The following is a 57,671-nucleotide window of genomic DNA, read 5'->3' as shown; positions in this document are numbered from 1 at the left end:
TATTCGAACACTGTTGTGCTTTTACGTTATTTGCGTTAGACTAAAGTCATTCCAGTTAGCAAGCATATTCGGGGGAGGGAATCCGTGAACACCGACGCCACCGCTTATTTCACGCACTGCAGCCCCCACGACGAAGACGCGCAAGCCATGACAGCCCTGCGTCGGCAAGAGTTTCACGCTTGGGATTCCATCATTGATTTTGAACATTCTGATTATGACCTGCTACTGAAAGAGCTCACGGAAAAGAGTGGGCTGGGCAGCCACAAGGTTGGCGACATCATCGGAGCGTTTTATCGCATGATTGATCTGCCACAACTACGCGATTTAGCGACCACAATGTGGCATATTGACATGGATCGGTGGATCGCGATTGACCGCGCAATGGCTAAAGCCGGTGACGTCAATGCACACCTGTTCGCTGTTATCGATAACATGCTGGTTGACTACCTCACGCCGACCAAACCTGCGCAACAGATGCCGTCGAAACGCAGCATCACTAACCACATTAACCGCGAAATCGAAGCGCATGATTCTTCTGTTCGGGAGAAAAAGCACAAGGATCCGACGCGGAAAAATTACGAAGTCCACGACATTCCGCTGGACAGCCGCAATGGTGACGATACCCACGAGTTTCACTTCGATACCGACGCCGCCACTGCCGTGAAAATCGATGCTCACGTGCATGAGCACGCGAAACAAGCCGGAATTTCGCTTCGCGACGCCGTCGTGGAGCTCTTGCTGGGTAAAACGCACACCTCCGTGACGCTGAATTGCTACCGTGCCAGCGATGTCGAAGACGCACCCCTTTTCGTCGCCACGGCTACCGGCGCTGGCGTGACCACCCTGTTTGGCGACGCCGCCGACACCCTCGCCGGTGAAGCAGCCAAGCACCACGACATGGACGCCGTAGCCAACCACGAAGTCACAGGCTATGCCACCACACCGACGATGCGCAGCGCCGTGACCGGCCGCGATGGATGCTGCCGCTACCCAGGTTGTAGCATGCCAGCCACCACCTGCCAGATGGACCACGTGGTGGAATACGACGAGGGCGGTCCTACCAGCCCAGCAAACCTCATCGCGCTGTGCCAACACCACCACAACGTCAAAACTGATCGCCGCGCCCGGCCCATCTTCGAGCCCGCCAGCGGAACCGTTGTGTGGTTGTTCCCCGACGGCACCTGGCAGTCCACTGAAGCAGAAGGCCCACTGGCCAAACCAAACCGCAGATGGGTACAAACACTGCGGCAAAAGATCGCTTGTGCTCGTAAAGCTCACCGCGAGGAAGCACAAAAGGAAAAACTCAGGGAAGAAAAGCAGAGCGCTCAACAAGCGCAGCAGCACACTCAACAAAATTCAATGAAAACAACGCTTGCCGACGACGCTGAGAACACCGGAAATGCCCGCTTCGCCAGTGCGCCTGTCGACGATCCTTGGGTGCGCTGTCAACAATCGAAGGAAAATAGGAAGGAAGAGGAGAAGGAACACGAGCCACTGACAAACACGCAAGAACAGCAGCTGTGGCACAAGGATCTCACCTGGCTACAGCGTGCTTTGGACACGTTCAGTTTTAATGCCACCAACTTGCGGAACTTCCAGCCCCAGTTACGCGCAATCCACACCGGGGTTTCTGCACTGCAAGAATCTGGATTTAACCTTTTTAATCACGTCAGCATGGTCTTCGACCTTGAAGAATTCGGCACCACCTCTACCACCACGTTTACCCCCAGCGAGGCAGCACCGCCATTCTAATTTCCCGCGCTTCGTCAGGTTATTTCATCGCGTTATTTCTTCGCGTTATTTCTTCGCGAAGTGCTCTTCCAGCTGGTCGAGCATCATCATGGCGCTGAAGTAATCCAGGCGGAATAGCTCTGGACTCAGCAAATACACCTCACCCGCAGTGATGGCCGCATTGTCTGCCAACAATGGGTTGTTCTTGAGCGCCGCGACTGGATCGTCGCCGGTGGTGCTCATCGTCAACACGGTGTTACCGGTAATGGCCTTCGGGGCATTTTCCGGAACCACGGTCTTCACATCCTTACGCGCGCCGCGCGGACCGGCGGTATCAACGATCTCGTCGTCCGGCACCGCAACCTCAAAACCGATATCTTCCAGCAGCTGCCCCTGGGCGGACTCCGCACTCCAGAAGTTCAAACCGCGATCACCCGGCAGTGGCATCACGAAGTTTGTCGGCTGCTCCGGCAACTCGATTGCGCCGGTGACCTCTTCCAGGCGATCCTCATACTGTTGAATCGCCTCAGCGGCATCTTTTTCGTGCCCGGTGGCCTCCGCAAGCAGACTCATGATCTCATCCCAGCCCTGGTCGGAATAATCAACCACCACGACTGGCACACCAATCGCGCTCAGCTTGTCATACTCAGCCACCGCCGAATCCTGACCACTGGCACTCATGACGATCATGTCCGGATCCTGCGCCGCGATAGCCTCTACATCAACCTCGAGGTTGTACAAGCTTTCGACGCCATGCTCCTTGGCTTCCTCAGCCCACTGCAAGAAAAATCCCTGCTCGTCGGCAAGCCCACCGGCCTTCGCACCACCAGTCGCTTTAATGGGTGCATCCATAGCTAGCAAGGAGCCGGTTAAAGTCACGGAGGTCGACACGATATTCTTCGGCTGCTCAGTGATTTCAACTTCTTCGGTATCACCAGTGACTTCGCCATTGTTCACAACGAGCGAATCCACAGTTCGCGGCCACGAGGTGGCATCGTCTTCAGCGCTGTCGCTCGCGGTATCGGAGCTCGTGGCTTCAGCGCTCGTGGTTGCGGTGCCGGAGGCGTTGGCGTCTTCGTCAGCTTGGCTGCAGCTGACCAGTAACAAGCTGAATGCGGTCAGGGCTGCGCCAGTAATCTGGACACGGTGGCGACGAATTTTCATATCTTTTCCTTCTGTGTTTCTATGAGCTAAACCATAACTCAATTGGGTAGTCTAACCTCACAGGTAGGTTTCAGGCAATGGTTAACGATATTTAATTCTTCCCACACCTGTTTACTCACCCACCACCAATAGATCCTTGACGACGAACTCGAGCACCTCCGGCGCCACCATTCCCGGGTGCGTAGCGTCGACACGATGCTCAGTCACCGCAGCACAATGCGGCTGCCATGCATCCGCGATCAATAACGGCGAACGCTGGTCCGCTTCCGCCGCCGCCACCACACAATGCACTGTGCCCGGATATAACCGGGTGCTATGGCTGCGCATCTGCGCAGAATTATGCCGCACCATGGTTACGATCATCTCGACCTCCTCGCCGCTCAGCTGACCGAATACTCCATCGGATGCGCGCAGGCACCGCACTACGTCGCTCGCGGATTCCACAACGCCACGCACACCAGCCATGTCGCACACGCCAGCCAATAATTCCTGTTCGGTGGGGGTCGGTAATTGCTTCCACACCTCCGCCGGGTAGGAATCAAGCAGCACCACCGCAGACACCGCAATATCAGTTTCTGCAAGCGCCGCCGCACAATCTTGCGCCACAACTCCACCGACGCTCCAGCCCAACAACTGGACACGTGCCACCCCACGCGCACGCAGCATCTCGCACACACGCGCCACCTTTTCTGACAAGCTCACCGCCGGCTCTGTGGCTTGCACGCACACAATTCCGCGGCCATCGTGCGGCACCAAAGATGCTAATGAGAAATACGACCAGCTCAACCCGCCTGCCGGGTAGAAACACACGATGAGATCCTCACCAACGCTGCTACAGTCATTGCTATCAGCACCGATGGGCTCACGCAGCCACAAAAATTCACTGAAGCCATCTTGCCGTCGCACCCGCGACAACCCAGCAGGTGTCGGATTGGCAAAAACATCGGCAACCCGCAGATGCAGCATTTTCGCCAACTGGATCGCCGTCAAGGAATTTCCGCCAGCTTCAAAAAAATGCGTGCTCGGGTCGGTGATATCAGCGTGCAGGACCTGACTAAAAGCGGCCAGTACCACTTCTGTTTTTAAATCCGACCCCGAATCTGTCACCGAATCCGACCCAGAATCCAACCCAGGATTGTCATTAGGGTCCGGCAATTGCGCGCGGTCGAGTTTGCCGTTGATGGTCACGGGAATGTCAGCAATTCGGAGAACCAAGCTCGGCACCATATACGCAGGTAACTGGGCACGGCACTGCTCAAGAATGTCCGCACGGAGCGTATCACTGAGCGCACCACTGAGCTCATCACTGTGCTCATCGAGCACCACATAAGCCACCAGCGCGGGCTGGCCTCGATATTCTCGCAGTAGCGCCACCGCACCTGCCACAGCGGGATGTTTTTGGATGACAGTTTCCACCTCACCAAGCTCAAGCCGCTGACCACGCAGTTTTACTTGCGCATCTTTCCGGCCCAAATAGTGCAACTGGCCGTCGGCAAGCCACAACGCATAATCGCCGGTGTCATAGGTTCCGTTCTGGAAAGCCTCGCTCACCAGCCCCTTGTACCCACGCGCGACTTGCATGCCGCCGATGATTAGTCGCCCACCAAACCCAATGGGCAGCTGCCGAGACTGAAAATCAACAATCGCAATCTCGGTATTCCATACCGGCGCTCCAATGGGAACAGACTGCTGGTCCGCATCAGTAACGGTATGTGCGGTGACATCAATCGCGGCTTCTGCCGGGCCATAAAGGTTGTGCACCTCGGCGCCCAATTGCACACGCGCCGCTTGCGCAAGACTGGCAGGCAACGCTTCGCCAGAGACCATCACGTTGCGCAGATAAACCGGCAACTGCGGATCATGCGCACTCAAATAACCCTGCAATGCCGAAGGAACAAAATGGCACAGGCTTGCTCGCGACGAATGCAACGCCGCTTGCACGGCCTGTGGATCTTTGTGTTCTTCTGGGTCCAACACCCACGCGCCCATGCCATAGGTCAACGGGTACAAGTATTCCCAAATGGAGACATCAAAGGACGACGGTGTTTTATGCAGCAGAATATCGTCACTGGTCAGATCATATTTTTCCGCCATCCATGCCAGACGGTTGGTGATTCCCGCATGCGTGTTCACCACCGCTTTCGGCGTGCCCGTCGACCCGGAAGTGAAAATGATGTAGGCGGCATCGCCAGGCTCTCGTTTCACCGGCGCGATCAGCGCGTGCGGTGGTTGTGCAGGATCAATAACCGCCCCGCCGATACTTGGCCCACCAATCTGAATGTGCGCTTGCGCGGTCTGTGCCATCGCTTGCCGACGCTCGGCTGGAAGCTGCGGATCGATAGGGACAAAAACACCGCCCACGGTGATCACCGCGCCGACGGCCACCAGAAAATCCACGCCTCGTTCCAAGTGAATAGCCACCGCTTGTCCCGGCTGCACACCGGCCGACAGCAGTGCGTTGGCCAGGCCAAAGACTCTTCCCGCTAGTTCTGCGATGGTGAGGTGTTCCTGCTTGGTGCGCAGCAGAATTTTCTGTCCGCCATCTGTGGCGTCATAGTGGGCCCATCCTAAAACTGTCGCGAGATGCGCGCCCAATGTGGGTGCGGCAATCGCATGCGTCGGGCCCTGGAAAGCCGCGATTTCTTGGCGCTCTTCCGGGAGCAAGAAATCCGGCTCATCTGGGTGCTCAATAGCAAAAGCGATGCGTGCGGCATGTTTATCCACCACATCCTGCAGGTTGCTGCCACGAGCCATGACAAAAATATCGCGCTCGCCACGCAGACAGGATTGCACAATGATTTCTATATCCGGAATAGGACCCACGCTGATGGTACGCAGCGAGCCAATCACGCCACCGCAACGAAACTGGGTGCTGAAGGGACGAATATTGATGTGCGGGCAGGTCCCGGAATACGCTGCATCGCGAAATTCATTCGCGAAAGCATCGTAGCTGCGGGTGTTGATACTTACTTGCGGGCGCATATCCACCGCCACTTGCCCCATGGGGCGATTCATCTGGGGAAATCCCAGGAAGATTTCCGGAGTATTGCCCAGGCTGGCGCAATACTGTGCCACAATATTGTGCACCGGCCCGGGGGTACTAATACGGGCATGGCCAGTAACGACGACCTCATCCACCCCGCGTGCTGCCCCAAGCAGAAGGGCAGATTGTTGTTCCGGATCAGCGGGGCGAAAATCTGCTGGTGGCTGGTCGCTTGCAAGCGCACTCATCGGTGCAAACGGAACAACTGGGTCTGGATCCCCAACTACGCGCGCACTGTAGGTTGCACAAATAAACTCCAGCATCCGGTGGATGGAATAACCATCACCAACCAAATGATGAAACCGTGCCAACCAGGCAGTCGTGCCGTCGGCAAGCTGCAGCAGATAATGCTCAGTCAGTGCGCTTTTCCCGGATACCGTGGCGGTACGCGATGCCCAGGTGAACAATTCCGGCCCGTAATTTAGCTCGCTGTGTGCGAGATGCACCGGGATGTACTGTTGAGGCCCATCGGGTGGGTGTGCATAACGTGCCTGTTCGGCGCTGTAGTAATCGGCGCAGACTACCGGGAGTTTTTGCAGGCAGTCCTGGATGCACGCGCGCAACAGTGGGCGGTCCAATTCACCGGAAAAATGCAGCAACTCCGCGCATTGAAACTGCGCGCTTTCTGGGCGTGCACTCTGCGCCAACCAAATATCGCGTTGGGTGGCGGAAAGATAAAAATTCTGCACCACAATCCTTAGTTTTCTTCAAATGCCGTTAACCACTGGTGCAGATACGGCTGTTCAAAAAGAACGTGGAATTGCACGTTGTAGCCTGCCAACCGCCAGTTTTCTGCCAGGGTGACTAAACGAATGGAATCCATCCCCTGGTCGGTCAGCGGCACGTCGTCGGCAAGCGAGTCTGGGTTGCAATCTAAAATCTCGGCGATATCGGCGCGTAATTGGGCAAGCGTCATGGTGGGTTCGGCGGTGGGTTCAGAAGTGGGTTCAGACATGGTTAGGTTTACTTCCTTTTGGGTTTAACAAAACGGTGTTTAGACGAATTGGTGCTGGAGTTGGCGTCGCAGATCTTTCCGGCTGATCTTGCCGACGCCGGTAAATGGGAATTCCGCTGCAATGCGGAAGACATCCGGGATTTTGTATTCCGCCACGCCGCGTTTCCGCAGATGCTCCCGAATTTCGGGTTCTGTCAGCTGTTCGGTCAGAATGAACGCACCGCAACGCTCCCCCAGGTAATCATCCGGCACAGAGACCACGGCTGCGTCGTTGATCCCCGGATGGGCAAGTAGGTGATTTTCAATTTCTTCCGCGGATATTTTCTCCCCGCCGCGGTTGATTTGATCTTTCTCCCGCCCTTCAATCACCAAATGCCCGGTGGGCAGCTGACGGACTATATCACCAGTGCAATAAAACCCGTCTTCGGTAAAAGACCCCGGATCCGCATGATTAAAATACCGCCGAATGGTATACGGACCGCGGGTCAACAGCCGCCCGCTTTCCCCCAGCGGTACTTCTTTGCCGTTGTCATCCACGATAATGATTTCATCCGCAGGCGACATCGGACGCCCCTGGGTATTGATCACTAGGTCGTGGCTATCGTGCAGACGGGTGTAATTGACCAGTCCTTCTGCCATGCCAAATACTTGCTGCAATTGACATCCAACGGCTTGGCTTACCCGCTGGGCTGCCTCCGGAGTCAATTTCGCCCCACCAACCTGCAATAACTGCAGACTATCCAGGTCGCACTGCAGCATCGGCTGCAACCGCGCCCACATCAGAGCCAACGGTGGGACCAACGCAGTCATGGTTACCTGGTGCTGGGCTATCATGGCCATCATTGCCGACGGCGCTGGTTCATCGCACATGACGACGGTTCCGCCTGCATACAGCACCCCTAAGATTCCTGGCGATGACATAGTGAAATTATGTGAAGCCGGCAAAACCACCAAGAAGCGGGTCTGGGGTGATAATTGGCAGATCTTCGCGGATTCACGCACCGAATACAGATAATCCGCATGGGTGCGTGGGATCAACTTCGGGGTTCCGGTGGTCCCTCCTGATACCTGCAGGAATGCTAGATCGAGCGCGCTGGGCGCAGCGGGGTGGAATGCCGACGCATTCGAGACCTGTGCAGTCGAGACCTGTGCACAACCTGGTGCAGGCTCGGTGATCATGAGCAGATCCTGGAAGGTCTCCTGCAACACCACAGCATCTGCCCCGGCGCGAGCGGAACCGATATACGCAGTAGCAGAAGTCGTGCGAATGAAGTGAGTGATCTCCGCTAAACCGTGTGAGTTCAGGCTAAATACTGGCACTGCTCCCACACGGAATACCGCTGCCACATACACGACGTAATCAACGATATTGGGAAGCTGGATCACGACGTAATCAGTACCGCGAATTCCACGCTCGGCTAATGCTGCCGCGGTAGCGTCGATGGCAGTCGCGAGTTCTTGGTAGCTTAACGACGTCCATTCGCCGTGCATATCGGGCCCACAGATTGCCTCGCGCTGCGGGTAGCGCCGCGCAGCATCGTGGAAAAAGTGCGCGAAAGTATCGTCTGTCCATAATCCTGCCTGTCGATAAGCATCGACGACGTCGGCAGGATACAGCGGATCATGCTCCATGTGGTGTCTCTCCTGAAATCCCCAGTGCTGCGCGCACTGGACCTAATTTGAATGTGGTTTCTTCTAGCTCGGTGTCCGGGTCAGAATCAGCGACGATTCCGCCACCGGCATAGGCGGTTGCGGTGTCGCCGTCGAGCAGTGCGCTGCGGATAGCCACCCGCCATTCCCCGTCACCGTTTTCATTCGCCCAGCCGACGGTTCCGGCGTATAAACCACGGTCAGGTTCGTCTGCAGCCAAAATGGATTGGGCTACCGACGCTGGTGCCCCGTTAACGGCGGCCGTGGGGTGCAGCATGCGCGCGAGATCCACCACGCTAAGGTGCGGGTCGCGGAGTTCACCGAGAATACGGGTTCCCAGATGCCAGGTATGAGACGTTTGCATCAGCGATGGCTCATCGGGCACGGTCAACGACGTGCACAGGGGCGCTAGTACCTCGCGGATTCCTTCTGTGACAAACGCGTGTTCGTGCTGGTCCTTACTGGATTGCGCCAATTGCTGGGCTACCTGTTGATCTTTGTCTGGGTCTGCTTGCCGACGCACGCTGCCTGCCAGCGGGAACGAAGAAATAACAGAGCCGGTTTTCCGGATCAGCACCTCTGGACTGTTGCCCAGGAAATACCGGCCGGCGCCCAGGTCTACGAAGTGGCTATAGCAGTCCGTGGAATTACGCGTGAGCTCGGCAAAGACCTGCCACGGATCAATCGCACCCGCGAACTGGTAAACCTCCCGGCGCGACAGCACGATCTTGTCCAGCTCACCGGCGCGAATGCGCTGACGCATCTGCGCTACCCGGGCGGTGTGTTCTGCCAGGCTGGGCAGGTAACTGGTCTTGTGCAACTGACGCACCTCGCGCAGCTGCTTAGTGCTCTGCGCTTGTGCGCCCAGAAACGGTGCATCGGAATGTTCCAGGCGAGAGGGAATAAACAGCGCGGCTGGCTCCCCTGGGTGATACGGCATCGCCCCCACCAAGGCGTGTTCGCCGCGGTGAGCGAATTCCAGCGCAGCATCAACCGAAGCAAAACGACGCGCGATGCCGGTAGCCGTCACCGAAGCAGTAGCGTGGTTGAACACGAACTGCGGCAACGACGACGCAGATTCTGAGGTGGTTGCGTTACTCATAGCTGTGTCACCACGAATCGCTGCGCTACATCCGCAGTGCGGACAACAACGCCGCAGTTCGCGGCTACCCACTCCAGCATTCCGGCGTGCTTAGCCGCAGAAAAGTCCGCGATCGCATCGGCCACCACGAACGGCTGAATATCACGCATGAAGGCATCGGCTGCAGACACCTGACACCCAATATGTCCATAGACCCCGGTGATCAGCAGCTGATCGCGGCCTGCATAACGGAGTGCTTCAGCGAGATCTGTGCGCGCAAAAGCGGAGTACCGCCACTTCGTCAACACATGGTGCTGTGGTTGTGGGGCGATGGCATCAATGATGGCAGCCTGGCTTTCCGTTTGCAGTCCGTGGCCCCAGCGGTCAGTCAACAATCCGCGGCGAATCGCAGCCTGTGCCGGTGGTTGCTGGGAATAAAACACCGGAACACCAGCAGCATCAGCCTGCTCGATCAGCTGCTGCAGATTACGCACCACCGTGCTGATCGGTTCAGCGTCCTGCTGGTAAGCAGCAAGAAAATACTGCTGCATATCGTGCACCAACAACGCAGCGCGGTCACGTTCTAACTGCCAATCCAGAACCGTCGGGGTGCCTGTGGGCTCTGCGGGCAGGGCGTCGGCAAGCGAATAGGGAGAAATCGAGGGAATAGACACAACTAACTTTCTTCTTGATCTTTCGGAGCAGGGTTATCTTTCGGAACCACGATGGGCCGGCCAGTTTCTGGGTCCTCGAGCAATATGCACTCCAGCTCGTAGACGGCAGAGATAAACTCGGGGGTCACCACCTCGCCCACCGGCCCATGAGCTTGGATGGCGCCGTTTTTCATCACCACCAAGTTGGTGGCATAGCGAAACGCCATGGATAACTCATGCAGCACCATCACCACGGTTTTGCCAGCGTGCTGCAATTTTCGGCTGAGGTTGAGTACCTCCACCTGGTGGGTGATGTCGAGATACGTCGTGGGCTCATCCAGCAGCACCAGCGGAGTATCCTGTGCCAGCACCATGGCCAGCCATACGCGTTGGCGCTGGCCCCCAGACAATTCATCGACGCGCCGGGCAGCATGCTCACTGATCCCGGCTTGTTCCATAGCGGTGGCAACAGCATCTTCGTCCGCGGCGGACCAGGAACCGAAGACGTTTTGGTAGGGGTAGCGCCCGCGGGCAACGAGCTCGTCGACACGAATGCCATCCGGGGTGACCGGCGATTGCGGAAGCATGCTCATGGTGCGCGCAATTTCTTTCGCCCCCATCTCCGCTAAGGGCTTCCCGCCCAGAGTAATCACTCCGGAACTGGGAAGAACTCGGGAAAGCGCACGCAGCAGCGTCGATTTACCGCAGGCATTAGGGCCAACGATCACCGTGATCTCTCCGCGCGGGATGGCGATGTCAACGCCGTCGATAATCGGGGTGCCGCCGTAGCCGACCCGCAGGTTTTCTCCCGCCAGAATCACATCAGTTGTCATTCGTGTGCCACTTTCTCAGTAATAACCAAATCAAATACACCCCGCCGAGGCTGCCCGTCACCACGCCAACAGGAAGCTGCACCGGAGCGAGCAAACGTTGTGCGATGATGTCGCTGGCCAACACCAACACCGCACCCATCAACCCGGAATTCACCATGGCAATGCCGGGATCAAAGCGGCGGGCCAGCTGCGGAGCAGCCAGCGCAACAAAGGCGATAGGCCCGGCGATAGCGACAGATAATGCCGTTAGCACGACCCCCACCGCGATCATCTCCCGGCGTCGCCGGTGCACCCGCACTCCTAAACCAGCAGCCAGGTCATCGCCGCTGAGCATGATCTGCAACGGACGCGCCAGCAGCAATGCGAGCGGGACCACCACCGCCAAGATCGCCACCAGCACGCCGATTTCTGGCCAGGTGGTGGCATTCAGCGATCCCGCCAGCCACTGCGCGGCGGTTTGTGCCGGTCCTAGCTCCGCGCGCACAATCAGAATCGAATTGAGCGCTTGCAAGATGGCTGCGGCACCAATTCCGACCAGCACTAGTTGGGTGCCGCTGACCTTCCGGTTTTTGATGCTCAACAGGTAAACGATCGTCGCACTGGCCACACCACCCAACATCGCGCCTACCCCGATCACGGCCGGACCAGCCTGCAAGATAATGATCGCGAACAGCGCCCCGGATGCTGAGCCGGTGCTAAAACCGATGATGTCCGGGCTGCCCAGCGGATTATTGGACAGGCGCTGGAAAATATTTCCGGACAGCCCCAGTGCCGCGCCCACCATGAGCGCGCCAAATACGCGGGGCAAACGCTGGTCTTGCACAAAGTACCTAATCAAAGGATCATCGCCAAGACCGAACAGACCAGCTACCGTTTGGCCCAGCGTCATCGGGTAATCGCCCAACAATAAACCCACAATAGCTGCGGCAATGACGACCAGTACCAGCACGGCAGAAGTGCACAAGCTGGCACGATAAAAACGGATTCCGGCAAGGTGGACATAACGACTCGGTGCGCTGGTATGCATTCTGTGCCGCATTTACACCGCCCCAATCTTCTTCATCCGCACCACTGCAATAAAAATCGGCCCACCCAGCACCGCTGATAACAGCCCAGTTTGTACTTCCTGCGGCATTATCACCAACCGCGCCAACACGTCGGCAGCCAACAAAAACACAGGCCCAATAACCACAGATCCAGCAAGGATCGCACGGTTATCGTGGCCGAATAGCCCGCGCGCAGCGTACGGAACGGCCAAACCGACAAACATCAGCGGGCCAACAGCAGCAGTGGCAGTACCAGCCAAAATGGTGATAGCGCTAAACGTCAGCACGCGGGTGCGCCAGACTTTCACGCCCAACGCAGTGCCCATTTCTTCACCTAAAGACAAAGCATTCAACGACGGTGCCGAAGCAAAAGCAAAAACCAAACCCAGGAGAATAAACACCCAGATATGCTCCAGCACCGGCCACCCGCGTCCTTCCACGGAGCCAGCAGCCCAATAGCGGAACTCATTGAACGCATTCGCGTTAGACAAAATGATGGCCTGCACCAAAGAACTAATTGCCATGGAAATCGCCACACCCGCCAAGGTCAACCGTGCCGGGCTGGGTACCGAATTCCTGCCTGCGCCACCAAGCACATAAACCATGATGCTGGCCAGCAAAGCGCCAACAATGGCCAAGAAAATATAGTTATTTATCCCTGTCACGCCAGCGAACGCCACCCCAGCAACCACCGCGATAGAAGCCCCGGCATTAATGCCCAGGATTCCCGGGTCGGCCAGTGGGTTGCGCGTTAACGCCTGCATCAACGCACCAGCCACCCCGAGTGCAGCGCCCACCAGCACCACCACGATCGTGCGCGGAAGCCGCTGCTGCAATACCAAGGTATCCGTGGCGGTATCGCCATTATTGCTTAACGACGCCCATACTTGACCAGGGCTAATGTTGTTGGAGCCAAAAAACAGCGAGGCTGCGACCGCCACACCCAAAACAGCCACCGCGAGCACAGCGGCTGGAAGAAAACTGATTCTCGTCATTATGTATGCGCACTACCCGCCGTGGAAATACTGCGTTGGGCGCTGGTATTGCTCTTCCCGACGATCACGGCGCAGTTGTAACAACACCCAGACATTGATCGCGGTGAGTCCCACCAGCAAAATCGCGCCACCGACGAACAAACCGATAACTGGTGCGCGGGCACCAGAAGCTTGCTGGGCAGCAGCCTGGGAAATAGCGCTGGGTTGCGAGGGATCATCCGCATTTTTATCGAAGACGCCAGCGGTACCGGTACTCGCGTCTTGGGCCAAAAATGCACCGTCGATGCCGATCGCTCCTGCACCGGTAGCACCAGCGGCACCTCCATCGCCAGTGTTTGTTCCAGCTGGCGCGGCAGCACCAGCCGCACGGCCAGCAGCACCACCAGCAGCACCAGTGCTTCCTGCAGCCGTAGATCCAGCTCCGCCACCTCCGGCGGCAGCACCGCCACCAGCATTGCCCCCAGAACGTGCTGGTGCCGCGGCACCTGCCCCTTGGTTCCGCGCAGCCGGTTGACCTTGCCCACGAGCCGGAGCCTGTCCCTGGTTGCGTGCTGGCTGGTTACGGTTGGCCTGGGCCGCACCGGCTTGGTTGTTGCGTGCCGGTTGGTTCTGGCCCGCACCACCAGCTTGACCCTGCGGACGCTGGCCAGCACTAGCACCAGCATTACCGCCAGCACGCGCCACCACGGTGAAATCGGAACCGGCGCGGGCGGTATACCCCAAGTTGTTTTCCCCACCAGTCGCTAAGTAACGCAACCAGTGTCCGCCGGGTGCCATGGTGCACGGAATCTGCAACGAGCCAGAGGCTGTGCCGCCGCTACCAATGCGCTGGGTCTGTACGACTCCCGCACCGTGGGTGGCTTGATCGGTTCCGTCGCCGTCGTCAATTTTGATGTGCACGGTTTCGCCAGCAGGAAAGCCCGCGACATTCCAGTTAAGCGTGCCGCATTGTTCTACTGTCCGCGGGCTCACGCTTGTCGACGTACCCGGCGTATCCGCGGATGCTCCTCCCGGTGGCAATGCCGCCGCGGGAAAAGCCGTGGCTACCATTGCCCCGGACAACACCGCGACGAGACTAATTCGGCGTACTGCTTGCAGGATTTTCTGCCCACTCATGATCATCTTTTCTTCAAATCCGGTCTTGTGACTCTGGTGTTGACTGACTGTGCTGTTGGCTTGCTGCTATCCCGCGCCAATTCAGCGTTTCTTTCGGGCCACGATTCCCACTGCGACCGCCGCGACTGCCGAAATCAGCAGGCCAGCCGCAATCAAACCCCAATCCGCTGCGCTCATGGCTGAAGCACTGGCCGTCGCCAAGCGTGGGCTGGCTGCGGTGCGTCCCATGCTGTTTTCCGCCAACTGATTGCCCAAGTCCAGGTCCACCCAGCCGAGCAGGCCGGAATCGTCGCTGATAGCAAGTGTGTACGAGCCGTCGGGAAGCCCAGAGGTATCGAAGGCAATCTCGCCGAATTCGTCGACCTGCGCCCAACCAACCGGGGTGGTTTTTGTTTTGTCGTCGATGTAGATGTGCAGGAATACCCAATCACCAGGTTGTTTGGTCGGCAGTTGGATGTAGACCAAGTCCCCGTCAAAGACCGCAGCCAGGCCACCCGAGTTGCTCTCATCCAGGTCTTCGCGCTTGTCGACGGGCTGGCTCGGTTCGTGCTCAGGCTTAGCCGGCCAATTACTAGCAGGGTTATCCGGTTGCTGGATCGCCGAGGCATCAACCGCGAAGTTTGTTCCCGCTGAATTTTGGGCACCACCGCTATTCGCAGCGCCAGCCTGTCCGGCTGCCGGAGCCTGCGCGATACCCGCGCTGACGTTATCGACCGTCGAAGCCTGCACTACCCGGTAGTTCTCATCGGCATAAGCGGCATCAGCAGCTAACACGCCATCGTCATAGTGCGCCGTTTCTGCATAGCCCGCATCAGACTCGGCAGGTTTCGTGACGAGTTTCGAGTTTTCCACCTGTGTCAGCAGTTTTTTCAGCTCGCCGTCCAGCGTGCCTACGGCAGCGGTAAATTCATCGATCTGTTTAGTCTCAGAATTAGATGTCGCCGTCTGACCGGCAGCGCCGGTGTCTCCAGTCGCCCCACCAGCTGCTCCAGCAGTTCCGGCGGTACCGGAAGTACCGGCAGTGCCTGGGTTTGCTGTGCCGTTATTCCCAGTACCCGGTGAACCCGAGTTACCCGAGTTACCTGGGCTCGGCGCAGAAATCGTCGGGTTCTTCGGTTCCCACCAGTTCCACCCCAGCACCGCGTTTTTGTTGTCTTGGTTTCCACTCTGGATCACCAATTTCAATGCGCCTTCCGGCACACGAACCGGTTTGCCATTGACGGTGTCCAGCGGCAGGGTGAGCTCGCCTTTATCGTCCAGACGCGCCCAGTAATTTCCCCACGGCAGACGTGGTGAGCCATCAGCGATATAGGTACTGGCGAAAACCCAGTCGCCCTTTTTGCCACCATTGACGGCTACGCGTAGGGAGTTTTTATTCTCAGTGATGCTCAGATCGTGTTCGCTGCCCTTCGGAATATCCTCGTCATAGTGGACAGGCTCCGGCGGCACCGACGGGCGGTATTCACCGACGACAAAAGGCAACCGGGTGGTAAAAACCGGGTCGTTTTCTTGCAGGGAACCAGACAGCACCTGGATGGTGTGCTCGCCTTCTTGCAAAATGTTTTTCGAGTTCGCAGGCGTCGGCAAGTCCAATTCCAGGTCTAAGGTGCCGTTTTTCGAATCGGCTTGTTCTACGTGCCAGATCGTGGCGTTGGCGTATTTGCCATCAGTTCGGGTGACCTGTCCGGCATTGAATTTGAAAGCCACGCGCGCGCCGCCGGATTCGGTATTACAAAAACCAGTTCCGGTGATTTTTACTTTGCCGTCCACGGCTAGTTTTGCGGCTTTGATTTCTGGTTTCGGTGTGGTGTTGGTGCACGCAATGATTTCTTTTTTCGGTGGCGCATATTCCACCCCGCCGACTACCAACCACGGGCTGGTCAAAGAATGCTGCTCTTGCCCCGCAATCAGGCCGCTGGCTGCGTTGACGCGCAGAGCTTGCCCCGCCTGCAGGTTACTCGGCAACGTGATTTTTTCTTCGAAATTGCCGTTGCTATCGGCATGAAACTGCGCCCAGATGGTGTGATCCGGTTGCCCATTCCCCGGGTGGTTAATGATATCTTGGGTGCGTGTGAGCTGCGCGTTGTTTTCCACGTTCAGTTTTACGGTGATGGTGGAACCGGCACCCCATTTTTGCCCGCGCACCACCGCTTGACCACCAGGAGCGACGTCTTTTTGTACCTGCAATACGGTGCCGTCTTTTTCTGCCTGCACCACGGTGATGGTGCCAGTATCTGCCTGGTTTTGGGCTTGCGTCTGCGCCTGGGCCTGCGGGATCAGCGGCGAATTGGGGGCCAACCCGACCGCTGGCATTCCGGCAAGTAGTACACAGGAGAATCCAGCCAGTACAGCAGGGCGGGTAAAGAAACGATTGCGGGAAGCAAAAGGCTGAGAAGAAAGCATGGGAGGCGATCCTTAAATGAGAGCCGGTAAATGAGAGCCAGTAAATGAGAGCCAGTGTGGGCACGAGCTTTACTGGGGGCTAAACCAAAGCGGCGTTGATGTCATCCAAAATTTTGTGCATGAGCAGCGGACCACCGGTGGACGTCCAGGCCGAACCATCGACCGGGATGATGCGGTTGGCTTGGAAGGCTTTCAAATCCGTGAACCCAGGGACTTTTTGCGCTTCCTGGATGCTCTTGATGGCATCGTCGACGTCTGCGGCTCCACCGGTTTCTGGGTTATCCACCGAAGAACCGCCCAGGGTGCCGAAGAAAATATAATCCGCGTCGATGTCACTCAGGTTTTCCAGCGAAACCGGCTCGGAGTGGCCGCGGCCTTCGCGATCCTGATTGCTCGGACGTGCTAGGTCAAGATCGTCCAGCGCACGCCCGGCAGGCAGGTCTTTCAAAATCAACGCCGGGGAATTTCCTTGCCACCGGACCACGGAGAACGTGGAGTCTCGGTACTCGTGCAGGGCATCTTTGAGTTGCGCAGCCTTCTCGTCGTAAGCATCGAGTACGTGTTGGCCTTGTTCTTCCATGTTCATCGCTTCGGCGGTCAATGCGAAGTTTTCTCGCCAGTCCCCGCCTGCGTAGCCGGTAAAGACCACTGGTGCGATCTCACGCAAAGCTGCGATGATCGGTGGGTTGTTGTTGATGGAGGTGGCATCAACCAAAATTAAATCTGGGTTAGCGGCGCCAATAGCTTCAAAATTTGGTTGGGCAACCGCGCCCAGTAGTTCGAGATCACCGGCTTGTTCCTGCAGGTAGTTCGCTACCGTGCCCTGGCCACGTCCAGTCACGGTGCCCGCGGGTCGCACGCCCAAAGCCAACAGGCCATCCAACGTCGGTTCGGATAATGCGACGACGCGTTCCGGATGCTCCGGGACGACAACTTCGGTGCCTTCTACATCTACTACCACTCGACTTTCCCCGTCGACAGCCGCAGCCGAAGAATTCCCCGATGCAGACGAACAGGCGCTAAGCCCCAATGAGGAGAGTACGAGCACAACCAGCGCACTCATTGCATGTGAGCGTATTTTCATGGCAACGCAATAGCCTTTCGCATGTGAAAAATAATCGGGGTGGGAATTGGGATGAGGCGTTATCGACGACGATGCCGACAAGCCCGAGCGGTAGTAGATGGAGAACGCACCGCGGAATGAGCGCCTGCCCTGTAACAATTGCTGTGCTCATGACAGTGTTTGTCGCAGTGACCGGCGTTCATTCCGTCAGTCGGGTAGTCCGCGGTGAGCAGACCGCCTAGTTTTTAGCGCAGGTGTGGCGGAACCAGGTGGCTTGGGATGATTCCGATGTGTACCAGGTGCTTGACCAGCTGGCCGACGCCGAATGCCAGCGCACCGAAGCTGAATACGCCGAGTGCGAATTTGATGACGTCGCCGAAAGAGTTGGACTTCGGCAGCTTGAACTGAGAAGACCCAGATGGCTTCGGCTTAGGGGTTGGCTTTGCGGTATCCTCTGGACCCTTCGGATCTGCTGGCGCTCCAGCTGCCCCTGGGTTGTCTGCAGGAGCATTTTCTCCCGCAGGAGCATCGTTTGCCGGAGGGGTCACGTTGCCTGGCTGTTCTGCGTTGCCTGCACCTGCAGCTGGAGCGCTCGGGGTGCCCGTGAACTTGTAACGGTGGATCTGATCGTTGTCGACGCCTTCAGCACGAGAGCGCTTATTCACGGCATAGACGGATCCATCCGGGCCAACGGTGACGTGGTTTGCGTTGGCACCCGCTGACAAGTTAGCCACTACCTCGTGCGTATTCGCATCGATGACAGTGACGGTCGCAGCCGCCCGGTTGGTGACGTATACGCGGTTGTCTTTCGCGTTGTAGGCAGCGTTCAACGCGCCAGCACCGGTTGGTACTTCCTTGATGAAGGCACCATCTTTGGCATTGATGACCACGACATTGCCGGATCCCTGCGAAGCCACGTAGAGGTGGTCTTTACCTGGAACATAGGCCACACCGGATGCACGATCGACCTTGTCACCCAGGTCAAAAACCTGGATTTCGTCGTTATTGCGCACGTTGATGCGGGCTGCCTTCGGGTTCTGCAGCGAAACGGTGTACAGGTTGCCGGTGGTTTGATCCAGGTCCATCGACATCACCGATGGCATACCAGGAACGTCAATCGAGCGAACCAACTTCTTGTCTTTGGCGCTGAATACATCAATGCGGCCGGCATCTGCCTTACGGTCAACAACCGAGACATAAGCGAGCCCAGTGCTTTCGTCAACGACAACATCGCGAGGGTGGGTCGTGCTCTTCTTCTCAAATTGGTGTACTAGTTCCAGGTTGTCCTGGCGGTAGACAGCTACTTGGTCGCTGCGAGTATTGGTAATCCAGACCAGACCGTTCGCATTGTCCAGGCCGATGCCGTAGGCAGCAGGAGTGCCGTTATCCAGCTTCTTTTCTGCTTTGACTTCCAGGGTGGTGGCATCCAGCTTGTAGATGGAGCCGCTTTCTTGCGGTGGGCGGCCATCGCTGCGGGCGACAAAGACTTCGCCCTTGTTGTTGACCGCGCTCTGGTACAGGCCAGGAGCGGTCTTCGAGGTTGTGATCTCGTAGCTTTGCTCGTTATACGTGGCTTGCGAGGCCGAAATCCGTTGAGTCAGTTCACGGGTTTTGGTTTCGCCGTCAACTTCGTAGCTGAACTGCACCGGTGCGCGGAACGGTGCATCGGTAGGGATCTGCACGTCCTTGATTTCGGCAACGCCCTTGTCGTCGGCAACAGCGCTTTGGCCTTCTGCCAACCAGTTCTTGTCTGCGGTGCCGACGGCGGTGATCTTTGAGCCTGGCTTCAGGTTCACACCGGTGAACGTGACTTTCGCTCCCTGCGCAGCATCGTTGGTCACGTTGCCAGCAGACTGAACCTGCACGGTGGCTACGGCTCGGACTGGGTTCTCGGTACCGGAGCGGAAACCAATCGTGTGCTCACCTTCCAGTGCCTGACCAGGCTGCAGAATCGCGGTACCTTCGACGGTGCCGTGCTCGCTGATCTGCAGAGAATCCTTGGTCTCGCGACCTGCAGCGAACTTCACTGGGGCGTCGCCAAGCTTGGCGACGACGTCCTGGCCTGCTGGGAAGCCTTCCAGCTTAAATTTCACATTTACCTGACCGGCCTTAGTGCCGCGTCCATCAGCACCGAAAGTGGTGGCCTGTACGTCAACAACCTTGGCAGCGTTGTCAGTTTGTGCTGGTGGTACAGCAGGGGCAGGGTCCTGGTTAGCTGGAGGGGTTACAGCACCTGGCTCTGGTTGTGGATCCTGAGCAGCAGCTGCTGGTTCTGCGAGGGTGCCACAGGTGCCTGGCTGGTCACCTTCGGCCAGCACATGGATTTCCGTGGCAATGCTCGCTTGTAATGGAGCAGCACCTAAAACCCGAATTTCGTATTTGCCAGACTTCAGCGGCTTTCCTTGGATATCCGTGGTCGGCAAAACCAATTGAGTTTCAAAGGAACCATCCACCAATGGTGCTGGAAGTCGCAAATCAGTTGGTCCTGGATTTCGTTCAAGACCAGCACCTGCCGATTGATTCTCAGCCCACCAGAGGCTATTCGCATTGAGTTTGAAAGTAAGGTAGCCATCTTCCCCACGTGGAGCGAAGCCAGTGCCTTTCACGGTAACAACATCACCAGGCTTGTAGTTTTTCTGTTCTACCGTGAGGGCGCCTTGACCGCTGGTTGGTCGCGCGGTGAAGCTCGAGCACGTTTGTGCATCCTGTGCGAATGCCGGGGTGGTCTGTACAACGGCCAGGCCGCCGAAAGTGACGCTGGCTGCCATCAAACCAGCGAGAGCACGCTGCGTGGCCCATTTTTCGGGGTGTGATTATTCACGCAAAACCTTTCTGTCAACAGGCCCCCTCGCACAGCAAGGTTTCCTGTAGGAGAATCTGTAAGAACTGGCAATAGCCTGAAGTTTGTGAAAATCTTCTGGCAGTCTCCAAGTCGAGATCAGGTTAAACCATGAGCGGGATTCAACAAAGGCTTGCCGCACCTTAAATTCATAAAACCAGCCTCACCTCAACCTTAGTCACAAAGATTAAGTTGCATATCCAACTAATGATTGAGATATTGCCGCAGCTCAACCCACATCAGAACACAAAATGCAAACCATTCAGGGTGCCTGAACATTTTTTGACAAGGGGCTAATTTCCGGGGGTAGCACACGGCACAAACCACGCTGCGAGTCAAAAAGCACACAGTCGATTGCGGACATAAAGTTCAGGTCAGGCTAGCCAAAACTATGACCAAAATTACGTTGCTGTGCCGTCGACTTTAATCAAAACTAAAAACATGCATGCAGTCATTACCGGCGCCAAAGGCGGAATCGGGCGCGCCTGCGCCAAACTTTTCCACTCCCACAATTACGCGGTGAGTAGCTGGGATTTGCCAGAGGTAGACATCACCGACGCCAATTCTCTCGACGACGCGTTAGCAACCGCAATCAGCACACACGGGCCAATCCACACACTCATCCATTGCGCCGGGATACTACAACCCGATACGCCGTTATCGGAACCCGAAATTTTCAGAAGGCACCTAGAAACCAACGTGCTCGGAGTGGCCAATACTGCCAGCCGAATCGCTACGCACATGCTGCAACAACCGGAAAGTTTTCGTCGGCAAGCGAGTCTGGTGATCATCAGTTCCAATGCGGCCACGACCCCACGGTTGGCCATGGCCAGTTACGCGGCTTCCAAAGCCGCTGCAACCTCATATGCGAAATCGCTCGCGCTGCAACTAGCTCCGCACCATATTCGCTGCAATATCGTCTCGCCCGGCTCCACCGATACTGGGATGTTGCGCAGCATGTGGCACGACGGCACAAGCGCAGACCAGAATATTTCTGCGATTCTCGCAGGCAACCCGGAGCAATTCCGTCTCGGCGTACCACTGCAAAAAATCGCCACCGACGACGAGATCGCCCAAGCCTGCTATTTCTTAGCCTCACCTGCCGCCAGCCACATCACCATGCATGACCTGCGCGTCGACGGCGGGGCCACGCTAGACAGTTAACGTGCGCACATGCTTAAGAAGCTGCGCACGCCAGGACACAAAATCATGGCCGCCCTCGTACACCGTAAGAGCATGCGGCCAGCTGCAGCTTTCCAGTTTGCGCGCTAACAAAAACGCTTTGGCGACACCGACGTCTTCGCGCACACCTACATCAATCTGGATTCGCGGCATGACCGGCTGCGATAAAAACTCCTCAGTAATCCAGCTGTAATTCTGCAGATTATTATCCGTCGGTACCGCCTTGCGATCGGGCCGCCACCATAGCGACGGCGATTGGACCACCACCGCGTCATAGGCATCGGGATACAACTGTGCGATACGCAATGCTGCCAAGCCACCCAGCGATTGCCCAGCTAGGATGCGGTGTTCTGGGCGCAATTCCACGCCATTTTCTGCAGCCAGCGTCGCGACGTATGCAGTCAGCTGTGTGCACACGAATGCCAAAAATTCTTCATCCAGCCCCAGGCGATGCACGCGTTGCGCATTGGAATCATTCACAATCGCCAGCACCGCTAACTGCCGTTTCGAGTTTTCATTCACCGCGGCAATATGGGCGGCCAAGTTGGCTTTCTGCCAATTTTCGCCGTCGAAAAGCGTGAGTAGACCAACTTTTTGCGCCCGCTCATCGCCCGTGTCAGCAGCGCCGTGCATGTCTGCAGCTGGCAAATACAGCAGAAACCGCACGTCATCCAGTTGACCAGGGATTACACGCATCTCCTGCTTGCCGACGGGCAGTGGCTGCGAAATCTCCGAAAGCCCAAAGCCATCCTCACACCACAAGGTGCGGATCGCGTGCGGGTCGCACATCGTGGCGGTGCGGTGGCCTTCAGTAAGTTGAAAACCATAACTGCCCTGGTACTCGGATGATACTGCCACCGAATGAGTCCAGATATCCGTACCTGGAATGTGCGTCATAGCTCCCAGGTCGTATTTTAATTTATCCGTGAGCCGGTTAATGTGCAGGTGCAGGCCGGTCTCCCGGAGCTGGGCCGCGGGAGGAAGCCGTTGGCTGGTCGCAGCCTGTAACTCGCTATGGCGGACCGCAAATATATAAGACGAACCATCTTGGCTGCAGCGGGGAAAACCGCCGGCTGCCACATCGTTCCAGACTGTGTCGAGTTGGGTCGCCCCCGTCGCCGCGCTCGTCGGACCGGCCGAACTTATCCCACGTACAGAATCGGCAGAACCAGCAGAATCTGCTGCAACGGCCTGCTCCAGTTGTCGACGCAGTTCTGCTTCCTCACCCGGTAGCACGTTCATGATTGCATAGGCTACCGTAAATTGAAATAAAAGAAAGACCTCAGGAAAATCCTGAGGTCTTCAAGCAGAGCTCTCAGAGCCAGTCTTTACTAGCTCTTGTAAGCTTTAGAGCTCACCCGACTTAGCGCTCACTCAGCTGGGAGTCGATGCGCAGGATGCCGGATCCGTTGTCGCCTACCAGCTCGAGCTGGTCGATGATCTCGGAAACAGATGCTTCTTCCTCGATCTGCTCGTCCAAGAACCAGTTCAGCAGGGTGCGGGAGTCAACGTCGTCGATCTCGTCAGCCAAGCGAACGATGTCGCGGATCTGGCCGGAAACCTTCTTCTCGTGCTCCAGGGCGGCCTTGAAGGCATCCACTGGCTTCTCGATCTTCAGATCATCAACGCTGATCTCGCCGATCTGTGGCTTCTCGTCGCGATCCAGCAGGTGATCAGCGAACTTCTGTGCGTGCTCGCGCTCTTCGTCAGCCTGCTTAAACATCCAGTCACGCATACCAGGCAGGGACAGCTCGTCGAGCTCGTATGCCAGCTGGGTGTAAATCAAAGCAGCACCGTGCTCATTGGTGACCTGCTTGTTCATCAAGTTAAACAGCTTCTCGTTCATGGAACGATCACACCTTTCTAAGAAAATCAATTCCGAAACCGTCTATCCGATTCCGTGTGCTTTGTTGTGGTTCCCAGAATACCAACAACGCCGCGAAATGCTAACCCTATGAATGTTGGGTAAACCGATAGGTTCTACTAATCCACCTTAGGGCACACAACCCTGTTACCTGCAGGAATACCTAACAAAGGAAACCCAAAATCCGCTAGTCAACCCCAGAATAGGGGGCCCTAAATTAGCATCCTCGCATGGTTTAGTAGCTCACTCGGCGCCATTTTTAGCCTCTTGCCGACGCCGAGCGCCACCGAAAATCGCGCCGGAAACCACCCCATTTCGGGGGTAAAAACGCGGCCAAGCGCAACCACGTCAGCCTCCCCGACCAAGTGCATGCACCTTCCACCCGGCACCGCGCCAGCGCACGAGGTCCAGCGCATTGCGAGCATCAATCAGCACCGGTGTGGCCACCATCCCCGCCGCCCACACCGGGTCCAGCTCCCGATACTCCCGCCACTCGGTCGCCAGAATCACCAGATCAGCCCCAGCCACGCCGTCGGCAAGCGAGTCCGGATACTCCAACCCGGGATACACCGCGCGCGCATTAACTAGCGCCTGCGGGTCACACACCCGCACCCGCGCACCACGCAGCGCCAGCTCCCCAGCAACCGCCAGGGCTGGGGAATCGCGCACGTCATCAGAATTCGGTTTAAACGCCGCCCCCAGCACAGTGATCACAGCACCAGACACCGACAGGCCCTTCTGCGCCAATAACGTGCAGGCAAGTTCCACCACACGGTGGCGCCGACGGGCATTGATCAGCTCCACCTGCCCCAGAAACGCCAACGCATCGCCGGCACCGAGCTCGTCGGCACGCGCCCGGAACGCCCGCACGTCCTTTGGCAAACAACCACCGCCAAATCCCAAGCCAGCGCGCAAAAATTGGGGCCCGATACGCTCGTCATAACCAAGCGCTTCCGCGACGGCGGTGACATCTGCCCCGGCAGCCTCACAGACTTCCGCAATGGCGTTAATAAAGCTAATCTTGGTGGCCAAAAACGCATTCGCCGCGGATTTCACCAACTCAGCGCTCGCCCACGGCATCACCAAAAACGGCGTTCCACGCTCCAGCGGCAGCCGGTAGACCTCACGCAGCGTCTCCACGGCAACGCTGGCAGCTGTCCCCGTGCCCACCACGATCCGGTCCGGCTGCAACGTATCGGCCACCGCATGGCCTTCGCGCAAAAACTCGGGATTCCACACGACATCGACGGTGGCTGGGCTATTACTGCAGGCCCGTTCCTGCAGCCGCGCGGCCGTGCCCACCGGCACCGTAGATTTGCCCACCACCACGTGTTCACCCCGCAACAGCGGCGCCAGCTTGTCGACGACGGCCTCCACCGCGCTAGTATCGGCCGCCGGGCTCGCAGCAGATTCCGGCGTGCCCACAGCAATAAAATGCAGCTGCGCAAAATCCGCGGCCTGCTGGTAATCGCAGCTAAAGCGCAGCCGCCCCGAATCCAGGCCACGGGCAACCAGCTCCGCGAGCTCGGGCTCAAAAAACGGCACCTGCCCGGCCTGCAGCTGCGCCACACGCGCGGGCGTAATATCAATGCCCAGCACCTCATGACCAGCCTCCGCCATGCACGCGGCATGCGTAAGCCCCAAATAGCCCAGGCCAAAAACAGTTAAGCGCACGCAACAACCCTCAGGCGGTCTGAACGCACTTAGCGGAAATTCAAATATGACTTCGACGGCGTCGGCCCGCGCTGCCCCTGGTATTTCGAGCCCAAAGCCCCCGCGCCATATGGCGATTCCGCAGGTGAGGTCATCGCGAACAACGCCAACTGGCCCACCTTCATGCCAGGCCACAGCGTGATCGGCAAATTTGCCACATTGGACAATTCCAGGGTGATATGCCCGCAGAAACCAGGATCAATAAACCCGGCGGTGGAGTGCGTCAACAAACCCAAACGGCCCAGCGAAGATTTCCCTTCCAACCGGCCAGCCAGGTCGGCGGGCAGGCGGAACTGCTCCAGCGTCGCACCCAGCACGAATTCGCCAGGGTGCAGCACGAAACCTTCGTCCTCGCCGACTTCCCGCAGCGTGGTCAGATCTTCCATCTCCAGCTTCGGGTCAATGTGGGTATAGCGCGAGTTATTAAACACCCGGAAAAACTTATCCAAGCGCACGTCAACAGACGACGGCTGGATCAGCCCAGGATCACAGGGGGTGATCCCCAGCCGCTCGGAATCAATGGCAGCACGGATGTCTCGGTCAGACAGCAACATAGCAAGTATCCTATCTTTCCAGCGCTTGCCGACGCCCGGCAGGTGCTGGCTCACGCATGGGGTCTAGCCGCAGGTCACGATTGGCTGTGGATCATAAACGGTGGTCTGGGTATTCCGCGACACCTCAGCGCCGCCCAGGGTGCGGATCACGCGGGTATCAGACGTCGTAAAGCCGGGGATGCCGGACGTTGGGATGCAGTTGGAACCACTCACGGTCTGCTTCGGTGGATTGGTGTGCGCCCAGCGGCCGCCACTGATGGATTCCACCTCGTATTCCTTCACACCCATCAGGCGCACGGTCACGGAACCACCGCCGACGCTCGATTCAATGCGCACCGGGTGGTTGGAATTGTTGCGGAACTTCAGGTCGATCACGCCGTCGTACAGCGTGGCCTCACGCCCCGCCGGGTACCGAGAAATGTAATAACTGTGCGGGGTGTGGGCAACATCTTCCATGGCCGCAAAATAGGCCGCGTTGTACAAGGTGGTGGCGTACTGCGAAATGCCGCCGCCGACGGCGGTGTCTGCGCGGCCCTCATAAATCACGCCAGATTCCACATAGCCCTGCGCTGCGGTGCGCGAGCCGGTGGCCTGGTTGACGGAGAACGTCTCGCCCGGCGACACAATGGTGCCGTTGAGCGCATTGGAGATCACCGAAATATTCGTACCCGAGGCTGGGGAATAGCCACTGGTGGTGAACTCACCGACCACCTGATCAAAGGTAGAAGCCTCAGCATCAGCGGTGGTAAACGTCGCTGGCTGGTCCTCATAGGTGGCATCCCACTCACGGTCATCACCCAGCACGCGCTCGGCGAAACCGGCCATCGTCTGCTCCCAGTCAATGACTTCCCCGTCGACGTGCGGGGTAACCTGCCGCTGGCCACCAGACATGGACAAGCGAGCATTCTTCATCGGACGCTCAGATTCCGCCAGGCCTTCGCCCAGAATGTCCCGGGCCTTGGACTCGTCGACACGCGGCTCCAGCTGGCCTTCGTGGGCTTCAAAATGCACGAACTCGCCGACGCGCGCAGGTTCAATCGTGCCAGTAATATTCTCGCGGCCGTGCACCTTCAGCGGGCCGGAGACAGCCTTGGCAGCAAGGCCTTCGGCGATCGCATCCACCTGATCCTGGTTAATCACCGGCTCGATCTCACTCGGCTCTACCGCAATGCCTTCCGGATCCAACCAGGAGCTAGTGACCTCTTCTTGCAGCTGCGCGCGGTCAACTTCCTGGCCCGGTACGGCATCACGTGGTTCCACGTTGCCGGCTTCCAGGAACACCGCGCCATCTTCGGGGTCCCGGTGCAGCTCGCCGAGCATGCGGTCCAGCTCCGGGTTCAACGCGGCCGGGTCCTCGGCGGTTTGCACGTCGACTTCCTTCGTCGAACGGAAGAAGCTGGCCAGACGCACAAATGGGTTCATCGACTCATCGGGAATAGCGGCAATCGTGCCTTCCAAATCCAGACGCAGCCCCGCCTGCGCTGGTACGAATTCCGTGGTTTTTTCGCCCGCGGCAACGCGCACGGGTTCGTTTTCTGCCTCGCGGAGTTCGTCGTCAAGCTTGGCCAGAGCATCCTCGCGCTCCAGGGAGGAAATATCGACGCCACCCACGGACGTCGCACGCGGGATCTTGCCCTGATTCGTGGAGACATCAATGGCGTAGGCAATGCCAGCAATGACGAAAAGCCCGACGAAGACGCCGAGCACAATCGCCACACCTTTGAAACTTCTCGATTTCGCCGAATTCACGCTTTACAGATTAACCGCTCACCCACCTGCTTACTAGTTAGGATGTGCGCAGTACCCTTGCCGACGCCTTCCACATACTCTTGCCCCATACTCTTGCCGACGCCTCCCCACATCCGCGCGCAACGCTATTAGGATAGAAAGCTATGAGTTCCGATTCCCGCGAACAGACCATGCTGATTGCCTACGACGGCTCCGAAAACGCCGACCGCGCACTCGAATACGCTGCCAAGTTGTTGAAACCCGGCACCGTGCAAATCTTGACTGCGTGGGAGCCGATCGCCCGCCAGCAAGCCCGCGCTGCCTCGCGCACGGGAATGCACCAGGCGACGATGACCTCCGATAATCTGGAGGACGATCCCGCCTACGCCGAAGCCGTGCAGGTGTGCCGCCAGGGTATTGCTGCCGCCGAGAAACTCGGCATGTACGGCAAAGCGCACCTGGTGGAATCAGCCACGACCATCGCCTCCGCCATCGTGGATGCGGCGCAAGAACTCGACGTCGACGTCATTATCACCGGCACCCGCGCATTGACGGGCTTCCGCGCGCTGTGGTCGCAGTCAACGGCGGAAACGATCGTGAAAAACGCCGGGGTTCCGGTGCTGGTCGTGCCACCGGAAAACGAGGACGACGATCCGGAATACTTCACCAGGGACGACTAAATTAAGGGATAATTCATCCCCAGGATTAAGGACAATTATTTATGGCCGCTGATTCTTCTCGCTCGCTCAACCGGCAGTCGCTGAACCGCCGCAGCCTGGGCCCGGCTCTGGGCAGCGCTGTCGTCGGCGTCGCGCTGGGCGTCGTCGCGATTTTGGGCATCGCGCAGTTTTCCGGCCAAGACACCATCTCTGGTACCACCCCGCCGGATGATGCTTTGTTAGGTGGTGCCGAATACGGCTCACGTGAGTAGGCCTACCGTGCGCACCCGCCTGCGCATTCGCGCCCACACCACTCACCCACTTAGCACCCACGCCATAGTGTGGCTGGTGTTGGCCGCCGCGATGTTTGCCCAGCCTGTCGGGCTTATCGCCGCGGATACTAAACACGATCTCACGGCCGATCCCGCCGGTTTCCTCGCCGCGGCCACCCACGCCTGGACGGATGTCTTCCCGCTGGGGCAGCTGCAAAATCAGGCCTATGGCTACCTGTTCCCGCAAGGCCTGTTTTTCCTGCTTGCCGACGCCATCCCGGACTGGTTACTTCCCGCCTGGATGGCGCAGCGACTGTGGTGGACCATCATCGCCGGGGTTGGTTTTTCCGGTTTTTATCGGCTCTGCCAGTGCGTCGTTCCTGGTTCTGGCCGCTCCACCACGGCGTCGGCAAGCATCCGTGCTTTTCACATCATCGCTGCGCTGCTGTTTGCACTGTCCCCGCGCACACTCACCACACTGACCGCGATTTCTTCCGAGACCTGGCCGGTCATGCTCGCCCCCTGGGTGCTGGTGCCGCTATTGCGTGGAGACAAAATCACGGGCCGGGATATCGCCGCGGCCACCATCCCCATCGCGCTGATGGGTGCGGTCAACGCCACCGCAACACTAGCTGCCTGCATCCCGGCTGGCCTGGTGATTCTGTGGCGTCGGCAAGGGTGGTTGCTGATCCCTGCAGCCATCGCGGTCAGCGCCTGGTGGATCGGCCCGCTGCTGGTGCTGGGCAAATACTCCCCGCCATTTACGGATTTCATCGAGTCATCCTACGTGACCACGCGCTGGCTGAACCTGCTGGAAATCCTGCGCGGAACCACCCACTGGACGCCGTTTGCCGATACCGAGCGCGAGGCCGGTTATCTGCTGGTTTCCCAGCCGGTGTTTGTGCTGGCCACCGTCGCTATTGCTGCCTGTGGACTAGCCGGGTTGGCACTGAGCACGCAGAGCACCGCGGATTCTCGCGCTCGCCTGCGCTTCCACGGGCTGTGGCTGGTGATGCTGCTGGTCGGCATTGCCGTCCTAGCCGCGCCTTACGGGCAGTTGCTTGACGACGTCCTCGCCCCGCTGCGTAACCTGCACAAATTCGACCCCCTGGTGCGCATCCCGCTGCTGCTCGGCGTGGCGAACCTGGGCGCTGTACTAGAGGTTCCGCGCCTCAGGCATCCGTTGACCCGGCGCGCGGCCGCAGGCCTGGGCGTGGCGGTGATCGCGCTGATCGCGGTGGCACCGGTGTGGTCCGGGCGGTTGCTGCCGACGGGCGCGTACCGCGAGGTGCCGGATTACTGGCAGCAGGCCGCGGATTTTCTCAACGACAACGTCGACACGCGTACCCTGCTGGTTCCAGAAACCTCGTTCGCCAGGCAGGAATGGGGATGGACCCGCGATGAGCCCGCCCAGCCGTTGTTGGATATGCCTTGGGCCGTACGCGATGCCGTGCCGCTGCTGCCGCCGGAGGCGATCCGCGGGCTGGATGGGGTGATGTCCACGCTCGATCACTCGGTGGATCCGTTGTTGCGTTTGGGCATCGGTGCGGTGCTGGTGCGCCATGACCTGGATTCTTCCGCCCAGAGGGAGCGTGCCGACGAGCTTGCCGACGCCTTAGACCGCGCTGCCGAAAACAGCCCCGCAAGTTCTGCTGTGCAGCGCCATGATTTCGGCGACCCAGATTCTGGTGGGGTTTCCGTCTTTGTCCTGGATGCGCAGAGGGATATGCACATCGCGCATGATCCGGTCACGGTGGCTGGTGGCGGTGAGGCGCTGGCTGTGTTGGATGCTATCGATGGCCCGGCTCCGCGCCGGTTGGTGGACCATGCGGATGCGGGGGCGGAAAGACCTGGCGCCGAAACCGGTGCCGAAGAACCTGACGCCGAGATCGTCACCGATACCCCGCTGCTGGTCGATCGCAATTTCGGCACCCTGCAGGGGTCGGTCTCTGGCCCACTGGCCAGCCCGGATGAGGCCACCACGAAACACCCGAGTGTGGATTACCCGAGCGTCGCCACGCCGCTGCCGGTGCGTACCGGCGGTAATGTGCAACTGCAGGCCTCGTCGTCGGCCGCAGATGCCACCGCTTTTGGGGGCGCGGATCCGGCGCGTTCGATCAACGCGGCGGTCGATGGCACAGACCAAGCCTGGTGGCCAGCCCCGGGTGATCCCGGAACGTTGCAGCTCCGCAGCACCGACGGCACAGTCCACGCGCCGGAATTACATCTGACCACCACGGAGGATGCACGCCTGCGGGTACTGGGTTTTGCTGATGCGGACGCTGACGCTGATGTGGGTGCTGATGACGCTGTAAATGCTAACGCAGCTCCCAGCGACGAGCCGATCCACACCATCACCGTGGAAACTGCAGCCGGCGAAGATACCCGCGTTGCTTTCCCGGATGATCTCCGTGCCAGCCGCATAGAAGTCCAGCTCAATCCGGAAACCCGCACCGGGGTCTCCGATATCCACCTGGCTGGCCATGAGTTGTCGCGCCTGGTGCACGTCCCAGCTACCGCGAATGCTCGGCAGTTCGTCTTCCAGCGCCTGGCGGTGGATACGGGTGTTGTGCAGCGCAGTTTCGAGGTTCCGCGCACAATGCAGCTGGAGATCCGTACCGACGATGAGCAGCCGGTCACCATCGACGGCACGGAATATTCTGCAGGTGAGACGGTGGAACTATCCGGCACGCACACCATATCTACTGCGGCCGCGTGGGTCAGCCTGCGCGAGCCTGGCTTTGCCCCGACTGCGCATTATGAGCCTGTCGATGGCCGCACGGTGCCGGGTGCTGCAGACGCTGAAGATGCTGCAGGCGAGGGCCGCCTGCTCGTCACCGGACGCGCGTTCAATGAGGGCTTACGCGGCGAGCTTGTCGACGCCTCAGGCACCGTCACCGAGTTGCAACCTACCAGCATTGATGCCGCTACCCAGGCGTTTGTGCTGCCCGCAGGCGCATCCGGCGAGTTTCGCATGAGTTTTGCCGGTGAGGCTGCGTACCGCACGTCCTTATTTGTGGGTGCGGGGGTATCGTTGGTGACCTTAGCCGCGCTGCTGTTGTTCCCACTCGCGCGTCCGACGGCCAACACCCAATTCACAGCAGCACGACGTCGGCACGCGCGAGGCTTGCTAGCCACAGAACCCACACTGCCTGCCTGGGCATTCCCGGTGGCCGCCGTTGCGGTCTCGGGTGCGGTGGTGGGCCCAGCAGGGGCGGTCTCAGCAGCTGCGGCGTGGGCGATCACGCGCTGGACGACGATCCGACCGGTGGTTTTAGCACCAGCGTTGCTAGGGATTTGCGGGCTGTGGTTGGCGCGCGCACCGTGGCCGGATGCGCATTATGCCGGTGATAGTTTGCTCGCGGCGTGTTTGGCTGCCGGTGCGGTGGCCTGCCTGAGCCAAAGCCGGGCTGGCTCTTCTACCAAGGTGTAGCTGATAGCCGCGACCGCTACAGAAAGCCCCAGGGTAAGTGCCAGAATGATGACAAAACCGCCGCTGAACATCTCGATTCCTGCCAGCGGGAAGGCGATGGACAGCACCGCCACATGCCACAGGAACAGCGAATAAGACCAGCGCCCCACAGCTTGCACCGGCTGGCTCAGCAGCAGGCCAGACTGGGTAGGCCGCAGCGCATAAGGCACCACGATGCACGCCGCGAAGACAGTACCCAGACTGATGCGGATGGCGAATTCCAGGGGGCTCGGATGCGTAAGGCCACGCGGGCTGATAGCTTCCCAACTGGCCAGGAATAAACAAGCAGTGGCTAGCCCCCAAAACAGCGGTTTCATGCCCAGGATGCGTCGTACCACACCTGGGCGCTTGGCGACGCCCGCCGATTCCGCCTCGGCAGCCAGCATACCGACGACGAACCACAGAGTATAAGCCGGTGGCCAAATCTGCCGGTTCACACTCGCCGCCCAACTAGCGCCGTCGCTACCGTCGAAACCGGCCACAAACGGCAAAAAAGCCCAACCCAAACTCGCGATCCCCACCACACACAGCGCGAGTACTCGTGTGCGGGCCTGCCAGCGCAAAAGCACCCAGGCGATCAGTGGCAGAGTAAAATAAAAAGCGAACTCCACGCACAGCGACCACAAATGTGTCAGGCCTGGTGCCAACCCATCGGGAATATAGATCTGAGTGGCGGTCAGGTTAGCGAGTAGTTGTTGCCAGCCCATGGTGCTAGCCGCTGGCAGCGCCAACGCCACCACCGCGACGCAAACGAGGTAAGCGGGTAATACGCGCGCGGCGCGCTTGCGTAAAAAACCGGGGCCGATCGGCCTACGCCACAGCAAAAATGCGGAGAGCGCAAAAAACACAGCCACGAAATAATCAAAACGTTCCAGCACCACTGGCCCAGAAGCAGTCTGAAAATGCACGTGAGTGATCAACACCCCAACAGCTGCAAGCGCACGAATACCTTCTAGGCAGTCAATGCGCTGCGGAACCGATGCGGAGACACTGGTGGCGACCATGCGCTCAGGCTAGCAGTATTGATCGAACACGAGTGGAGCTCCGCATTGGGTGACGCCGTGCTCGGTATAACTCGTGAATTCTTTACTTCCCTGGTACTCAGTTTCCACAAAATTAATGTAGTTACAGTTTGTTACCCCAGTGGACATCTTTTTTAATTCATAAATGATACATCCAAGCTTGATGTCCAGCACAATCTGCTCATCCACGATAACCTGTTCATTGTAAATAGAATTTCTTGTTTCGGTAAGCTTGATCCTTACAAAACGATCCACCAAAATCTCAAGCTGTCTTCCATCACTGTCCGGATCCATCGACCAAATCTGACATTTTTCGGGTGCCACACAAGTATCTAAATAGCCTGTCCCCGATAGTGGCTTCCAAATAGGATCCTCGTATTTTTCTTCTTCAGGTGTTTTCACCAATAGGCGCCATAGTCTATGTTCCATGATGTAACGGAGGCTAAAACTCTTGATGGTTAATATGTGGCGTTTTTCTTCCACGGCTAAGGGTTTGTCGTCGTCTGCACGTTGTGTATGGGGTTGCTTTGTGCTTACTATGCCATGCACCGAGTATGCAGGAAAAACAGCCCCAGCTAAAATCATTCCGAATAAGCCCGACTCCATAAAACTTACTCGTTTGGCAGTGGCACCCACATAATTCTGCAGGCGATCCCAGTAGTCACCGTTAATCACCTCATAGGAAGGATCACAAGATATTTCGGACTCAATGGGTCTAGTTTTATGCATAGTGAGAACATCTGTTGAACTAATTAATTCTGAATTAACCGGAATGCTCAATTTTTTATTCGGCATAAAATTCTCCAAATGGCCCGTATGGACGGTCATGTTCTGGAATCGCAAAGCGTTGCACTTTCCACACCCTCGCTAAATTATGCTGATTAGCGCCGAACTCCGTAAATGCAATTTCGCTCGCAGTAAACTCCCACGAAGAATCGATTGCCGCAGCATAATGCAGATAACTACACAAATAGCCCTCGCTAGGAAAATTGAACTCCATAGCAGCAAGCAAGAAACACCTAGGAACCACACTGATAAATAAAGCTTGTCCAACGAGATTATTATTATCGTCCACAAAGCTCACCAAAAGGTCTTCGGAGTTCGATACGAATCTTCCCGGTTTACAGTAATCCGCGGGTTTACCCCAGATAGGAAGACGATTGAAAATTACATGGCTTTCTGGCCGCAGCCAATAATTCGGCAAAACCTCTGGGTTAGCATCAAATTCTTGGTCTAATTCCCAAAAATTTACTTCTCCAGGGGGTTGTCTCGTGATCTTTCTAAAGAAGGCGTACGTCGGATTAGCATGTATTCTCCATTCTTCCTTTTGGCTCTCCCCAATCAGTGTCACACCGTGAATATCCATACGAGGTGAATAAATTCCGGAAAGTAGCTTTTTTAACAGTCGCCCTTCAACTTCCTCTATGCCAGAAGCTACAACTACTGCATCCCTGCCACGATTTTGTAACGATTGCTGCCAAAACTCTGAAGTTATTGCGAACATGTTTACCTATCTTATTTCTACTACAAAGTTTTATTTACGTCCCTATTTTTAATTAGGGAAATCTACATAAATCTCCTGTGCTTCTTTTACTTATTTCTCGATACTCAGGGCAATTAAACCTGCCTGGGGAAAAATTTAATTTGACCGGAATTGAGTAGATACGTCGTGATGGCACTGTCAATTCCACCTGCGAAATTTGAACATGGAAATCTCCACCCGGAAATGTCCTTGGGAAGACTCTAAACACTGCAGAACGGTTTTTTGTATCCCGGAGGAAATATCTCGATCTACTCTGATAAGTTGAAACAGCAGTTACGCTGTCACCATCTTCTGGGTCGTTCATCTGTTTATCAGAATCATCTAGAACCTCATAATTCATCACCAATTCAGCATTCTGATCGACACTATTTATAAGTCTCGCCTTGACGGTATGATTCGTTCGGTTATCAAGGCGATTGCTTACCTCATATTTCAGCTCTTCACTCCAGAGTTGACTAAATCGATTGGCTTGTCCATAACAAATGGTACCTCTTCTAGCAACTTCTATATGTCTTTGCTTGACTACGGGTTTTTCATACCGGGCATCTCTACATCGCACAGCTCGCTGTCTCTGAAACTGTTTCGCTATTATGTCCTCATAGGCTTCATTGAGAATTTGGAGAACGTCGGATGGATCCTCGATGATACCCCGATTCTCTTTGGCAACAGTCTCAGTCTCACCGCAGGAGAAAATAAATGAGCCGAAATAAAGGTTTGTCAGTGCATTGTATAAGGAATTTCGATAACAATCGAATTCATCTTGCGTGTCCTTAATCGGTACGCTGATTTTACCTCCGCTAAACGCTTGTATCTTCCAACCATTCTCGATTCTTGGTGCTGAAATCGGATATCCGTAACGCGACGATTCGGCACCAGCATTTCGCCACAATAGATTTGTTAGGTCAGTAACTTCCCATGCTCCAGTGTCTGGATGCCAATAGATCGCACCATATTCAAAGAGGGAAAACCGACCAACACCGTCACTAGTTGGAGTCTCATCAGCAATTGGAAAGCCCAGTGAGCCCGTAGTACCACCTAGCTCACTCCATTTTTCCAGTATTTTCCCCCTGACACTCGCGACCCGGTAGTTCATTGGCGCTTTTGTAATAGGGGTCCGATAAATACGGCCTCCTTCGAACTGCTGATACCACCCATGCCGGAGTTCGGCATCGATCACTGTGGTTCCATTTACGGGAATTTCAGGCCCCACAGGATACCCTAACCACCCTGCCTCCCACCCGTGCTTCGCCCAAACTCCAAACGTATGAGTTGCTATTGCATGAGCCCCATGCTCAGGCGACCAATAAACCCAACCATTTACAAATTTTTGTCGATACCCTCGACGATCAGGATTTAGTTGCTCCGGTTCAACTGGCGACAACAACCAGCTGAAAGACCCCCCCCCCCCCCCCAATGCGGGTATACTCTTGTAAAATTCCTCCACACACCTGGTGAGGCGAAGGCCAAAATGTTCTACAATGCGCAGCGGATCGAGTTTGCTGATTTAATTCATCTGCAATAATCAACTCAGCGGAGTCCGCTTCCGCCTTATCTACCCACCTTGGCAAGTCAACCTGGTCAGACCACATATCACCCTCAATAATTTCTTTCATTGGGGGTTGTTGATGAATTACAGGTGCCGCAGCTTCTCGAAACTCGACTATTTCAGCATCAGCAATGCCGCCAACCCCATCAATGTTCAGAGATATTCCTTCCTCGACCTCGATTTCATCTGTCGTCGTAACAAGCGTTTTTTGATAATTCTGTTCCACAACGTTTTGTTCCACAAGATAATCTTCAGATGCAAAGCTAATCTCTTGTGGGGATTTATTCACCGCACTTGCTACCGGGACAGAAAGAAAACCTAGTACTGTAGGTAAAACAAGAAACCCTACAAGACTTTTCCGTGATCGACGCCACATTATATTTTTCATAAGAGAATCCTAACGGAATTAGCAGTGAAAGTCTATAGTTTTGCTAATAATTTTCAGGGTGCTGATTTCTGGGCTTCCGCTTAGTCTGCCCCTCAGCCCTCAGAAGTTAACGTCGCAGGTATACTGCTAGCACTATGTTCCGTCGTGTCACGTTAACGGTGGCCGCTGCTGCTCTCTCACTAGTGGTTGGCGCCGCCGCTCCGCCGCTGGTGATGGCCTTCCACGATTCCTGGCCAGAAGGCACCACGGTGCACACGCGCACAGAAGACGCGGAAACCCAGCTGCTAGACACGGCGGAATTTGCTGCGGCAGCCAGCAGCGCCGGGGCTGGCAAGCCGCTTCCCCGCCCCGACGATTGCCCGGAAGCAACACCAACTTTTTCGTGTTATATCAACACCACTACCACGCACATCGACAGTGAAATCACGCTGCTGCGCACCACGCAGGATGCGGAAGATCCGGCACGTCGTTCCGAAATTACTGCACGCCACACGCTGCTTGCCGACGACGGCACAGGCTCATCCACAAGCGACGACGCCACCACCGCGCGCGCTCTCGGTCATGCGGATAACGACGTGACCATCAACCGCGAATCCGCCATCGGCATCCCAGACCCTACCTCGCGCGTGCGGTTTTATGATGACGGTAGAACCGACAACACAGACACCCCCGTCGTCGACACGGGTTTGTTCGCGCGTCCGGGGATCTATTATGCCTTCGAACCGGATACGCAGAAGCGTTCCTATAATTTCTTTGATCTTTTCACCCAAGAACCACTGCCCATCGACTTCGCCGACACCATCGAGCAGGGCCAGGGTGAAGAAGGTGCTGAAGATGGTGCTGCCACCGCGGAGTTTTACGAATACCGCCACACCATTACGGCCCACCCGCTGCACAATTCCTTGCTGCGCGCGTATTCGCAGCCGCAGGATTTGCTCAGCCCGCCCACCCCGGTCTCTGCACTGTCACCGAAAATCCTCGACGAGCCAGCCACGCAGCTTTTCGACGCCATGGAGATCACCGGCCCCGCCACAGATTTTTATACCGCCGGCGAGCTTGCCGACGAGCGCGTCACCGGCGATCTTTCCGCCGCGGATACCGTGACCATGCGCCCCTTTTATTCTGTGGACCGCTTGGTGTGGGTAGAACCGATCACTGGGCAGATCGTGAACCGCGATGAGCACTACGAGGTTTTTCTCGCTGCCGATGGCACCCCGGCGCAGCCAGCCCCGGAGCGCACCGTGTTGTCCACGCACGCGAAATATGATTCCGCCTCCCGCGAGGAAGCACAAAACCTGGCCAGCAAGACAGTGCGAGTGGTGGAACGTTGGGAGGCCATTGGTTTTCTGACCACTGCCCTCGGCATCGCCTTGTTGGCAGCTGCGGTGTGGATGATCTGGCGGCACCGGCACAGCCAGAAGCGCGTCCACGCTAACCACCCCGACACCAACCCCAGCGCCAGCTAGCACATGAACGCACGCCTGCTGATCCTCGGGTTGTGGGCCAGCCTGCTGGTTGGCGCTCTCACCTGGCCATTTTTCGCAGCTGGCGAACTAGCCTGGCGGGATATGCTCGTGCTGGATTCACCAGCTCTGTCGCCCTCGGCCTTTGGTTTTGGGGATCTGCCCGCGCGCAATGCCCCACAAGATGGCGTGCTGGCGATCCTCGGGGTGTTGTTTCCGGCCTCGTGGATAGTTCGGGTCTTGCTGATCGGTGGCGCGGCGGCCGCTGCGTATGCCGGGGCGCTATTGGCACACGAGCGTTCTGCCTCACTGCCCGCACAGCTGACGGCAATGACCATCGCGGTGGCCAACCCGTTCGTCGTCGAGCGCTTATTGCAAGGCCAGTGGTCGTTGGTGCTGGCAGCCTGGCTGCTGCCGGTCATCGTCGCCCTGCGTACCCATCTGGTCTGGGTGTTGGTGGCGGTACTGCTGTCCTCACTCACGCCCACCGGCGCATTGTTTGCCACGCTCACTGCGTTGTTCGTCGTGCGTGGCTGGCATTCGCGTGTACTCACGCTGGTGGTTGTGGGCTTGGCCAGCCTGCCGTGGCTGGTGCCATCGTTGCAGGATATCCCGCATGCGGCCACGAGTAGTTATTTTGCCTTTGGCCCGCGGGCAGAAACCTACGTCGGCACGCTAGGTTCGCTACTGGGCTTGGGGGGAATATGGAATGGGCAGGCGGTTCCGGCGTCGAGGTCGGCAGGGTTTGCGATTTTCGGGGTGGTGTTGTTTGCCGTGCTGTGGCTGGGCCGTCGCGCGGTGCCGCGTGCGGTGCTGGCGTTGGCGGTGTTAGGTCTCGGGGGCGCGTTGGTGGGCTGGCTGGCCCCGGAGCTGTTGTCTGCGGTTGATCCGGGCGTGTTGCGGGATTCGCAGAAGCTGGTGATGTTGGCAATTCCGGCGTATTGCTGCGCTGCCGCTGGCGTACCACGATTGTGGGCATATCTGACTCTCTTGTGTGCTGTGCTGCAGGTCATCGATGCTCCCGCGGAGGTCTCGGTGCTGGCCCCGCGGGAGGTCACCGCCGGGTTGGATCAAGATTTATTGCAGCGTGCCGACGGCCGCACGGTGTTTTTGCCGGATGCCCCGACGGTGGTTTCTGCGCCGGGTTGGGTGAGCATCAACCCATATACGAAGGCCTTGCCGGTGGTCTATTCCGGAGAGCTGGAGGTCGACGGCGCGCTCGTCGACAAGCCATCGCGACGCTATATCCTGGCACAACAGGCGTGGGAGGCTGGCGATCACGAGCGCCTGCGCAGCTTGGGCATTGGTGTGGTCTATGCCGACGGTGTGATCACGGAAACGGGTGCTGGGCCAGAACCGGTGCCGTGGGGGTGGCATGCCGGTTGGTTTGCCGCCTGGTTGCTGGTGTTGTGGTGGCAGCTGCGAAGCCGCTCAGCACGGAAAACGCGCGAGGCGAGTAAAGCTTACAAGGCGCAGAAAACTCGCAGGTGAAAGCGCTGAAGTTGCCTGAATTCTTCCCGGTTTTGCGTTCCAGCAATCTACTGTTAGACTTAGTTCTCGCTGGAGGATTCGACTAGCGGCCTATGTCACACGCCTGGAACGCGTGCGGGTTTCACGACCCTCGTGGGTTCAAATCCCACATCCTCCGCCAATATTAAATCTCGAGACATCGTTCCCAGAGCGGTGCCTCGAGATTTCTCTTTTCCACACCACAGCCCGGGCCTCAACGACGGGGTTAAACGACAAAAGTGTGTTTTTACGGCGTGTCGCCAATTCCCTAGATCTGGCCTTTCCGGATACCGATTGAATGTGTGTATTCAACATCGATACCCTGGTCGTAGAGGGCTGGCTGACCAGGTAGCTGGTTGGTGTGGTTTTCTTTGAGGATCAAGGCATTGACTTTGGCGAGTTGGTCTTGACCCCAGTTGCACTGCCTGGCGATCTCTAGTGGGTCGTCAGGTAGTTCTGTTTTGAGATATAGCCACCAATCGATCATGCGGCGTTTTTTGAATAGTGCTTTACTTTCTCGTGGGAACTCTAAATTTTCCGCCCCCTCCGATAAGTGAAATGGCTACAAACGCCAGGCAGAGAACCAGCTGCGGGGCAGCCACAAAAGCCAACACGGAGCGGAAGGAAGTAGCCTCGAAAGAATTGGCTACCGCCGCATACACAGCACCTGACATCATCTGAATGAAGAAAAACAGCCCCGTGGAGACTCCCGGCAAAGGAAGCGGTAAAGCGAGTTGCCCATTTTGGCTATACGGGATAGTCGCCCCCACCCCAATGAATTGGGTACACAAGATTGCAATCACGACCCACGCAGGAAGTAGCGGAGCGACCAAGCCCACCAAGAGAACCGCCAAGGCGACCAGACCGGAAACCATGATCGACGTATGTGCAAATTTGGTCGGGTTGGCGGTGTGCTTTATCAAATAACTTCCAAACCAATACCCTACTGCAGGCCATAGCATCAACACTCCATAGGAGATTCCCGTAATCCCATAGTTGGTTTCGAAGAAACCTGGAGATAGAGCCAAAAAGCCAAAATAGCTCATCCACACCAGGGCGAGCGCTGCCGAATACCATAAATACGAAAGGTTTGAGAGCGAAGCTCCGATGGACGATAGGGTCGAAGCCAAGGAAGGTAAAGAGGGCTCGTCGGCTTTCGCCGAACCCAAAAACCCGAGGCACAACAAGGACAGGGTAATCCCCAGGACGGCTAGCACCACAAAAATGGCTCGCCAAGGAAAAAAGAGGGAGGCCACTCCCCCTAGAAGGGGAGCTAGAGCAGGAGTGAGCGAAATTACCATAGTCAGGTTAGCTAAAGGTGCAATTCTGAACGCTGGATCAATACGTCTACGAATAATTAGACGGCAAAGAACAGTCGCCGATGTCCCTCCCAGGGCTTGAAGGAATCGCCCTGCAGACAGCGGGAAGATGGACTGGGAGAACGCACAGAGTATCGAACCAATACTGAACACAATTAATCCGAAAGCTTGAAGCTTGACCGCGTCGTATTTTTCGGCCAAAAACCCGCCCACAAACATACTGAGCGCATATCCGGCCATGTATATCGTCGTTGTCCATTGGAGCTGTGCCACATTGACGTTCAAGTCCGAGGCCATACGAGCGAACGACGGGGTGATTACGCTTAACCCCAATTGCGGAGCCATAACCACTAGCAAGAGAGTAATCATAGCCCCGGAGGAAAATTTCTTAGAGAAACTGCTATTTCCGTTAGACACGGGAAGCCCCCTTGCCTGCAGCAAGGGCGCACGCGATGCTTTGCGCGCGATTCCGAATCTTTGTCATAGCGCTAAGGTTACCCTCGTTTAGTGGACACCCTATTAGTACGGACCTTGTGTCCGTAGGAGAGGATGTTCATTGTGAGTTCGTCAAGGAAAAAATACACCCCGGAATACCGGCAGGAAGCTGCCAGGCTGGTCATCGAATCGGGACGCCCAATCGCTCATGCAGCTCAAAGAGGTCGGTGTAGCCGAAGGCCTTGTGGGCAGATGGGTCAAGCTTGAACGAGAACGTCAAGGTTTTGCTGATGGCCGCAGTGATGCCGATATTCGAGCCGAAAACGCTCGTCTGCGTCGCGAGTTAGCTGAGGCCAAGATGGATAATGAGTTCTTGTCACAAGCCACCGCCTTCTTCGTGGCGTCGCAACGCGATCGGAAAAATTTGAGCTAATACAACCAGAGCAAGGCGAACTACAGCATAAAACGAATGAGCAGGTTATTAGAGGTTTCTCGCTCTGGGTACTATAAATGGGTGCAGGTTCAAGCCAGCCGACTGCGCGGCGATGATAGCCGTCAGAGATTCCTCGACCAGTTGGACAAGCGTATTCATGACATCTGGGAGGATTCTGACGAAGTCTACGGTGCCCCACGGATTACTGCAGAACTCGCTGAGGATGGGGTCTATGTGAATCGCAAAACCGTGGCCAAACGCATGCGGATGATGGGTATTGAGGGCATTTCACCGAGGGCGTTTGTTCCCGTAACGACGATTCAATCCAGGCGGAAGTCCACGCTTGCCGACCTGGTGAAAAGATTATTTGATCAAGGGCAGCTCAACCGGGTGTGGATGTCAGATATTACCTATCTACGCACCGGAGAAGGATGGCTGTACCTATGCGTTATCCGCGATGGACACTCCCGCCGAGTCCTAGGCTGGTCCATGGATAGCGTGCAGGATACTCACCTGGTTGAACGCGCATTACGCATGGCTTACACCCTGCGTGGTGATGTGCCTGAGGGGCTGGTTTTCCATGCGGATCGCGGCACTCAGTTTACGAGCGAAAAGTTGTGGCAGGTCTGTCAAGAACTAGGGATTGCACAATCGGTCGGCCGGACTGGTGTCTGCTTTGATAATGCGATGGCCGAGTCATTCTGGTCGACATTGAAGACCGAATTTTATGACCGAAAGAAATGGCAAACCCGTGATGCAGCCCGGAAGGCGGTGGCTTGTTGGATTGAGATTGTCTACAACCGGCGCCGTCGCCACTCGTCCATCGGGATGATCAGCCCCGTCGATTTCGAAGCCCAGCTCGCTGAGCAAAATGGTAATAAGAAGGCCGCTGCTTAACCACTAAGCAGCTTAACAACGTGTCCACGACTTGCGGGCATCCCCAGGTATGAGTATCGCACGTTATCGCATGGCTGCGGTAGCGTGAGGTTAAAAGTGTCTAACAAAACGTCCGCATCCCCTTTTGTCGCTTAACCCTCAACGACGGGTTATGCGAGGGATATGGGGACATGCGGGATATGCGACAAAAGTGTGCCCGGCCGGGGCCCGACCAGCGTATTGTGTCTTTTTTACAAATAGTGAACGAAAAAGGCCACTTTCAGCGGGCCTATTTGTAAAAAACGCACCAAACGCATGATCACCGGCGATGGAATGTCTTATCAGCACCGCGGCGGGGTGAGACCACCCGATTAACCTATTAACTCCGCGGTGGCGGCGCCATCCCCAGCGCAACATCCACGAAATCATCAAGTTTTTGCTGGTCTTCTCCACGCAACAAGATCGCCAACATCCGCATAAGGCCGTGGGCTATTTCTTGCTGTTCGTTTTGAGAGTACTCACTCTGCCCAGCGAGCTTTGCCCCCTCGACACCTGTACCTTCTACACCTTCCCCCTTGACACCTGCACCCTTGTGCGGGCAGAGCGCATCCACCCCGGCTTGGTAATTACCTTTGCGTAGTTGTTGGAACACGCTAATTGCTTCCAGCCAGGCGCATTCTTTGTCGACTGTTTGCGACATCGCAGGCTCCTTCCTTGCAAGCGGGATTAGTTCACGCAAATTTTGTTAGACTTCATGCTACTGAACTTAATTGTTCATTATGTCAATTTACTGATTGTCAGCAAGCCTACTACACACAGAGAAAGGATGTTGCGCATGAACAACCCAGCAACTGACAACACCCAAGCAGCCCCCACCCAAACAGCGCCCGCACAGGAAACGCCTGCCCAAGCAGCCACCACCCAAGCAGCACCCACACAGAAAACGTCGGCAAGCAAGAAAAAGCAGATCACGGTGCTGGTCGGCAGCCTGCGCGGCGGATCATTCGCGCGCAAAATCGCCACACAAGCCATCGAATTACTGCCGGAAGACTGCACCGGCACCATCGTCGAAATTGGGCACCTGCCGTTGTACAACTTCGACTACGACGACCCAGAAGTCACTGATGTGCAGACCCCAGACTCCTACACCGAATTCCGTGAGACCATCAAGGCCTCCGACGGCATCTTGTTCGTGACCTCCGAAAACAACCGCACTATCCCGGCGTGCCTGAAAAACGCCATCGACATCGGCTCCAAACCAAACTCAGATGTCGCCTGGAAACACCTCCCGGCCGGTATCATCAGCCACTCCGTCGGGCGCATGGGCGGCTACAGCTCGCAGAAAAACCTGCGCCTGGCACTCTCCTACTTCGACATGCCCACCCCAGGCCAGCCAGAGGTCTTCCTGGGACAATCGCCGAGCTTGCTTGACGACGCCGGCGCGTTCAACAACGACAAAACCCGCGACTTCGTCGCTGACTACCTGCGGCGCTTCGCCGAACTCATGCGCTAGGTACGCGCCAGGGGTCTCGATACGCGCCGCGGATCTAGACTGGCAGCATGAGCCTCATACGGGATAAATCTTTGTGGCGCCAAGTACTGGTGCAAACACCTCTGCTGGTGCTGCTGTCACTCGCAGACGTTGATTTCGATCCCGGTCTTACTCCCCGGCCTCCGGGTGCGCTCACCGCAGCTATCACCGCGGTGCTCTGGGTGGGTTTGTTGTGGCAACGCCGCCGCCCGGAGCCAGCGCTGATGCTATTGGCGGCAACACTGACCGTACTGGCGGTTGCCACCAATGGGTTTTCGTTGCTGGGCTATGCGGTGGTCTGTTGGCAAGCATATTTCATCGCCGCCTACCTGCCGGTGCGCCGCAAACTCTGGGTGACGTTGCTGCTGCTCGGCGCCGTCGGCACGCTGGTGCTGTCCACGGTGCGCAGCTATTTTTTCCTACACCAGATTCTCGGGCTGGATAGCACCCTTGGCCTGCAACAGTTTTTCGTTTTGTATTCCGCGCTCATCTTCATCACCCTCCTTTCCATCGCGCTGTGTTGGCAGTTGGGGCTGCGTAGCCGCCGTCGACGCCTGCGCTTAGAAGAACTCCACGCCCGCGCGGAACTCGCCGCAGTCACCGAGCGCACCCGCATCGCCCGCGAGATGCACGATATCGTCGCCCACTCGCTCACCGCGGTTATCGCGCAGGCCGACGGCGGGCGCTACGCCGCGCGCCATAACCCCGAGGCCGCGCTGCAGGCTTTAACCACCATTTCGCACACCGGCCGGGACGCGTTGACGCAAATGCGCCAGTTGCTCAGTGTTTTGCGTGACGACGACACCCGCGAGACGTCCTCGTCGCCGGGTCTGGAACGCATCGAAGAATTGTTGCACGAGGCCCGGCGCGGCGGCGTACATATCAACTCGCACGAGACCGGCACCCGTCGGCAGTTGGACCCGGCCCGTGGATTGACGGTGTATCGCATCGTACAGGAGGCACTGACCAACATCATGAAACATGCCGGACCCACCGACGCGCGCCTGGAAGTCGACTGGTCTGCGGCTTCGTCGGTACGCGTGAGCGTCGACAATGCTCCAGGAACCGGTGTGTATGAGTCCGCGGATCCTACCGGTCGTGGTTTGCAGGGCATGCGTGAGCGCGCCCGCATCCATGGCGGCACCGCGCGCTGGGGCAACTCGCAGTATTATGAAGGCGGTTTCAACGTCACGGTGGAGATTCCAACATGAGCGGCCAAAGGATGAACATGGACACGACGCGCCCAATCACGGTCGGGCTTGCCGACGATCAGCCGCTGGTGCGCACCGGTTTTGCCATGGTGCTGGAGTCGCAGGACGACATCACGGTGGCCTGGCAAGCCGACAACGGCACGGTGGCTATTAACCAGGCAGCGAATGATCCGGTGGACGTGGTTCTGATGGATATTCAAATGCCGGACACCGATGGCATCACCGCAACCCGTGAAATTTTAAAAATTCACCCGGATACGCGCATCATCGTCTTGACGACGTTTGAAAACGACGATTATATTGTCGGCGCAATCGAAGCCGGTGCCAGCGGATACCTGCTCAAAGACAGCGAACCGGAAGATCTGCTGCAGGCAGTGCGTACCGTGGATGAATCCACCGCGATCATCTCTCCGAAAGCCACCGCCCGCCTGTTGCGCAGCATGCGCTCTGGCAACACCGGGGGCGCGGCCAACGCAGCCAGTGTGGGAGGCGCAGCCAACGCAGCCAGCATGGGCGTCGACAAGCAGCACCGCTCCAGCGACAACGCCGCAACAGAACCGCTTACCCCGCGCGAGACAGAAATCTTGCAGTTGATGGCCCGCGGGCTGTCGAACCAGGAAATTTCGCAGGAGCTATTCGTCTCCATGCCGACGGTGAAAACGCACGTCACCCACATTTTGCGGAAAACCAACTCGCGCGACCGGGTGCAAGCGGTGCTCTATGCCGTGCATCATGGGCTGGGTTAGGCTGGCCGCCCTGGAGGCCGCCCCTGGGTGCCTGGACCGCACGCACCGCACTGCCCCACAAAACACAACCTCATACTGCGGTATGAGGCACAAATTTCCACCCGCAGCACTATATACACCGCCGTCGCCTGCTGCCATACTGGTGGCATGATCACAGTTAAACAACTAACCAAAAAGTATGGCGCGAAAACCGCCATCAAAGATTTGACGTTCCAGGTCCCCGACGGGGCGGTCACGGGATTTTTGGGCCCCAACGGTTCCGGCAAGTCGACGTCTATGCGCTGCATCCTCGGGTTGGATAAGCCCAGCAGCGGGCAGGCCTTTGTGGATGGCACGGAATTTTCCCGGGTGCGCAACAAACCCGCGCAGGTCGGCGCTTTGCTGGAAGCCACCTGGTTTAACCCGGGCCGCAGCGGGCGCGCGCACCTGCGGGTGCTGGCCTACGGCGCGGGAATCTCTGCTGCCCGTGTCGACGAATGCCTGGAACTCGTGGGCCTTTCCGATGCCGCAAACAAAAAGATCGGTGGATACTCGCTGGGCATGAAACAACGCCTCGGTTTGGCCGGCGCGTTATTGGGTGATCCAAAGCACCTGATCCTCGACGAGCCAGTCAACGGCCTGGACCCAGAAGGGGTGAGCTGGATGCGGCACACCATCCGCCACTTGGCTAGTGAAGGCCGCGCGGTGCTGGTTTCCTCGCACTTGCTTTCCGAGATGGAGCAGACCGCCGACCGCCTAGTGGTGATTGGTCGCGGTGAAATGATCGGCGAATACAGCATGGAGGAATTCCTGCGCGGCGGCACCAAAGTGGTGGTGGAAGCTGGTGGCGACGACGTCGACAAGCTCACGCAGCGTTTGCAATCAGCCGGGTTGGACGTGTCGACGCGGGATGCTGGCGTGTTGGCGCTGGAGGTTCCGGAAAATACGGAGGAAATTGAAATCCGCCGGCTCGTCGGCAAGCTGTCTGCCGAACACCAAATCCCAATTATTGGTCTGCGCACCGAATCGCAGAATCTGGAGCAGCGTTTCTTGACTGCTACCGCCGATGCCCAAGAATATTCCACCCGGAAAGGCGCTTAAACCATGAATGTAGTCCGCTCAGAAATTGCAAAACTAACGAGTCTGCGCAGCACGTGGGTCTACGCGATCCTGCTGGTGGGTTCGATTGCTGGACCCGTCGTGTTGATGGGGCTGTTCGCCTCGGATTCCACAACGGATTTTTATTGGAATGACCTGCTGATTGCCGGGGACCTGTTTCAGATGCTCGCGATTATCTATGCTGCGGCATCGACCTCACGCGATCTGGCGCACGGCATGCACGGGCAGGCATTTTTGACCCAACCGCAACGTTGGAACTGGTTAGCGGCAAAAATGCTGGTCACCGGGGTGTTTGTGCTGGTGTTGCTCGCGGTTTCTATCGGGATATCGCTCGTGGTCGCGCCAGTTTTTGGTTTGCACCTAGATTCCAGTGAAGCCACCAGCATCCTGTGGGCTGTGCTCATTGGTTACCCGTTGTATGCCGTGGCTGCGGTTGGTTTGGCCGCGCTGGTGCGTTCACAGATCGCGGCGGTCGGGCTACCGATCGTCTGGATGCTGATCGTTGAGCAACTGCTGGGCTCTGCCGCGATGATCTACGAATTCCTACGCCCAGTCGCCCAACTGCTGCCTAACACCACCTTTGGCTCGTTGACCACCGGTTTTGCTTTCTACGACTACATCCACACCGGCTGGGCTGGCGCCGCAGTGTTGGTTGGCTGGCTGGTCGTGCTGTGTGGGCTGGGCTTTCTCGCCAACCAGAAGCGCGATGTGAAGTAGGGGTTAGGAATTACTTACGGCGACTAAACCTTTTATGACGGTTGTCGTTGCCTAGCCCGCCGCTGCTGCACATACAGCACACCACCGAAAAACGCCCAGCACCAGTGCGCAATAAGCAATAGCAGCATTGGGGTGCCGACGATCATCCACGCGTTATGGCCGCTGGCGTTGGTCAGTTGATTCAAGCCCGAGACCACCGTTCCAACCGGGAATACGCAGGACCACCAGGTGGGGTTATATGCCATGGAATTGTGGAATACTTGCGGCCAGTGTTTCGAGGCCGCGATGAGCAGTATCGGTATTCCGATCACCATGATCCCCACACCGGATACGTAAGCAAAATGATCCCAGGGTGCGCTGCGCCCCAGCAACTGCGCCCCGGCTGTGGTCTGGCCAATCACGCCCAGGGGAATCCAATAAATGGTGGTGAAGTTCAGCGGCATTTTTAATTTCTGTCGGGCCAGGCCAATATACACCGCTACCAGCACCGGAACCGCTGTAATCAGCGGCATCAACAGCCCCACCACGCCAATGGCATGCACAAGAAACGATAGCGTGCCGTTACCACCGGTATCGGTGAGGTGCTGGGAAAGTGTTCCCGCCGGGGCTCCGGCCACCGCAGGTGCAAGCAGCGGTAACGCCCAGGTGAAGTTGGCCGCCGAATACTGTGCACTCGGCAAATAAGCCAGGTAACGGACAGCCACCACGAAAGCGAGCACAGTACCAAAAATCCAGTAGACGGTGTGCAACCACCACCAGCCAAGAACCGCGGAGGTAGCCATCGACAGCGAAAGCACCCCCATGGCGGTCATCGCCCAGGCCGGGAGGTGTTCTGCCACAAACGGTGGGTTATGGTGTCGCACAAATCCGACAATCACCCAAGCCAGCATGGCCGTCGCAACGAAATACCAGGCCACCGCCGCTGCGTGACCGACGGCGCTAGCTCCCCAGTAGGCTTCGACACCCAGTGCGAGCGCCGCCGTACCCATCACAGACGCCGCCCACCCGGGGCCAGCGGGCGGCAGGCTCAGTGCAGTGCGTTTCGGTCGCGGCGCGGGCGGTTCGTGGTGCAAGTGCGGCGTTTTAGTCACCCACCCCATTCTAGACGCGACCTACATCACAGTAAGGTCGGGGCCCAATTTTCATCAACTATTGTTTGCCCCGGTCACAGTGCTATTGTTTTGTCAATCAGATGATCAAGATAGGCAAAACTCAGCAATAAGGATCACCGTGGCGCGACCGAAAACCAGCCAGCAAGGGCGCATGCAGTCCGGGGAGCAGCTGCGCGTTCTTGCCGACGTCGCCACGCCATTTTTCGCCGCCGAGTTGCTCATGAATCTCGCGCTGACAGTCCCGCACGCGATTTTGACGCCGCTGCTGCTGGACAAAGGATTAAGCCTGTCGCAGATCCTGCTGGTGCAGGCCGGTTTTAGCATCGCGGTATTGCTTTTCGAATTCCCCTCGGGCTCCATCGCAGACATGATCAGCCGCCGCACGCTGTATTTTATTTCCCGGCTAGTGTTCTGCGCGTTCTTCCTGCTGGTGATTTTCGGGCACGGCTTTCCGTTAATGCTGCTGGCCTGGATCATTTATGGCTTGGCGACGGCCCTAGAATCCGGCACCCTGGATGCCGCGCTGATCAACAATGCGAAAAACCGGCAGGGCGCAGCAGCAAGCACGGTGGGTGGCCTAGCAGGCACGGTGGATGCGCCGGATACGCAAAGCGCCGCGGGCCCCACTGCGCCGGATCATGTTGAATCACGCATTTCCTGGTTGGTGCGCAAGGAAGGGCAAAGTGCGTACCTCGGCATGATGATCGGCAGCACCATCGGCGCGCTGCTGTATTTGTCGGTGGGCGCGAATATTTATTTCATTTCTGTTGGAGCCACGGTGATTTCCGTCGTCACGATCGCGTTGTTCTTCCGGATCCCGGAGCAGCACAAGGTGGCAACCGTCGGCGGGAGTAAAGCCGCAGCGAACGTCGGCGAGAATGAAGCCGGGGCGAGCGTCGACAAGCATGATGCTGCACGGATTGGCGGTGCGCGCAGGTTGTGGCAGGAGCTGAGATCACACGCGAGTGCGACCGTGGAGGAGATGCGGGATTCGTCGGCGTTGCGGAAGTTTTTGCTGCTTGCGGTGGTTGCGCAGGCGTTTTTACAGTTGCATTTTCAATTGTGGCAGGCCGTCGGTTTGGAAAAGGGGTTCGCGGAGTCGCACCTGCTGTTTCTATATCTGCTGTTTATTGGGATGTCGTTTGGGGCCTCTTTTATTCGCCCGGAGGTGCTGTTCCGGCGGCGCGCGCTCGTGGTTGCCGCCGTGGTGGCGTTCCCGGGGTTGGCGTGGCTGTCGTATCTTGTCGACGGCTGGGTTTACCTGGTGTTTTACGGGGCGCTGGCGTTTTTGCTGATCGTTTTTGCCAATTATTCCGCCTTCGGGGTGCGGCGGGCGTCGTCAGTAGAACGCATCGGCGCGGTGACCTCGCTGGTCGGTGTCGTCGGGCGCATCGGGGCGATCGGGGTATTGGCTGTGGCCTCAGTGTTTGTGAATTTTTATAGCGCGGCAGCGGTGGCTTCCGGCGGGTTCGTGGTGCTGGTCGTGTTGGGGCTGGGATGGGTTGGTCTGCGGCAGTGGCGAGTAGGGCAAAAGTAATTAGTCCACGGCCCCGGGCACTTCGAACTAACCGCGCCGCTGCTGAACATGCCGCACACCACCGAAAAACGCCCAGCACCAGTGCGCAATGAGCAACAACAACAGCACATTACCGATGCCAATCCACACGACTTGCCGGCTAGCGTTATTCATTTGGTTAAGGCCCGAGACCACAGTTCCCAACGGGAACACGCAAGACCACCAGGTCGGGTTATACGCCATGGAATTGCGGAATACTTGTGGCCAGTGTTTCGAGACCGCAATAATCACTACGGGAATGCCGATCACCATGGTGACCACGCCAAAACCGTAGGCAATACTGCCCCACGGTTCGCTGCGCCCCAACAACTGCGCGGCGGCCGTAGCCTGACCGACCAACCCGAGCGGGATCCAATAAATAGTGGTGAAATTCGGCGGTATTTTTAGTTTCTGTCGGGCCAGGCCGATATACACCGCCACCAATAGCGGAACCGCTGTAATCAGCACCAGAAACAAACCGACTACGCCGATAGCATGCACAAGAAACGATAGTGTGCCGCTACCGCCGGCATCGGTGATGTGCCGGGCGAGCATTCCCGCCGACGCCGCGTTCACCACCGGTGCGAGCAACGGCAATGACCAGGTGAAATTCACCGAAGAATACTCAACCCTGGGCAAATGCACTAGGTGGGGCAGGTAACGAATCGAAACCACGAAAGCCAGCACCGTGCCAATTGCCCAGTAGGCGGTGTGTAACCACCACCAGCCGAGCACCACAGACGACGCCATCGACAGCGCAAGGATCCCCATCGCCGTCATCGCCCATGCGGGGAGGTGTTCGGGCACAAACTGCGGGTTGCGGTGCCGTACAAACCCCGCAATGACCCACACCAGCATCGCCGTGGCAAGGACGTACCAAATCACCGCGCCGGCATGCCCGGCGACGCTAGCACCCCAGTAAATTTCGACGACCTGCGCGAGCGAGGCACTTCCCATCACCGCAGCAGCCCATGCGGGCCCGGCTGGTGGCAGGGTCGTCGTTGATTTTTGCTGTGGGGCACGTGTCGTTTTCGCTGCGGGCGGTTCATGGTGCAGGTGCGGCGTTTCGGTCACCTACATCATTGTAAGAGCACAAAGATTGCCACCATAAAAGCACCAGCGTAAAATTTTCTGCACCGATAAATGAGAGTGTGAGGCGCCTATGAAAACCATGTCCTATTCCGCTTCACAGGCACACTTTGCTGAGATGCTTAATACCGTGACTAATGATCGTGAAGAAGTCATCATTACACGGGCAGGACACGAGCCGGTAGTGGTCATCTCGCTTGATGATTATGAATCATTAAAAGAAACCGCATACCTACTCAAAAGCCCGGCTAACGCTCGCCGAATACTAGCCTCAATTGAACAGCTCGAAAATGGCGAAGGCACTCAACGGGATTTCTAGGCTATTGGTCGCGGAGAATCACAGATGAGCACCGGCTAGTTTATAAAATTTTCGGAGATGAACTTCGCATTGCTTCCTGCAGATACCACTATGGGCGTTAAGACCCGCTAGAGTTGCCAGACTTCACGTCGCCAGTATCGTCAGCACCGTCAGTGTCGCCAGTCTCGTTAGCGTCGTCAGTATCGCCAGCGCCACCAGCGACATCCCCGTCGTCCACCGCAACCTGCTCAGCTATCCCACGTGCAGCACGTTCAGTCGCTTCGTACGGCTCTATGTCTTCCAGGTACTCGCCGGTCTCGTAATCGTATTCAATGGCGCGCCCCTGCTCGTCGGTGCGCGTGTACCACCCAACATTCTCGGTGGCATGCGAATCCCAGTTACCACCAGCAGAATAATCGCTATCCGGTGGGCATTCCTCAATCGACAACGCAAAGTTGTCGCCGTATTTCGACACGCCTTGTTTTACCGAATTCGCCACCAAGCGGTCGCCATAAATCCGGCGCACGGTAAATGGGTCATTCCGCAGCTCTTTGAACAATGCCACTGACATCAAAATCAAAATGAACGCGAACGGCAACGCCGTAACCACCACCAGGTTCTGCATACCGCGTAGCGCGTCCTGTCCGCCCGAAAGCAAAATCACTACGGCGATACCAGCCATGCATAAAACCCAGAACGTCGTAATCCACGGGTTTGGGTTAGGGTTACCTTTTTGCGATAGCTGCGAGTTCACCAATGACGCCGAATCTGCCGTCGTCACGAAGAAAATAATCAGCACCACGATGATGATCGGCGCAATAATGTGCGCACCTGGCAACTGGTCTAGCACCACAAAGAAAATCTCTTCTGGTACCGGCATCGTATCTGCTGTGCCATCAGGTGCGATCGAATGATCCCGGTTTTGCAGCCAAATCGTCGTACCACCCAGCACAGCAAACGCCGTCATGATGATGGTCGACGGAATAAACAACACACCCAGCACGAACTGGCGGATGGTGCGCCCACGCGAAATCTTTGCGACGAACACCCCGACGAATGGCGCCCAGGAAATCCACCACGCCCAGTAGAACGTGGTCCACGCAGACAAGAACGCCTGCATCTCTTCGCCTTCGCCCATGTGCGCAGACATCGAGTCACCAAATGATGCGAAATACTCGATCATCACCGCTGGCAATGCGTTCATCAAAAACGCGGTCGGACCAACGACAAAGAAAAACACCGCGATGCCGATCGAGAGCACCAAGTTGATATTCGACAGCACACGAATTCCCTTGGCCACGCCGGAGACCGCCGAGGCGATCGTCGCGATGGTCAGCACCATGATGATGATCAGCGCAACCGTATTGCCAGCCGTCGACCAGCCAGAAACCACCTCGAACCCGCTGGCGATCTGCAAAGATCCAATACCCAAGGTTGCGGCGGTACCGAAGAGCGTGGCAACGATCGCCAAACCATCAATAATGCGCGCCGGCAGCGAATCCGTAGAACGATTCCCCAATAGCGGCAACATGATCGAACTCATTAGCGGTACGCGGCCGCGTCGGAAAGAAACATAGGCGACGCACAGGCCGACGATTCCGTAAATTGCCCAGGCACTCGCGCCCCAGTGCAGCGTCGATTGCACCATCGCGCCCTTGATTGCTTCTTCGCTGGCGGCCTCATACGCGCCCGGCCGTGGGGATAAATAGTGGCTGAGCGGCTCATACGGCCCGAAGAAAATAATGCCGATGCCAATACCAGCCGCAAACAGCATCGCTGCCCAGGACAGCGTGGAATACTCCGGCTTCTCATCGTCCAGCCCCAGCGGGATGCGGCCGTATTTGGAGAACGCGAGCACCAGTAGCACAAAGAACAGCACCACGGCGATCATGGTGAACACCCAGCCCAGGTTGGTCATGATCCAATCCAGCGCCGTGGATGACACGTCGAAAACCTGCTCCGGAGCCAGCACGCCCCACAGGATGAACGCCACGACCAAGCCGCCCACCACGGTGAGCATGGGCTTGTCGACGCGATAGCGGATCTTTTGATCCTCCACGGACACGCCCGGCACCATCGCGGGGTGAATATTGTGCGGGTACGTCACCTCCCGCAGGATGCGTTTGGCTTTTGTGCCTGCACCTTCGGCATCATTGTCCGCCATCGCCGCTCTCCTTGTAACTGTTCTTCAATTCTGGGGTGTGTTCTCTTTGCTGTTTTTGCCGTTCCCAGCATTTTTCAACAAATTCCGAGATAACTGCTATGCAACTATAAGCCAGGCTGTCACATAAATCACGTTGTATATTCACGCCCCACTATTGGCCAGACGGCCAAGTTTATGGCAGACTAACAGAAGTCGACTTGGCCACCCGGCCAAGTAGGTCGCGTTCGCACTACAGATCGCAACCCGCACCTCAAGCAGAACCCCAACACATCTCTCAACCCACAAGGCGGTGCTGAAACCCATGACAGCGATGCAATCCCCCGCGGCACGTTGGTTCGCGCTGGCCACACTCGTCGGCCCCGTGCTGCTGCTCAGTATCGACATGAGTGTCATCAGCATCGCCGTGCCCGCCATCAGCGCAGGCCTCGGCCCCACCTCCGCACAAATGCTGTGGATCATCGATATCTACAGCTTCCTGCTGGCAGGGCTCTTGGTGCTGGCAGGCTCGCTCGGCGACCGCTTCGGCCGCAAACGCATGCTCATGATCGGCGCCCCCGCGTTCGGTTTGGCCTCCTTGGCGACGGCATTCGCCCCCAACCCGGAGCTACTGATTCTCGCCCGCGCCGCCCTGGGTGCCTCCGCGGCCACCCTCATGCCCTCGACGTTGGGGCTGATCCGCACCATCTTCTACGACGCGCACGAACGACGCCTAGCCATCGCCGTATGGGCAGCCGCCTTCGGTGGCGGTGGCGCGCTCGGTCCGGTGCTCGGTGGGCTGTTGTTGGAACACTTCTGGTGGGGCTCAGTATTCCTGATTAACGCCCCGGTCATGGCGCTATTCCTGCCCGCCGCGTGGTACTTGCTGCCAGAATCGCGCGACCCGAACCCGCAGAAATTCGACTACCCTTCGGCTGCGCTGTCCATCGCCGGTCTACTCCCGGTCGTCTACGCGCTGAAAACCCTGATCAAACAGCCATCGGTGGCCTCCGTCGTCGCGTTAGTCGCGGGTATCGCTTTCATCGCGCTATTCATCCGCCGCCAGCGTCGTATCCCCAACCCGATGATCGACCTGGAACTTTTCGCGCGCCCCGGATTCGCCGCCGCGATCACCGTCAACATGCTGGCCACCCTCGCACTACTGGGGCTCACGTTCTTCTATCCGCAGTACCTCATGCTGGTCAAAGGCCATAGCTCCATGAGCGCGGGCCTGTGGATGCTGCCGCTGGCCGTGGCGACGATGGCCGGAACCTTCGTTTCACCGTCCGTCGCCAAGCGGGTCTCCATCCGGAAGGTCATCACCATTGGTTCTGCGATCACCGCGTTTGGTTTCGGTCTGGCATCGTTCTTGGACACCGGATCGGCGATGCTGCTGGTCGTGGTTGCGGCGGCAGCGGTCGGTTTCGGCATTGGCTTCTCGGAAACCCTGACCAACGAGGTTGTGCTCAGCACCGCTCCCCCGGCGCGCGCCTCGGCGGCCTCGGCGATTTCGGAAACCGGCTACGAATTCGGCGGCGCGATGGGCACCGCCCTGCTCGGCACCCTGGGGCTGGGAGTATATGCGCGGAACCTGCATGCCGACGAGCATGGGTTGGAAGGCGCGCAGGCCGTCAGTGCCCGCGATACCCTCGGCGGGGCGCACGAGATCGCCGCTAGCCTGCCCGCCGACCAGGCACGCCAGCTCATCGACGCCGCCAACGACGCCTACCTGACCGGCATGAATGTCGCCACCGGTGCGGGCGCACTCATCGCCCTGGGCGCGGCGGCCGCCGGCTGGTGGGGCATCCGCGAATATTCCCGACGCATCGAGGAATCCGTCCACCACCCGCAGGAGATTTCACCGCGATGAGCAGCACAAACTCCGGTTCTGGCTCCCAGCAGTCCCGCAAGCGCATCCCCGCCGAGCAACGCCGCCGCGAACTCACCGCCGTCGCCCACACCGTCATGGCCCGCGATGGGGCATTCGGCTTGACGACGCGCGCCGTCGCTAAGGAAGCCGGGGTGCCGCATGGTTCGGTGCACTACGCCTTCCACTCGAAAGACGAGCTGATCCGTGCCGTCGTCCGGGACGATATTGACCGCTCCACGGCCGCTTTTCGACGCTTCGCCGCCCCGGAAGCCAACACCCCGGAACATGCGGCAAGCCCGGCAGAGCAGGCCACCGGTTCAGCCGCAGCCCCGGCTCAAACAGAGCAGGCCGTTTCCCCAGAAGGCATTCTGCACGCCGCTTTTGCCAGCTACGCCGATAACTTGATCGGCGACCCGTGGGAAGAAGCCGCGCAGCAAGAACTCGCGCTGATGTGCGCCCGAGACGAACAGCTGCGGGTGATCATGCAAGAGTCCAACGCCAGCTATCGCGAACTGATCGGCAGCATCCTGGACTACCTCGCCGCAGCCACCGGGAAAACCTGGGCGCAGCCAGCGGATATGTTGGCTGAAAATATCCTCGGCGCGCTGTTTGGCACCGCGCAGCTGTGGCTGATCGATCGTGACGACGCCACCCTATATGCCAGCTTGGCGACGCTCGCGAAGGTCTACGCGGCGCAATTGGGTAAGTAACGCCCGATGAGCGGCACAGCCGTGCTGGAGCGCTAGCGCGCTGGCACTGCTAGCGTCCCGCCCACACATAGTCGTCGGCAAACGCTTCCGGGTGGCAAAAAATAGGCACGCACCCCCAAATAAAGGGTAGTAATGATTACTAGCTTTCAACAACCCCCTAGACGTGGCGCTGGGGTGCGACTAATGTGTGTTTCAAGCCACAATACCGGAAGAGTTTGGAGTTAAGATGAATACTTCTCGGAACAATAAAAACGTAGGACTGGGTATTCTAATCGCACTATTGAGTTCAGCTTTGCTGCTTCTGGCAACTTCGTTGCCCAGCTCAGGGTTTACGACTCTTCTTTGGGTTATTGCGTTTTTCGGGTTCGTAGGAGCTACTTATATATTGGGGCGGGAAGCTGTAGCGAAACGAGCAGCAAAATCGTGAAATAATGGCTCAGTCAGATCCGTCTGGCTGAGCCATTATTTGCTTTGCACGCATGGCCGTCCGGGGCGACAGTTGGCAATCTCGGGGGAGCTTTCCGGCTTGTTGCTTCGGTGACCTAGCAGTGGACGGTGCCGACTGAGCAGCCGAGTTTGGCTGCGCGCTCAGCTCCATGCTTCTTAAACGCGATGAAGTTTTAGAGAACTAGCGCAGCTAGCGTCCCGCCCATACGTAGTCGTCGGCAAGCGCTTCCGGGCGGAAACTCTCGAGAGCTTCATGCAACGACGTCGCACCAGCACAACCAATGGACGCGAAAATCTCGCCGACGACTCGAGCGGCAGGCATGGTGCGCAAAGAAATCGGGCCATCGCGCTTCGCCAACCTCTGCCCGTCGGCGTTGACCACCAACCCGATGTGCACATACTCGGGCGCGTCCAGCCCCAACAGCTGCGCCAGATAGGCCTGCCGCGGCGCAGACGACAACAAATCATTCCCCCGCACCACCTGCGTGACCTGCTGGTGCGCATCATCGACCACAACCGCCAGGTTATAGGCATAATCACGCGCCTGCGTCGCATTGCCACCACGACGCACAATAAAATCATCCACCCGGCCGGTGT

At 57.6% G+C, this 57,671-nt stretch carries 45 protein-coding genes, 1 tRNA gene and 3 pseudogenes (1 of these 49 cut by a window edge); 19 read left to right on the top strand and 30 right to left on the bottom strand.

The window, feature by feature from the left end:
- Positions 1-84 precede the first annotated feature (84 nt).
- Positions 85-1,752, top strand: coding sequence for an HNH endonuclease signature motif containing protein (locus ACP8MI_RS01270; RefSeq protein WP_239211375.1), 1,668 nt, complete (start codon positions 85-87; stop codon positions 1,750-1,752).
- A gap of 45 nt (positions 1,753-1,797) precedes the next feature.
- On the opposite strand, the gene fepB is transcribed toward ACP8MI_RS01270, so the two are convergent.
- From fepB to ACP8MI_RS01205, 13 genes are all read right to left on the bottom strand, one after another.
- Positions 1,798-2,895 (bottom strand): Fe2+-enterobactin ABC transporter substrate-binding protein, encoded by a 1,098-nt coding sequence (fepB, locus tag ACP8MI_RS01265; protein ID WP_239211377.1) that lies wholly within the window; start codon positions 2,893-2,895, stop codon positions 1,798-1,800.
- 111 nt (positions 2,896-3,006) lie between these two features.
- Positions 3,007-6,630: an amino acid adenylation domain-containing protein gene (locus ACP8MI_RS01260; RefSeq protein ID WP_490290687.1), complete on the bottom strand. Its 3,624-nt coding sequence runs from the start codon at positions 6,628-6,630 to the stop codon at positions 3,007-3,009.
- Positions 6,631-6,635: 5 nt separating this feature from the next.
- The gene (locus ACP8MI_RS01255; RefSeq protein WP_259817003.1) at positions 6,636-6,893 is read right to left on the bottom strand and encodes a phosphopantetheine-binding protein; all 258 of its coding nucleotides are present in this window, start codon (positions 6,891-6,893) and stop codon (positions 6,636-6,638) included.
- A gap of 39 nt (positions 6,894-6,932) precedes the next feature.
- Entirely contained in the window at positions 6,933-8,525 is a 1,593-nt protein-coding gene (locus ACP8MI_RS01250; RefSeq protein WP_284589420.1) for a (2,3-dihydroxybenzoyl)adenylate synthase, read from the bottom strand.
- On the bottom strand, positions 8,515-9,645 hold the full coding sequence (locus ACP8MI_RS01245; RefSeq protein WP_049168527.1) for an isochorismate synthase: 1,131 nt from the start codon (positions 9,643-9,645) through the stop codon (positions 8,515-8,517). Before ACP8MI_RS01245 ends, ACP8MI_RS01250 begins: the two co-directional genes overlap by 11 nt.
- Complete coding sequence (locus tag ACP8MI_RS01240; protein WP_284589419.1) at positions 9,642-10,298, bottom strand: isochorismatase family protein; 657 nt, start codon at positions 10,296-10,298, stop codon at positions 9,642-9,644. The genes ACP8MI_RS01245 and ACP8MI_RS01240 overlap by 4 nt, the downstream gene beginning before the upstream one ends.
- 2 nt (positions 10,299-10,300) lie before the next feature.
- Positions 10,301-11,110 carry an ABC transporter ATP-binding protein gene (locus ACP8MI_RS01235; RefSeq protein WP_284589418.1) on the bottom strand — a complete coding sequence of 270 codons (810 nt, stop codon included), beginning with the start codon at positions 11,108-11,110 and terminating at the stop codon, positions 10,301-10,303.
- Positions 11,100-12,137, bottom strand: coding sequence for a FecCD family ABC transporter permease (locus tag ACP8MI_RS01230; protein ID WP_284589417.1), 1,038 nt, complete (start codon positions 12,135-12,137; stop codon positions 11,100-11,102). Before ACP8MI_RS01230 ends, ACP8MI_RS01235 begins: the two co-directional genes overlap by 11 nt.
- A 12-nt stretch (positions 12,138-12,149) precedes the next feature.
- The gene (locus ACP8MI_RS01225) at positions 12,150-13,151 is read right to left on the bottom strand and encodes a FecCD family ABC transporter permease (RefSeq protein ID WP_284589416.1); all 1,002 of its coding nucleotides are present in this window, start codon (positions 13,149-13,151) and stop codon (positions 12,150-12,152) included.
- Between the two features lie 12 nt (positions 13,152-13,163).
- Positions 13,164-14,267, bottom strand: a complete 1,104-nt coding sequence (locus ACP8MI_RS01220) for a hypothetical protein (protein ID WP_284589415.1) — start codon at positions 14,265-14,267, stop codon at positions 13,164-13,166.
- A gap of 81 nt (positions 14,268-14,348) precedes the next feature.
- Positions 14,349-16,670: a hypothetical protein gene (locus ACP8MI_RS01215; protein ID WP_284589414.1), complete on the bottom strand. Its 2,322-nt coding sequence runs from the start codon at positions 16,668-16,670 to the stop codon at positions 14,349-14,351.
- A gap of 79 nt (positions 16,671-16,749) precedes the next feature.
- Positions 16,750-17,754 (bottom strand): ABC transporter substrate-binding protein, encoded by a 1,005-nt coding sequence (locus ACP8MI_RS01210; protein WP_249606293.1) that lies wholly within the window; start codon positions 17,752-17,754, stop codon positions 16,750-16,752.
- Positions 17,755-17,978: 224 nt separating this feature from the next.
- Positions 17,979-20,501, bottom strand: coding sequence for a YncE family protein (locus tag ACP8MI_RS01205; RefSeq protein WP_337891666.1), 2,523 nt, complete (start codon positions 20,499-20,501; stop codon positions 17,979-17,981).
- 512 nt (positions 20,502-21,013) lie between these two features.
- On the opposite strand from ACP8MI_RS01205, the gene ACP8MI_RS01200 reads away from it, so the two are divergent.
- Positions 21,014-21,736, top strand: coding sequence for an SDR family oxidoreductase (locus tag ACP8MI_RS01200; RefSeq protein ID WP_039733947.1), 723 nt, complete (start codon positions 21,014-21,016; stop codon positions 21,734-21,736).
- Here the strand turns inward: ACP8MI_RS01200 and ACP8MI_RS01195 are convergent.
- From ACP8MI_RS01195 to ACP8MI_RS01175, 5 genes are all read right to left on the bottom strand, one after another.
- Entirely contained in the window at positions 21,725-22,996 is a 1,272-nt protein-coding gene (locus tag ACP8MI_RS01195; protein WP_018120699.1) for an alpha/beta hydrolase-fold protein, read from the bottom strand. The two genes, ACP8MI_RS01200 and ACP8MI_RS01195, sit on opposite strands and share 12 nt — an antisense overlap.
- A 121-nt stretch (positions 22,997-23,117) precedes the next feature.
- A complete protein-coding gene (locus ACP8MI_RS01190) occupies positions 23,118-23,600 on the bottom strand; it encodes a ferritin (protein WP_018120698.1) in 483 nt (160 codons plus the stop codon).
- 366 nt (positions 23,601-23,966) lie between these two features.
- Entirely contained in the window at positions 23,967-25,292 is a 1,326-nt protein-coding gene (locus ACP8MI_RS01185) for a UDP-glucose dehydrogenase family protein (RefSeq protein WP_147578756.1), read from the bottom strand.
- Positions 25,293-25,321: 29 nt separating this feature from the next.
- Positions 25,322-25,885: a dCTP deaminase gene (dcd, locus tag ACP8MI_RS01180; RefSeq protein WP_018120695.1), complete on the bottom strand. Its 564-nt coding sequence runs from the start codon at positions 25,883-25,885 to the stop codon at positions 25,322-25,324.
- Between the two features lie 63 nt (positions 25,886-25,948).
- Positions 25,949-27,634 (bottom strand): VanW family protein, encoded by a 1,686-nt coding sequence (locus tag ACP8MI_RS01175; protein ID WP_236588401.1) that lies wholly within the window; start codon positions 27,632-27,634, stop codon positions 25,949-25,951.
- Positions 27,635-27,777: 143 nt separating this feature from the next.
- On the opposite strand from ACP8MI_RS01175, the gene ACP8MI_RS01170 reads away from it, so the two are divergent.
- Genes ACP8MI_RS01170 through ACP8MI_RS01160 form a run of 3 tightly spaced genes read left to right on the top strand, consistent with a single transcriptional unit; the run spans position 27,778 to position 31,977 of the window.
- A complete protein-coding gene (locus ACP8MI_RS01170; protein ID WP_021352868.1) occupies positions 27,778-28,293 on the top strand; it encodes a universal stress protein in 516 nt (171 codons plus the stop codon).
- Between the two features lie 41 nt (positions 28,294-28,334).
- A complete protein-coding gene (locus ACP8MI_RS01165) occupies positions 28,335-28,544 on the top strand; it encodes a DUF2613 domain-containing protein (RefSeq protein WP_035000732.1) in 210 nt (69 codons plus the stop codon).
- Positions 28,537-31,977 carry an alpha-(1->3)-arabinofuranosyltransferase domain-containing protein gene (locus ACP8MI_RS01160; RefSeq protein ID WP_337891665.1) on the top strand — a complete coding sequence of 1,147 codons (3,441 nt, stop codon included), beginning with the start codon at positions 28,537-28,539 and terminating at the stop codon, positions 31,975-31,977. Before ACP8MI_RS01165 ends, ACP8MI_RS01160 begins: the two co-directional genes overlap by 8 nt.
- Here the strand turns inward: ACP8MI_RS01160 and ACP8MI_RS01155 are convergent.
- From ACP8MI_RS01155 to ACP8MI_RS01135, 5 genes are read right to left on the bottom strand one after another with little or no spacing between them, the layout of a single operon-like run.
- On the bottom strand, positions 31,884-33,020 hold the full coding sequence (locus tag ACP8MI_RS01155) for an acyltransferase family protein (RefSeq protein WP_201809455.1): 1,137 nt from the start codon (positions 33,018-33,020) through the stop codon (positions 31,884-31,886). The genes ACP8MI_RS01160 and ACP8MI_RS01155 overlap by 94 nt on opposite strands.
- A 9-nt stretch (positions 33,021-33,029) precedes the next feature.
- Positions 33,030-33,833 (bottom strand): hypothetical protein, encoded by an 804-nt coding sequence (locus ACP8MI_RS01150; RefSeq protein ID WP_201809461.1) that lies wholly within the window; start codon positions 33,831-33,833, stop codon positions 33,030-33,032.
- A complete protein-coding gene (locus tag ACP8MI_RS01145; RefSeq protein ID WP_201809463.1) occupies positions 33,823-34,542 on the bottom strand; it encodes a hypothetical protein in 720 nt (239 codons plus the stop codon). Before ACP8MI_RS01145 ends, ACP8MI_RS01150 begins: the two co-directional genes overlap by 11 nt.
- 52 nt (positions 34,543-34,594) lie before the next feature.
- Positions 34,595-36,025, bottom strand: coding sequence for an LGFP repeat-containing protein (locus tag ACP8MI_RS01140; protein ID WP_490290685.1), 1,431 nt, complete (start codon positions 36,023-36,025; stop codon positions 34,595-34,597).
- Complete coding sequence (locus ACP8MI_RS01135; RefSeq protein ID WP_490290684.1) at positions 35,949-36,515, bottom strand: hypothetical protein; 567 nt, start codon at positions 36,513-36,515, stop codon at positions 35,949-35,951. The genes ACP8MI_RS01140 and ACP8MI_RS01135 overlap by 77 nt, the downstream gene beginning before the upstream one ends.
- A gap of 134 nt (positions 36,516-36,649) precedes the next feature.
- Between ACP8MI_RS01135 and ACP8MI_RS01130 the strand changes: the two genes are divergently transcribed.
- The 3 genes from ACP8MI_RS01130 (at position 36,650) to ACP8MI_RS01120 (ending at position 39,629) form a co-directional block, all read left to right on the top strand.
- Complete coding sequence (locus tag ACP8MI_RS01130) at positions 36,650-37,981, top strand: porin PorA family protein (protein ID WP_201809491.1); 1,332 nt, start codon at positions 36,650-36,652, stop codon at positions 37,979-37,981.
- A 3-nt stretch (positions 37,982-37,984) separates the two neighbouring features.
- On the top strand, positions 37,985-39,469 hold the full coding sequence (locus ACP8MI_RS01125; protein ID WP_249606291.1) for an MmpA family trehalose lipid delivery protein: 1,485 nt from the start codon (positions 37,985-37,987) through the stop codon (positions 39,467-39,469).
- Between the two features lie 71 nt (positions 39,470-39,540).
- Positions 39,541-39,629: transfer RNA gene (locus tag ACP8MI_RS01120), tRNA-Ser, on the top strand.
- Positions 39,630-39,755: 126 nt separating this feature from the next.
- On the opposite strand, the pseudogene ACP8MI_RS01115 reads toward ACP8MI_RS01120, so the two are convergent.
- Together ACP8MI_RS01115 and ACP8MI_RS01110 are read right to left on the bottom strand one after the other, a co-directional pair.
- A pseudogene (locus ACP8MI_RS01115) lies at positions 39,756-39,983 on the bottom strand (IS1249 family transposase); the annotation flags it as partial.
- 13 nt (positions 39,984-39,996) lie between these two features.
- Complete coding sequence (locus ACP8MI_RS01110) at positions 39,997-41,223, bottom strand: MFS transporter (RefSeq protein WP_147578760.1); 1,227 nt, start codon at positions 41,221-41,223, stop codon at positions 39,997-39,999.
- A gap of 132 nt (positions 41,224-41,355) precedes the next feature.
- On the opposite strand from ACP8MI_RS01110, the pseudogene ACP8MI_RS01105 reads away from it, so the two are divergent.
- Positions 41,356-42,571 (top strand): annotated as a pseudogene (locus tag ACP8MI_RS01105) (IS3 family transposase).
- Between the two features lie 358 nt (positions 42,572-42,929).
- Here the strand turns inward: ACP8MI_RS01105 and ACP8MI_RS01100 are convergent.
- A complete protein-coding gene (locus tag ACP8MI_RS01100) occupies positions 42,930-43,250 on the bottom strand; it encodes a hypothetical protein (protein ID WP_049167583.1) in 321 nt (106 codons plus the stop codon).
- Positions 43,251-43,376: 126 nt separating this feature from the next.
- On the opposite strand from ACP8MI_RS01100, the gene ACP8MI_RS01095 reads away from it, so the two are divergent.
- From ACP8MI_RS01095 to ACP8MI_RS01075, 5 genes are all read left to right on the top strand, one after another.
- The gene (locus ACP8MI_RS01095) at positions 43,377-44,063 is read left to right on the top strand and encodes an NADPH-dependent FMN reductase (RefSeq protein ID WP_284589408.1); all 687 of its coding nucleotides are present in this window, start codon (positions 43,377-43,379) and stop codon (positions 44,061-44,063) included.
- 47 nt (positions 44,064-44,110) lie between these two features.
- Positions 44,111-45,292 (top strand): sensor histidine kinase, encoded by a 1,182-nt coding sequence (locus tag ACP8MI_RS01090; protein WP_284589407.1) that lies wholly within the window; start codon positions 44,111-44,113, stop codon positions 45,290-45,292.
- A 17-nt stretch (positions 45,293-45,309) separates the two neighbouring features.
- Complete coding sequence (locus ACP8MI_RS01085) at positions 45,310-46,038, top strand: response regulator (RefSeq protein WP_284589406.1); 729 nt, start codon at positions 45,310-45,312, stop codon at positions 46,036-46,038.
- Between the two features lie 147 nt (positions 46,039-46,185).
- Entirely contained in the window at positions 46,186-47,118 is a 933-nt protein-coding gene (locus ACP8MI_RS01080) for an ABC transporter ATP-binding protein (RefSeq protein WP_049149532.1), read from the top strand.
- 3 nt (positions 47,119-47,121) lie between these two features.
- Positions 47,122-47,853, top strand: coding sequence for a DUF2705 family protein (locus ACP8MI_RS01075; protein ID WP_049149534.1), 732 nt, complete (start codon positions 47,122-47,124; stop codon positions 47,851-47,853).
- A 32-nt stretch (positions 47,854-47,885) separates the two neighbouring features.
- Here the strand turns inward: ACP8MI_RS01075 and ACP8MI_RS01070 are convergent, their stop codons facing one another.
- On the bottom strand, positions 47,886-48,944 hold the full coding sequence (locus tag ACP8MI_RS01070; RefSeq protein WP_420361704.1) for an SLAC1 family transporter: 1,059 nt from the start codon (positions 48,942-48,944) through the stop codon (positions 47,886-47,888).
- 139 nt (positions 48,945-49,083) lie between these two features.
- Here ACP8MI_RS01070 and ACP8MI_RS01065 point away from each other — a divergent pair, with 139 nt between their 5' ends.
- Complete coding sequence (locus ACP8MI_RS01065) at positions 49,084-50,502, top strand: MFS transporter (protein ID WP_284589404.1); 1,419 nt, start codon at positions 49,084-49,086, stop codon at positions 50,500-50,502.
- 27 nt (positions 50,503-50,529) lie between these two features.
- Here ACP8MI_RS01065 and ACP8MI_RS01060 read toward each other — a convergent pair whose 3' ends face one another.
- Positions 50,530-51,594: an SLAC1 family transporter gene (locus tag ACP8MI_RS01060; protein WP_284589403.1), complete on the bottom strand. Its 1,065-nt coding sequence runs from the start codon at positions 51,592-51,594 to the stop codon at positions 50,530-50,532.
- Positions 51,595-51,682: 88 nt separating this feature from the next.
- On the opposite strand from ACP8MI_RS01060, the gene ACP8MI_RS01055 reads away from it, so the two are divergent.
- Positions 51,683-51,928: a type II toxin-antitoxin system Phd/YefM family antitoxin gene (locus ACP8MI_RS01055; RefSeq protein ID WP_284607262.1), complete on the top strand. Its 246-nt coding sequence runs from the start codon at positions 51,683-51,685 to the stop codon at positions 51,926-51,928.
- Positions 51,919-52,029: pseudogene (locus ACP8MI_RS01050) on the top strand (type II toxin-antitoxin system YoeB family toxin); the annotation flags it as partial. The gene ACP8MI_RS01055 and the pseudogene ACP8MI_RS01050, both read left to right, overlap by 10 nt.
- Here ACP8MI_RS01050 and ACP8MI_RS01045 read toward each other — a convergent pair.
- Positions 52,026-54,071 carry a BCCT family transporter gene (locus ACP8MI_RS01045; protein WP_284589401.1) on the bottom strand — a complete coding sequence of 682 codons (2,046 nt, stop codon included), beginning with the start codon at positions 54,069-54,071 and terminating at the stop codon, positions 52,026-52,028. The pseudogene ACP8MI_RS01050 and the gene ACP8MI_RS01045 overlap by 4 nt on opposite strands.
- A 301-nt stretch (positions 54,072-54,372) precedes the next feature.
- Here ACP8MI_RS01045 and ACP8MI_RS01040 point away from each other — a divergent pair, with 301 nt between their 5' ends.
- The gene (locus ACP8MI_RS01040; protein WP_249606282.1) at positions 54,373-55,917 is read left to right on the top strand and encodes an MFS transporter; all 1,545 of its coding nucleotides are present in this window, start codon (positions 54,373-54,375) and stop codon (positions 55,915-55,917) included.
- On the top strand, positions 55,914-56,627 hold the full coding sequence (locus tag ACP8MI_RS01035) for a TetR/AcrR family transcriptional regulator (RefSeq protein ID WP_284589400.1): 714 nt from the start codon (positions 55,914-55,916) through the stop codon (positions 56,625-56,627). The genes ACP8MI_RS01040 and ACP8MI_RS01035 overlap by 4 nt, the downstream gene beginning before the upstream one ends.
- 637 nt (positions 56,628-57,264) lie before the next feature.
- On the opposite strand, the gene gluQRS is transcribed toward ACP8MI_RS01035, so the two are convergent.
- Positions 57,265-57,671, bottom strand: partial view of a tRNA glutamyl-Q(34) synthetase GluQRS gene (gene gluQRS / locus ACP8MI_RS01030; protein WP_284589399.1) — the end only. The gene runs 568 nt beyond the window's last position; 407 of the gene's 975 nt are visible here — the last part of the coding sequence; its start codon lies beyond the right edge, outside the window — the gene reads right to left on this strand; it ends in the stop codon at positions 57,265-57,267.

The sequence above is a fragment of the Corynebacterium sp. LaCa_70 genome, assembly GCF_058182015.1.
The sequence above is the reverse complement of the archived record's forward strand: the minus strand, read 5'-3'. Positions and strand labels throughout refer to the sequence as shown.

Excerpts from the sequence above, each read along its gene's own strand:
- fepB (WP_239211377.1), bottom strand. The coding sequence starts at position 2,895 with ATGAAAATTCGTCGCCACCGTGTCCAGATTACTGGCGCAGCCCTGACC.
- ACP8MI_RS01255 (WP_259817003.1), bottom strand. The coding sequence starts at position 6,893 with ATGTCTGAACCCACTTCTGAACCCACCGCCGAACCCACCATGACGCTT.
- ACP8MI_RS01250 (WP_284589420.1), bottom strand. The coding sequence starts at position 8,525 with ATGGAGCATGATCCGCTGTATCCTGCCGACGTCGTCGATGCTTATCGA.
- ACP8MI_RS01245 (WP_049168527.1), bottom strand. The coding sequence starts at position 9,645 with ATGAGTAACGCAACCACCTCAGAATCTGCGTCGTCGTTGCCGCAGTTC.
- ACP8MI_RS01235 (WP_284589418.1), bottom strand. The coding sequence starts at position 11,110 with ATGACAACTGATGTGATTCTGGCGGGAGAAAACCTGCGGGTCGGCTAC.
- ACP8MI_RS01230 (WP_284589417.1), bottom strand. The coding sequence starts at position 12,137 with ATGCATACCAGCGCACCGAGTCGTTATGTCCACCTTGCCGGAATCCGT.
- ACP8MI_RS01225 (WP_284589416.1), bottom strand. The coding sequence starts at position 13,151 with ATGACGAGAATCAGTTTTCTTCCAGCCGCTGTGCTCGCGGTGGCTGTT.
- ACP8MI_RS01220 (WP_284589415.1), bottom strand. The coding sequence starts at position 14,267 with ATGAGTGGGCAGAAAATCCTGCAAGCAGTACGCCGAATTAGTCTCGTC.
- ACP8MI_RS01215 (WP_284589414.1), bottom strand. The coding sequence starts at position 16,670 with ATGCTTTCTTCTCAGCCTTTTGCTTCCCGCAATCGTTTCTTTACCCGC.
- ACP8MI_RS01210 (WP_249606293.1), bottom strand. The coding sequence starts at position 17,754 with ATGAAAATACGCTCACATGCAATGAGTGCGCTGGTTGTGCTCGTACTC.
- ACP8MI_RS01205 (WP_337891666.1), bottom strand. The coding sequence starts at position 20,501 with ATGGCAGCCAGCGTCACTTTCGGCGGCCTGGCCGTTGTACAGACCACC.
- ACP8MI_RS01200 (WP_039733947.1), top strand. The coding sequence starts at position 21,014 with ATGCATGCAGTCATTACCGGCGCCAAAGGCGGAATCGGGCGCGCCTGC.
- ACP8MI_RS01195 (WP_018120699.1), bottom strand. The coding sequence starts at position 22,996 with ATGAACGTGCTACCGGGTGAGGAAGCAGAACTGCGTCGACAACTGGAG.
- ACP8MI_RS01190 (WP_018120698.1), bottom strand. The coding sequence starts at position 23,600 with ATGAACGAGAAGCTGTTTAACTTGATGAACAAGCAGGTCACCAATGAG.
- dcd (WP_018120695.1), bottom strand. The coding sequence starts at position 25,885 with ATGTTGCTGTCTGACCGAGACATCCGTGCTGCCATTGATTCCGAGCGG.
- ACP8MI_RS01170 (WP_021352868.1), top strand. The coding sequence starts at position 27,778 with ATGAGTTCCGATTCCCGCGAACAGACCATGCTGATTGCCTACGACGGC.
- ACP8MI_RS01165 (WP_035000732.1), top strand. The coding sequence starts at position 28,335 with ATGGCCGCTGATTCTTCTCGCTCGCTCAACCGGCAGTCGCTGAACCGC.
- ACP8MI_RS01155 (WP_201809455.1), bottom strand. The coding sequence starts at position 33,020 with ATGGTCGCCACCAGTGTCTCCGCATCGGTTCCGCAGCGCATTGACTGC.
- ACP8MI_RS01150 (WP_201809461.1), bottom strand. The coding sequence starts at position 33,833 with ATGCCGAATAAAAAATTGAGCATTCCGGTTAATTCAGAATTAATTAGT.
- ACP8MI_RS01145 (WP_201809463.1), bottom strand. The coding sequence starts at position 34,542 with ATGTTCGCAATAACTTCAGAGTTTTGGCAGCAATCGTTACAAAATCGT.
- ACP8MI_RS01135 (WP_490290684.1), bottom strand. The coding sequence starts at position 36,515 with ATGAAAAATATAATGTGGCGTCGATCACGGAAAAGTCTTGTAGGGTTT.
- ACP8MI_RS01130 (WP_201809491.1), top strand. The coding sequence starts at position 36,650 with ATGTTCCGTCGTGTCACGTTAACGGTGGCCGCTGCTGCTCTCTCACTA.
- ACP8MI_RS01125 (WP_249606291.1), top strand. The coding sequence starts at position 37,985 with ATGAACGCACGCCTGCTGATCCTCGGGTTGTGGGCCAGCCTGCTGGTT.
- ACP8MI_RS01100 (WP_049167583.1), bottom strand. The coding sequence starts at position 43,250 with ATGTCGCAAACAGTCGACAAAGAATGCGCCTGGCTGGAAGCAATTAGC.
- ACP8MI_RS01095 (WP_284589408.1), top strand. The coding sequence starts at position 43,377 with ATGTTGCGCATGAACAACCCAGCAACTGACAACACCCAAGCAGCCCCC.
- ACP8MI_RS01090 (WP_284589407.1), top strand. The coding sequence starts at position 44,111 with ATGAGCCTCATACGGGATAAATCTTTGTGGCGCCAAGTACTGGTGCAA.
- ACP8MI_RS01085 (WP_284589406.1), top strand. The coding sequence starts at position 45,310 with ATGGACACGACGCGCCCAATCACGGTCGGGCTTGCCGACGATCAGCCG.
- ACP8MI_RS01080 (WP_049149532.1), top strand. The coding sequence starts at position 46,186 with ATGATCACAGTTAAACAACTAACCAAAAAGTATGGCGCGAAAACCGCC.
- ACP8MI_RS01075 (WP_049149534.1), top strand. The coding sequence starts at position 47,122 with ATGAATGTAGTCCGCTCAGAAATTGCAAAACTAACGAGTCTGCGCAGC.
- ACP8MI_RS01055 (WP_284607262.1), top strand. The coding sequence starts at position 51,683 with ATGAAAACCATGTCCTATTCCGCTTCACAGGCACACTTTGCTGAGATG.
- ACP8MI_RS01045 (WP_284589401.1), bottom strand. The coding sequence starts at position 54,071 with ATGGCGGACAATGATGCCGAAGGTGCAGGCACAAAAGCCAAACGCATC.
- ACP8MI_RS01040 (WP_249606282.1), top strand. The coding sequence starts at position 54,373 with ATGACAGCGATGCAATCCCCCGCGGCACGTTGGTTCGCGCTGGCCACA.
- ACP8MI_RS01035 (WP_284589400.1), top strand. The coding sequence starts at position 55,914 with ATGAGCAGCACAAACTCCGGTTCTGGCTCCCAGCAGTCCCGCAAGCGC.